This window comes from Thermogemmatispora carboxidivorans (assembly GCF_000702505.1).
Taxonomy (GTDB): Bacteria; Chloroflexota; Ktedonobacteria; order Ktedonobacterales; family Ktedonobacteraceae; genus Thermogemmatispora; species Thermogemmatispora carboxidivorans.
The window spans coordinates 1,209,286-1,266,956 of record NZ_JNIM01000001.1; the positions used below are offsets into that span (position 1 = coordinate 1,209,286).

General features: G+C 59.9%; 41 protein-coding genes, 1 other RNA gene and 2 CRISPR repeat arrays (2 of these 44 only partly in view). Of the genes, 17 read left to right on the top strand and 25 right to left on the bottom strand.

The window, feature by feature from the left end; all coding sequences use genetic code 11:
• The 6 genes from pqqE to N688_RS04850 form a co-directional block, all read right to left on the bottom strand.
• Nucleotides 1–908, bottom strand: partial view of a pyrroloquinoline quinone biosynthesis protein PqqE gene (pqqE, locus tag N688_RS04825; protein ID WP_081838525.1) — the 5' portion only. 331 nt of this gene lie to the left of the window's left edge; 908 of the gene's 1,239 nt are visible here — the first part of the coding sequence; its start codon is at nt 906–908; its stop codon lies off the left edge, out of view.
• A 108-nt stretch (nt 909–1,016) separates the two neighbouring features.
• Nucleotides 1,017–1,325, bottom strand: a complete 309-nt coding sequence (gene pqqD, locus N688_RS04830; RefSeq protein ID WP_081838526.1) for a pyrroloquinoline quinone biosynthesis peptide chaperone PqqD — start codon at nt 1,323–1,325, stop codon at nt 1,017–1,019.
• On the bottom strand, nt 1,322–2,098 hold the full coding sequence (gene pqqC / locus N688_RS04835; RefSeq protein ID WP_081838527.1) for a pyrroloquinoline-quinone synthase PqqC: 777 nt from the start codon (nt 2,096–2,098) through the stop codon (nt 1,322–1,324). Before pqqC ends, pqqD begins: the two co-directional genes overlap by 4 nt.
• A 95-nt stretch (nt 2,099–2,193) precedes the next feature.
• The gene (gene pqqB, locus N688_RS04840) at nt 2,194–3,120 is read right to left on the bottom strand and encodes a pyrroloquinoline quinone biosynthesis protein PqqB (RefSeq protein WP_081838528.1); all 927 of its coding nucleotides are present in this window, start codon (nt 3,118–3,120) and stop codon (nt 2,194–2,196) included.
• A 654-nt stretch (nt 3,121–3,774) separates the two neighbouring features.
• Nucleotides 3,775–5,778 carry an acetoacetate--CoA ligase gene (locus N688_RS04845; protein WP_052888222.1) on the bottom strand — a complete coding sequence of 668 codons (2,004 nt, stop codon included), beginning with the start codon at nt 5,776–5,778 and terminating at the stop codon, nt 3,775–3,777.
• 129 nt (nt 5,779–5,907) lie between these two features.
• Entirely contained in the window at nt 5,908–7,017 is a 1,110-nt protein-coding gene (locus N688_RS04850) for a toprim domain-containing protein (RefSeq protein WP_052888223.1), read from the bottom strand.
• A gap of 389 nt (nt 7,018–7,406) precedes the next feature.
• Between N688_RS04850 and N688_RS04855 the strand changes: the two genes are divergently transcribed.
• The 4 genes from N688_RS04855 (at nt 7,407) to N688_RS04870 (ending at nt 10,312) form a co-directional block, all read left to right on the top strand.
• A complete protein-coding gene (locus tag N688_RS04855; protein WP_156025297.1) occupies nt 7,407–7,889 on the top strand; it encodes a hypothetical protein in 483 nt (160 codons plus the stop codon).
• 209 nt (nt 7,890–8,098) lie between these two features.
• Nucleotides 8,099–9,007 carry a cysteine peptidase family C39 domain-containing protein gene (locus N688_RS04860; protein WP_052888225.1) on the top strand — a complete coding sequence of 303 codons (909 nt, stop codon included), beginning with the start codon at nt 8,099–8,101 and terminating at the stop codon, nt 9,005–9,007.
• A gap of 91 nt (nt 9,008–9,098) precedes the next feature.
• On the top strand, nt 9,099–9,542 hold the full coding sequence (locus N688_RS04865) for a cupin domain-containing protein (protein ID WP_052888226.1): 444 nt from the start codon (nt 9,099–9,101) through the stop codon (nt 9,540–9,542).
• Between the two features lie 521 nt (nt 9,543–10,063).
• The gene (locus N688_RS04870; RefSeq protein WP_052888227.1) at nt 10,064–10,312 is read left to right on the top strand and encodes a helix-turn-helix domain-containing protein; all 249 of its coding nucleotides are present in this window, start codon (nt 10,064–10,066) and stop codon (nt 10,310–10,312) included.
• 103 nt (nt 10,313–10,415) lie between these two features.
• Here the strand turns inward: N688_RS04870 and N688_RS04875 are convergent, their stop codons facing one another.
• A complete protein-coding gene (locus N688_RS04875) occupies nt 10,416–11,324 on the bottom strand; it encodes a Rieske (2Fe-2S) protein (RefSeq protein ID WP_052888228.1) in 909 nt (302 codons plus the stop codon).
• Between the two features lie 517 nt (nt 11,325–11,841).
• On the opposite strand from N688_RS04875, the gene N688_RS04880 reads away from it, so the two are divergent.
• The 7 genes from N688_RS04880 (at nt 11,842) to N688_RS04910 (ending at nt 20,087) form a co-directional block, all read left to right on the top strand.
• Nucleotides 11,842–12,516, top strand: coding sequence for a helix-turn-helix transcriptional regulator (locus N688_RS04880; protein WP_052888229.1), 675 nt, complete (start codon nt 11,842–11,844; stop codon nt 12,514–12,516).
• 175 nt (nt 12,517–12,691) lie between these two features.
• The gene (locus N688_RS04885; protein ID WP_052888230.1) at nt 12,692–13,897 is read left to right on the top strand and encodes an alpha-hydroxy-acid oxidizing protein; all 1,206 of its coding nucleotides are present in this window, start codon (nt 12,692–12,694) and stop codon (nt 13,895–13,897) included.
• Nucleotides 13,898–14,395: 498 nt separating this feature from the next.
• On the top strand, nt 14,396–14,866 hold the full coding sequence (locus N688_RS04890; protein ID WP_052888231.1) for a CBS domain-containing protein: 471 nt from the start codon (nt 14,396–14,398) through the stop codon (nt 14,864–14,866).
• Between the two features lie 163 nt (nt 14,867–15,029).
• Nucleotides 15,030–16,082, top strand: coding sequence for a pyruvate dehydrogenase (acetyl-transferring) E1 component subunit alpha (gene pdhA, locus N688_RS04895; protein ID WP_052888232.1), 1,053 nt, complete (start codon nt 15,030–15,032; stop codon nt 16,080–16,082).
• A gap of 2 nt (nt 16,083–16,084) precedes the next feature.
• Nucleotides 16,085–17,086: an alpha-ketoacid dehydrogenase subunit beta gene (locus N688_RS04900; protein WP_052888233.1), complete on the top strand. Its 1,002-nt coding sequence runs from the start codon at nt 16,085–16,087 to the stop codon at nt 17,084–17,086.
• Complete coding sequence (locus N688_RS04905) at nt 17,079–18,422, top strand: dihydrolipoamide acetyltransferase family protein (RefSeq protein ID WP_052888234.1); 1,344 nt, start codon at nt 17,079–17,081, stop codon at nt 18,420–18,422. Before N688_RS04900 ends, N688_RS04905 begins: the two co-directional genes overlap by 8 nt.
• 246 nt (nt 18,423–18,668) lie before the next feature.
• Complete coding sequence (locus N688_RS04910; protein ID WP_052888235.1) at nt 18,669–20,087, top strand: MFS transporter; 1,419 nt, start codon at nt 18,669–18,671, stop codon at nt 20,085–20,087.
• Nucleotides 20,088–21,389: 1,302 nt separating this feature from the next.
• Nucleotides 21,390–22,236: a CRISPR direct-repeat array (repeat unit 37 nt; unit sequence GTCAGAACCCCGCTTAAGCCCGTTGAGGGATTGAAAG).
• A 141-nt stretch (nt 22,237–22,377) separates the two neighbouring features.
• On the opposite strand, the gene cas2 is transcribed toward N688_RS04910, so the two are convergent.
• The 13 genes from cas2 to fxsT form a co-directional block, all read right to left on the bottom strand.
• Entirely contained in the window at nt 22,378–22,668 is a 291-nt protein-coding gene (cas2, locus tag N688_RS04920) for a CRISPR-associated endonuclease Cas2 (RefSeq protein ID WP_052888237.1), read from the bottom strand.
• A gap of 4 nt (nt 22,669–22,672) precedes the next feature.
• Complete coding sequence (gene cas1d, locus N688_RS04925) at nt 22,673–23,761, bottom strand: type I-D CRISPR-associated endonuclease Cas1d (protein ID WP_052888238.1); 1,089 nt, start codon at nt 23,759–23,761, stop codon at nt 22,673–22,675.
• Between the two features lie 57 nt (nt 23,762–23,818).
• Nucleotides 23,819–24,490, bottom strand: a complete 672-nt coding sequence (cas4, locus tag N688_RS04930; protein WP_202901838.1) for a CRISPR-associated protein Cas4 — start codon at nt 24,488–24,490, stop codon at nt 23,819–23,821.
• The gene (gene cas6 / locus N688_RS04935) at nt 24,459–25,490 is read right to left on the bottom strand and encodes a CRISPR-associated endoribonuclease Cas6 (protein WP_156025298.1); all 1,032 of its coding nucleotides are present in this window, start codon (nt 25,488–25,490) and stop codon (nt 24,459–24,461) included. The genes cas4 and cas6 overlap by 32 nt, the downstream gene beginning before the upstream one ends.
• A 133-nt stretch (nt 25,491–25,623) precedes the next feature.
• Complete coding sequence (gene cas3 / locus N688_RS04940; protein WP_052888240.1) at nt 25,624–28,287, bottom strand: type I-D CRISPR-associated helicase Cas3'; 2,664 nt, start codon at nt 28,285–28,287, stop codon at nt 25,624–25,626.
• A gap of 44 nt (nt 28,288–28,331) precedes the next feature.
• Nucleotides 28,332–29,069 carry a type I-D CRISPR-associated protein Cas5/Csc1 gene (gene cas5d, locus N688_RS04945; RefSeq protein WP_052888241.1) on the bottom strand — a complete coding sequence of 246 codons (738 nt, stop codon included), beginning with the start codon at nt 29,067–29,069 and terminating at the stop codon, nt 28,332–28,334.
• Between the two features lie 113 nt (nt 29,070–29,182).
• Nucleotides 29,183–30,196 carry a type I-D CRISPR-associated protein Cas7/Csc2 gene (gene cas7d, locus N688_RS04950; protein ID WP_052888242.1) on the bottom strand — a complete coding sequence of 338 codons (1,014 nt, stop codon included), beginning with the start codon at nt 30,194–30,196 and terminating at the stop codon, nt 29,183–29,185.
• A gap of 124 nt (nt 30,197–30,320) precedes the next feature.
• A complete protein-coding gene (locus N688_RS04955) occupies nt 30,321–30,833 on the bottom strand; it encodes a hypothetical protein (RefSeq protein ID WP_052888243.1) in 513 nt (170 codons plus the stop codon).
• A gap of 62 nt (nt 30,834–30,895) precedes the next feature.
• Complete coding sequence (cas10d, locus tag N688_RS04960) at nt 30,896–33,616, bottom strand: type I-D CRISPR-associated protein Cas10d/Csc3 (protein WP_052888244.1); 2,721 nt, start codon at nt 33,614–33,616, stop codon at nt 30,896–30,898.
• Nucleotides 33,617–34,052: 436 nt separating this feature from the next.
• Nucleotides 34,053–35,189, bottom strand: a complete 1,137-nt coding sequence (locus tag N688_RS04965) for a helix-turn-helix transcriptional regulator (protein WP_052888245.1) — start codon at nt 35,187–35,189, stop codon at nt 34,053–34,055.
• 308 nt (nt 35,190–35,497) lie between these two features.
• Nucleotides 35,498–36,049: direct repeats of the CRISPR family, unit length 37 nt; unit sequence GTCGGAAGGCAGCGGAAGCCCGATGTGGGATTGAAAC.
• Nucleotides 36,050–36,149: 100 nt separating this feature from the next.
• Nucleotides 36,150–36,517, bottom strand: a transfer-messenger RNA (tmRNA) gene (gene ssrA, locus N688_RS22215).
• 161 nt (nt 36,518–36,678) lie between these two features.
• Nucleotides 36,679–37,056 carry a thioesterase family protein gene (locus N688_RS04970; protein ID WP_052888246.1) on the bottom strand — a complete coding sequence of 126 codons (378 nt, stop codon included), beginning with the start codon at nt 37,054–37,056 and terminating at the stop codon, nt 36,679–36,681.
• A 138-nt stretch (nt 37,057–37,194) separates the two neighbouring features.
• Complete coding sequence (gene fxsT / locus N688_RS04975) at nt 37,195–40,140, bottom strand: FxSxx-COOH system tetratricopeptide repeat protein (protein ID WP_052888247.1); 2,946 nt, start codon at nt 40,138–40,140, stop codon at nt 37,195–37,197.
• 310 nt (nt 40,141–40,450) lie between these two features.
• Here fxsT and N688_RS04980 point away from each other — a divergent pair, with 310 nt between their 5' ends.
• The 6 genes from N688_RS04980 to N688_RS05005 all read left to right on the top strand — a co-directional run bounded on the left by N688_RS04980 (nt 40,451) and on the right by N688_RS05005 (nt 48,149).
• Nucleotides 40,451–41,218 (top strand): glycerophosphodiester phosphodiesterase, encoded by a 768-nt coding sequence (locus tag N688_RS04980; RefSeq protein WP_052888248.1) that lies wholly within the window; start codon nt 40,451–40,453, stop codon nt 41,216–41,218.
• A gap of 227 nt (nt 41,219–41,445) precedes the next feature.
• Entirely contained in the window at nt 41,446–42,483 is a 1,038-nt protein-coding gene (locus N688_RS04985; protein WP_202901839.1) for a glycosyltransferase family 2 protein, read from the top strand.
• Complete coding sequence (locus tag N688_RS04990) at nt 42,480–43,652, top strand: lysylphosphatidylglycerol synthase transmembrane domain-containing protein (protein WP_052888249.1); 1,173 nt, start codon at nt 42,480–42,482, stop codon at nt 43,650–43,652. The genes N688_RS04985 and N688_RS04990 overlap by 4 nt, the downstream gene beginning before the upstream one ends.
• Entirely contained in the window at nt 43,642–45,873 is a 2,232-nt protein-coding gene (locus tag N688_RS04995; RefSeq protein ID WP_052888250.1) for a DUF2079 domain-containing protein, read from the top strand. The genes N688_RS04990 and N688_RS04995 overlap by 11 nt, the downstream gene beginning before the upstream one ends.
• A 42-nt stretch (nt 45,874–45,915) precedes the next feature.
• Nucleotides 45,916–47,160 carry a hypothetical protein gene (locus tag N688_RS05000; RefSeq protein ID WP_052888251.1) on the top strand — a complete coding sequence of 415 codons (1,245 nt, stop codon included), beginning with the start codon at nt 45,916–45,918 and terminating at the stop codon, nt 47,158–47,160.
• 371 nt (nt 47,161–47,531) lie between these two features.
• Nucleotides 47,532–48,149 carry a DUF4388 domain-containing protein gene (locus N688_RS05005; RefSeq protein ID WP_052888252.1) on the top strand — a complete coding sequence of 206 codons (618 nt, stop codon included), beginning with the start codon at nt 47,532–47,534 and terminating at the stop codon, nt 48,147–48,149.
• An 86-nt stretch (nt 48,150–48,235) separates the two neighbouring features.
• On the opposite strand, the gene mfd is transcribed toward N688_RS05005, so the two are convergent.
• The 5 genes from mfd to gatA form a co-directional block, all read right to left on the bottom strand.
• The gene (gene mfd / locus N688_RS05010; protein WP_156025299.1) at nt 48,236–51,739 is read right to left on the bottom strand and encodes a transcription-repair coupling factor; all 3,504 of its coding nucleotides are present in this window, start codon (nt 51,737–51,739) and stop codon (nt 48,236–48,238) included.
• Between the two features lie 510 nt (nt 51,740–52,249).
• A complete protein-coding gene (pth, locus tag N688_RS22220) occupies nt 52,250–53,740 on the bottom strand; it encodes an aminoacyl-tRNA hydrolase (RefSeq protein WP_081838532.1) in 1,491 nt (496 codons plus the stop codon).
• Between the two features lie 66 nt (nt 53,741–53,806).
• A complete protein-coding gene (locus tag N688_RS05020) occupies nt 53,807–54,985 on the bottom strand; it encodes a metallophosphoesterase family protein (RefSeq protein ID WP_052888254.1) in 1,179 nt (392 codons plus the stop codon).
• A 203-nt stretch (nt 54,986–55,188) separates the two neighbouring features.
• The gene (locus tag N688_RS05025; RefSeq protein ID WP_052888255.1) at nt 55,189–56,226 is read right to left on the bottom strand and encodes a D-alanyl-D-alanine carboxypeptidase family protein; all 1,038 of its coding nucleotides are present in this window, start codon (nt 56,224–56,226) and stop codon (nt 55,189–55,191) included.
• A 130-nt stretch (nt 56,227–56,356) separates the two neighbouring features.
• Nucleotides 56,357–57,671: the 3' portion of an Asp-tRNA(Asn)/Glu-tRNA(Gln) amidotransferase subunit GatA gene (gatA, locus tag N688_RS05030; RefSeq protein WP_052888256.1), read on the bottom strand. It continues 149 nt past the right edge of the window; only the last 1,315 of its 1,464 coding nucleotides appear in the window; its start codon lies off the right edge, out of view — the gene reads right to left on this strand; its stop codon occupies nt 56,357–56,359.

Genomic DNA, 57,671 nt, shown 5'->3' on the forward strand with positions numbered 1-57,671 from the left:
TGGCGCACATTCTCAAAATGCAAGTTGGGGATGACACGAGCGGTCTGGCAGGGCAGGACCGCGCCGTCGGGGGTGACGGTCAGATAGCGGCGGCCCCAGCCATACAAGCAGGGTTTGGGACGTTCGGCGTAATAATCGGGCCAGACGTAGAGGACTTCCATGCGCCCGCGCAGGCGCTCCTGGGCCGCGCGGACGATCCTTTCGGCCTGCTGCACCTGAACCTTTGTGGGGAGCAGCGCGACTTTGTTGGCGAATGCCCAGCCCAGGTACTGTGTGCTGGCCAGCTCCAGGCGCTGGGCGCCCAATTGCTCAGCCAGGGCTATCATCGCCGGGAGGCGCTCAATGTTGCCGCGGTGGAGCACCATATTGATCGTCAGGGGCAGGCCAGAGGCGTTGACGAGACGAACGGCCTCTAGCTTGCGCTCGTGAGCGCCTGGGCAGCCGGCAATGCCATCGGCCAGAGCGGCTTCATCGGCCTGGATGCTGATCTGAATGCTATCAAGGCCAGCCTCCTGCAGTTCCTGGAGGCGACGCCGTGTCAGGCCGAGAGCGCTAGTGATCAGATTGGTGTAAAGGCCGACAGCGCGGGCGCTGGCCAACAGGACGGGCAGATCGCGCCGCAGCAGTGGCTCACCACCTGAAAAGAGCAGATGCAGGACCCCGAGGGCGGCGGCCTCACTGATGACTCGCTGCCACTCGGCTGTCGTCAGCTCCGGCTGGCGCTGGTCTGGGAGAAGCTGGGTTGGATTCGAACAGTAAGGACAGTGCAGCGGACAGCGATAGGTTAATTCCGCTAGCAGACCGAACGGGCGCAGCGTCTGGCCCGGGGTGGTCTGAGAGCCATCGCCTTCCAGCTGATGGGTCCTGGACGAGGAGGGAGACCTCGTCTGCTGCTCGTCAAGCCTCATAATGGTCGTCCTCTCTGTCTGGCTATCAAGCCTGTCTGATCTGATGACCTGGCCTGCCTTTGAGTGAGCCGGGAGTCAGGGCTAAGGAGAAAGCAAGCAGGCTCTGGTCTACTCTAGCCAGGCGATGAGATTCTGATCTCGCAGCGAACGGAGGTACTCGTAAACGTCGCGCTGCAGCTGCTCGGGACTGGCCTCGTAACGGCTTGCCAGCTCGCGAAGGATGTCGGCCAGCGTGTGCTCGCCGTTGCAGAGCTGCAAGATAGCTGCTGCGGTCTCATTGAGCATCATGACTCCCTCGGGATAGAGCAGTACGGGCTGCTGGCTAAGACGATCGATTTCCAGCCGTGCTCTGGGAAGCAGGCGTGGACGCAGCGTCGGCGAGAATGGAAGGAGGCTGCCTTCGCTGGACATGCTCATCGAGGACCTTCCTGCGGAGTGGAAGTAGTGGCGCTGGAGCTGGCCGCTGTCAGAGCCAGCTCGCCGGGCAGGGGGCCGTAGGCGAACTGTAGGGCATCAAGCATGCTCCAGAGGACGTCACATTTGAACGCAAGTGCCTGGATGGCACCCTCCTGCAGTTGGCGCGTTGTACAGTAGCGCACGGTCAACTCTAGTGCTTGAGCGGCGTCGCGTGGTGCCTGCTGCAGACGTGCCCGGAAGTAGGCCAGTCCTTCTGGGCGAATCCAGGTGTAATAGCGCTCAAAGGCTGTCAGACGCTCACTCATCAGGTCGGGGGAAAACAGCTCGGTCAGCGAGGAGGCCACAGCCAACGGCCACGGCTGCTGACGGGCGAAAGTCACATAGGCTTCGACGGCGAAGCGTACTGCAGGCAGCACCTGCCATCCACTCAGCACTTCCTCGCGAGAGAGGCCACTCGCTTCGGCCAGCTGGAGCCAGGCCGCGATGCCGCCCTCACCCTCGTGCTCACCATCGTGATCGCTGATGCGGTGGAGCCAGAGCCGGCGAACCTCTGGAAGAGGGCAATTGGCAATGATGGCGGCGTCTTTCATAGGGATGTGCTGTTGATAATAGAAGCGGTTCGCGATCCAGGCGCGGATCTGCTCGGGAGTAAGGGCGCCCTGGTTCATCGCCTGGTGAAAAGGGTGGAGGTGGTGGTAGCGAGTCATGCCAACGGCCTGCAGCTGGGCCACGAAGGTCTCGCGGTCCCAAGGCTCAAGATGCACTGTGCTCATAGTAGCTCCTCTCTTCGCTCTTGCTTACTTGCTTACTCAAACTACCCTGCGTCCTCTGGTTGGCTTCGGGCGAGGTGGAGGCGAGGGCGCGCGGGTCATAGCTGCAGCTCCAGCCCATCCCAGCCGATGATCAGCCCGGCAGCGCACACGGTGGCGTGCTGGGGCGAGTCCTCGACCAGGATCGGATTAGTATTATTAATATGGGTATAGATGCGATAGGGAATAGAAAGAGAGCTGAGCCAGGCCAGACTGCCCTGGGGTCCATCGATTGGGAGATGGCCCATGCTGCTCGCGGTGGCCTGGACGAGGCCCTGCTCCAGCAGCTCATCCTCGCTCCAGAAGGTTCCGTCAACGAGAATGGCATCGCAAGCCTGCAGGTAGAACTGCAGTTGCTCCTCTCTCCGGGCCAGCCCTGGCAGGAAGAGCAGACGTCCGCCAGTCTGTACATCCGTAAGATAGTAGCCAACACGGAAAGGGGAGGGGGTTACAGGCGCGCTGGCCTCTGCCAGGTAGCGCGGGGGCTTGCCGGTCAGCGGGATAGCCTGATAGAGCAAGCCGCTCGCCTGGCCCTCGGCAGTAGGCAATGGGGCCAGCTCTTCGGAAGGTGCACGCCACTTGGCGCTGCAGTAATGGGCGAGTAACTGTGGCAGGGCCAGCCCCTGGCGTAAGGCTTGCTGAACGCCCGTAGGCGCATAGATAGTCAGAGCCGAGCGTTCCCGAAGGAGGAGGAGGCCGAGGGTATGGTCGAGATCGGCGTCGGTCAGTAGAATGGCCTCAATAGGCGTGCCACGCCTGCAAGAGGCGGGGGGCCAGAGAGGCGGAAAACCTTCGAGCTGAGCGCGCAGATCAGGGGAAGCGTTGAGCAGAAACCAGCGCTCGCCATCGGCGCTCACTGCCACACAGGACTGAGTACGCGCCCTTGCTTTCAGCCGCCCCGCGCGTAGGCCCCGGCAGTTCGCACAATTGCAGTTCCACTGTGGGAAGCCGCCCCCTGCTGCTGTGCCAAGCAGACGCACCAACATAGTCTTGATTCCTGAAATGGTCTGTCTCTACCTGCCAGTCCAATCCTTGTCTTGCAGCCCAAGCCAACAAAGCCAAATCTGGCCAGGTGGTGAGCGGGGAGAAGACAGGACCTGCTCAGCCTCTGCCTCCTCCCTCTGTGGCTCACCCTCCCTCTATTAGCGCCCTCTGCCTGCTCTCTCCCTGCCTGGCAGACGATACTACTGTTCAGATGGAGCTTCAAGTAACAGGAGTACGCCTGCATAGGCAGTGCACTCAAGGCTCACAGCAATGACTTCAAAGGACGGCTTGACCCACCGGGGCTTCTCTTGCATGTTGCTCCTTTCCCTTTTCTGGCTGCACAGAGTTCCAGCGCAGTATGCTGCTCAAGCCTGCCTCTACGGAGGACTCCCTGGCTATGCTTATGCTCGCCTATAGCTTCCCCCGTTCCTGATCCCGTCTCTCCTCTCACCAGTCAGCTCGTCCACCAATCCAACGGTCTTGGGAACTGCTGACGAACTGGTTGACAACTCGCCAGCCAGTGCCTCGCTCTCTTCGGCCCTGCTTTGCTTGTGCGCTGGGCAAAGCTACACTTCCATTATAACCGACGCCAATAAATAATAGATGCATATCTATCTATATAGTAGGGTGAGGAGCGACAAGAGAGCAATCGGAGTCTAGGGCATGCTGCCCGAGCGAGCCTGGAGTTGACGGGCAAAGTCGACGAAGAACTGGATCGCCTGGGGATTGCTCATTGCGTCGGGGCTGGCTGCTTTCTCCAGGGGCAAACCCAGTAGCAATTTCTTGACCGGCACCTCCATTTTCTTCCCGCTCAGTGTGCGAGGTACCTCGGAAATGGCGATGATCTCATCGGGCACGTGATGGGGCGAGATCTCGCGGCGCAGGGCCTCCTTCAAGCGGCGCTGGAGCTCTTCATCGAGGCGAAGTCCCTCGCGCAGCACCACAAACAGAGGCAGATAATAGCCGCCGCCGGGGCGCTCTACTCCGACGATGAGGCTATCAAGCACCTCGGGAAAGCTCTCGACGACGCGATAAATCTCGCTGCTCCCCATGCGAATCCCCTGACGGTTGATCGTCGAGTCTGAGCGGCCATAGATGATGGCGCCCCCGCGTGGGGTGATCTTGATCCAGTCGCCGTGGCGCCAGACGCCCGGATACATTTCGAAGTAGCTTTCGCGGTAGCGACGATGATCGGGGTCGTTCCAGAAGAAGAGTGGCATTGAAGGCATAGGCGCTGTGACCACCAGTTCGCCGACCTCGTCGATCAAAGAACGCCCCTCTTCGTCGAAGGCCTCGACGCGGGCACCGAGTGCACGGCACTGGATTTCACCCGCGTACACGGGAAGCAAGACGCAGCCGCCGACGAAGGCCGAACAGACATCGGTGCCGCCGCTGACCGAAGCCAGCCAGAGATCGCGCTTGACGTGCTCGTAGATCCAGCGGAAGCCTTCCGGTGGCAGGGGTGAGCCAGTGGAACCAATGCAGCGGAGCTGGCTGAGATCGAACTCCTTTCCTGGCTCGACACCAGCCTTCATGCAGCTGGAAATGTACGCGGCGCTGGTCCCGAAAAGGTTCATGCCACTATCCTGAGCAAAGCGCCAGAGGGTATTCATGTCGGGATAGCCGGGGGCGCCATCGTAGAGTAAGATGGTGGCCCCAACCAGCAGGCCGCTCACCAGAAAATTCCACATCATCCAGCCCGTGGAAGTAAACCAGAAGAAGCGGTCGCCGGGTTTCAGATTGCTCTCCAGGGAGAGTACTTTGAGATGCTCCAGCAGGATGCCGCCCTGACCCTGCACGATGGCCTTGGGAAGCCCGGTGGTTCCCGAGGAGTAGAGCACCCAGAGCGGATGCTCAAAGGGAACCTGCTCGAAGGTGAGGGGGGCTGACTGAGCGAGCATGCTGCTCCAGGGAATGACCTGGCGGAGGCCAGCGCTGGCTTCCTCGGGGGAAGGATTCAGGTAGGGGATGATCACGGTATGCTCGAGTGTCGGCAAGGCTGCCTGAAGCTCGGCCAGTACTCCTCGCCGGTCGAAGGGACGCCCATTGTATTGGTAGCCATCAACGGCGAAGAGCACCCGCGGCTCAATCTGCTTGAAACGATCAACGACGCTGCTGGTGCCAAAGTCAGGCGAGCAACTGGACCAGATAGCGCCGAGGCTGGCGCAGGCGAGAAAGGCGATGACGGTCTCCGGGATATTGGGCAAATAGGCCACGACCCGATCTCCGCGCTTGATGCCGAGTTGTCGCAGGCCCTGGGCGACGGCTCCCACTGCCTGCTCCAGCTCTTTCCAAGAGAGCGTGCGCCACGGTTCGCGTTCGGAGCGGAAGATGATGGCCGGATGCTCAGCGCTGGCCTGGCGGAAGACATGCTGAGCGTAGTTCAGCTCGGCGCCTGGGAACCATCTGGCGCCAGGCATGCTGCGGCTGGCCAGCACCTGCGTATAGGGCTGGCTGGCCTGGATCTGAAAATAGTCCCAGAGCGAGGACCAGAAGCCTTCGAGGTCGGTGACCGACCACTCCCAGAGTTCGTGACGGCTGGTGAATTGCTTGCCGCGCTGCTCGGCAAGCCAGCGCAGATAGTGCGTGAGGTTGGCTTGCTCTTTCAGTTCCTCTGAAGGCTCCCACAGGGGCTGTTCGGCGTTGAACGAGGTACTCATCGACTCGTGCTCCTTTCAAACAGATGGGCTTTGGGGCCCTTGACCTTCGAGGCAGGGAGAGAGGTCGGCCCGCGCTGGTGGTTATTCTTGTGCTGCTGTAAGTAAGTCTATGCCGCCTGTAGAGACAAGTCAATAGAGACAGCGATAGCTATTCAGGAGCGGCTGCAGACCTGCGCGACCAGACAGTCGCCAGCGCTCATTCCAGTCCTTGCCTTGCCCATCCAGGGGTATGAGGCAGCGACTGACCGCCCGCCCTTGTCCGCGAAGCTGAGCGCTCAGACGAGCTGTGGCTTCGCGTCCCCCCTCATCACCGTCCAGGGCCAGCAGGACACGGCGGACATGAGCCGGGAGCCAGCTGAGAGGCAGCGCCGTTCCTGCCAGGGCCACAACTTCCTCCGCTCGCAGTCCAGCCGCCATCAAAGCTAAACGGTCAAAGGTTCCTTCGACCACGATGAGCTGAGGCGCAAGCTCCTTTCGGGGAAGACTGAAGCAGCCGGCAGGATTGGTCTTGATCCAGCGTTGCGGGCGACCGGGATACTCTAATAGCTGCTTGTGCTCGTTTTCATCCATGCCAGGCTGCCACCCTGCAAGTGTGCGCCCAATGTAGCCTTTTGTGCTTTCTGACTGGAGAGGGAAGATCAGTCGCTCGCTCCAGCGCTGGAGGAGGCGTCGCTGCCTGGCGCGCGGCAGACGGGCAATAATCGCCGGCGTCAGGAGACCAACGCCGCTGGCGAGAGCAGTCTCTAGAGGAATGGCCCGCTGGTAGAGGTAGGCCCGCCCCAGGCTGCTGGACTGCAAGGCCTCTTGCATGATCGGTTCCAGGGCTCGCAAGAGGCGCCTCTCTTCTTCTTGCCAGTGACGGAGAACGCTGCTGGCCCTGGACCGTGTCGCTGGCTGGCTTCGCCAGTGGGTGTAAGAAGGAGCTGTGGCCCAGCTCGCTGTTGGCTCCTCCGGATCAGCTGGCTGCTCCCGGCGCAGGCTGGAGTCGGTTCCCAGGAGATGATGAGCTGCACTCGGATTCCATTCCGCAATCAGAACTCTGGCCTGACAGGCAGCGTTGAAGCAATAGCCCCAGCCGCTGGCCGGGTCGATTGAGAGCGAACGCTGGTGATCGCTGCCGTGAATCGGACAGAAGGCACGCACCCGGCTGCCTGCCAGGCGCGGACGGGGCAGCTCACGCTCTGAAAGGATCTCGATCCGTTTGCCTCGGCGGGTGAAGATGGTAATCATATCTGCCATCCTCTGCTCTCTTTGGCGACTCTCCCCTCCTTCCATCCTCGCCAGGGCTACTCTCTTCCTATGGAAGATTATAGAATATTTGTTCTGATCTGTCGAAGTTCAGACGAATGAGGACCAGTGTCAGACAGGTCTTGCTTTGGTCTTCTTTGCTGACCTGAACTGTCGCGCAGGGAAAGGTACAAACAGGCGAATTCTTGGAGCTATGCAACCTGCCAGCGTTCTCTTCTTTAGGAGAAGGGCATGCTTCGTTTCCTTGACAGCGATAGCTATCTGTTATACTCTGTCTTTGAGAGAATGGCGCAATGAAGATCAGAAGCTGCAGGAAATGGGTGCACTTGCATATAAGTTCCGCCTTTCGTGCGCTTGTTGAGAGATAGAGAGGATCGACAATGTACCGACGAAACCATTTTGGGCGCCACCGGGGTTGGTTTTTCTGGTGGTTTATTCCCCTGTTTTTCCTGGGTCCAGCTCATTGGTGGTGGGGGTGGGGCAATGCGATGTTTGGCATTATGCTCAGCGTCTTCTTCATTGCCTTACTGGCCTGGGCCCTCTCGGCGCTCTTTGCAGAGCAGGGGCCGGGGGCGGGACGCAGCTGGCCGATGGGTGGTGGCATGTGGCAATGGCAGCAGCCGCCCCAGGCGCCACCAAGACCAATGGGGACCTACCAGAGCGCTGATCCAGGCGAACATACAGGGGTGCCTGAGCAGCGCTATCACCAGGGCTATCGGGCTCAGACGGGTCCACGTTCCGGGCAGGTTGCTGGGCCGCAGTCGCAGTCGCAGCAAGCTCAACCGGCAATGGGGCGCCCTCAGCCGCAGTACGAAGAGCCGCAGGTGGAGTATCCACGTGAAGAGCCGCCGCTGGTTCAGTAGCTCTCTTGACCTCTGGGCGGCCAGGCTTCTGGAGCAACGGCGGCGCCAGCCTGTCTGCCTGGTCAGGCTGCGGCCCTCGCCAATCTGTGCCACTATGCTCCATATGGTACCATTGTGGGATTGATTTGACGAAAGCCCTCAACTCCCGGGATACTTCTGGTAAATGATGTTGATGTGCTTATGGACATGAAGAACCGGGAGGTTGCTCTGTGGTCCCTGTTGTGCTGCTGGCTACCGTGGTGCTGCTGCTCGTGCTGGGATTGGGTTTTGTGCGTCGCGAAGGCTGGCTTCAGCGCTGGTTGCGGCGTGAGGGGCTAACCAGCGCGCTCCTCGTCTCCTCTGCTGGTGAGCAGGCGAGTCAGACCTCTCTCGCGGCTCGTTTGCTCCAGCGAACGGAAAGCGGCCAGGAAGAGAGGCCCTGGTTCGCTCTGGCGTTTCCTGCAAGCTGGTATCGGCGCTGGCGCGTCATCCTCTCGTTGGGGCTGCTGGTGATGGTGCTTCTGGCGCTCTCGGTGACCAGTGCTCTGGCCGATGGTGGCCAGCTGACGCTGAGTGCTGCGCTCACCTTTTTCCAGAACAGTCATAGTCAGACGCTTGATCTCCAGACTCTGCCTCATGGCTTCAATGCCTCGCGCAGCCTTGTGCGCATCTCCCAGCTAGATCCTGCTCAGTATGCTTCTCCCGAGGAATATAACACCTGGGCCTATTCCGCCTGTTCAGCGGCGGCCATGACGGAGGTCTTCAACGCCTATGGCCGGCACTATCGCATCAGCGATGTGCTGCACGTCGAGGCGGCTCTCGGACAAATCACGCCCGAGCTCGGTCTGGTGGCGCCGGAGGGCATTGCTATCACTGCGACTCACTTCGGCTTTCGCACCGAGTGGGGCGAGCACTGGTCTCTGGAGCAGCTACTGGCTGTGGCCAACAGTGGGTCCCCGGTGATCGTGAGCTTCCCGCCGGATCGCTATGCTGGCGGTCATTTACTCGTCGTGCTCGGTGGGGACGCCTCCTCCGTCTATCTGGCCGACTCCTCGGCCTGGAATCGCCGTGTTCTCAGTCGCGAGCAATTCCTTGCGTGGTGGGGGGGCTATGCGGCTGTGGTGACGCCTCTGCAATGAGCAAGGGAGGGAAGGCTCACCTTGACGCTGGAATTACCCTGGTGCTAGAATCGAGCGCCTTGCAATACGAGCAAGTCAAGGGGATCTCTCTATGGAAGAGCAAAAACAGGATCAAGGGGTACCGCAGCAACAGGTTCCCAGCCCGTTCAATGGTGTGCGTGTCATTAAGCCGCAGCAGTTCGATCCCAATACGGCGCAGACCCCAGGCATGAGACGCCTGGCAGCGGTCTCGCGTGAGCTGGCAGGGGCGCGTGGGCTATGGGCAGGTCTCACACTGGTCGGACCTCATGGAGCCAGTGGCAAGCATCATCATGGCGAACTGGAGACCATCATCTACGTTGTCTCAGGGCGGGCGCGCATTCGCTGGGGGGAGCATCTGGAATATGAGCAGGATGTCGAACCCGGCGACTTTATCTATGTCCCTCCTTTTGTCCCCCATCAGGAGATCAATCCTTCCGATGAGGAATCGTGCTGGGTCATTGTACGCAATGCTCAGGAGCCGGTGGTCGTCAACCTGGATGAGCCTGGCGGGTAAGGGCAGGCTCATCGCTGGAGGCAGGTCAAGGTTGGCAGACAGGCAGTGGTAGAGGCGCGTTCATCCCTTCCTTCTTCAACGGTCTCTCTGCTGCTGCTCATAGCAGCAGATCTTTCTACGTTTCCTTGCATTCGCTCAGCTCTCCGCCTCTCTCTTCTCCAGAAGCGGCTGTTCGCTGGCCGGGAAGATTCTCCGGCTTCCCCGTTGTTATTACCAGTGGATTGGATAATAGGTCGGAAATGTGCTATTATAAAATCGGAGAAGTGAAAAGTCTCAATTTCCCGGCCCAAAGTGGGGAAGCTGTTGAGGTTCTGTCTCTTCCTTTTCAGGCAAACTGAGCCGCTTCCCTGGCGGGACGGGCAGATCGGGAGTTCCAAATTCTCAGCGAAATTTCAGCTAATTCACAGTTCCTCTTAATAGAGGAGTGTTTTACTCATATTAGCTGGAAATGATAGAACGCTCCAGGCAAACTGCCTGGGACTGTAATCCAATCGAGTTCAGTAGAGAGGAGAGGGAAACCTATGGCTCGTCGGGAAAGTGCAGTTGTGGATCACGAGCGCGATTCTCGTGAAGAGCATACAACTGAGCTGCTCACTGTCAGCGAAGTAGCGAAGCGCCTCCGCGTTGATGACACGACGGTGCGCCGCTGGATCAAGACCGGTGCTCTGCAGGCCATTACCTTGCCGCATAAGGGCAAGCGCGAGGTCTATCGTGTCAAGAAGAATACGCTGGACGAGTTGCTCAATACGCCCGCGACTGCCGCGTCGTGAAGCGGGTTGTCTGAGCGGTGGCAGTTGGGCGATGAGCTGACTGTCAGGAAGAAGTGGGACCCGAGGGGATTTCCCTCGGGTCCTTTGCTGTCTTGTGGCTTGATCAGTGTCCATTGAGGCGGCGTAGCTCAACCTGGCCATTGCGAACGCGGACCGCATAGCGCGGAGCTGACACGGTGGCTGGGCCAGTCACTACTCGCCCATCGCGCAGGCAGAAGCGCGAGCCATGCCAGGGACATTCCACCACATCCCCTTCGAGCGTTCCCTCATCCAGTGGTCCCCCGGCATGGGAGCAGGTCGCTGAAATCGCATAGTACTGCTCACCGTGGCGGAGCAGCACCACAGGTACGCCAGCCACCGTCACGCGATAAAGGCGCCCCTCTTCCACGCTACTGGCTGGTAGGACTGGCTCGAAGTCTTCGCCTGCTGGCTCCCAGGCGGTGTGATTCACATTCGTACCTTTCACAAAGACCATATCTCCGCCCAGATAGCCAGCCACCAGAATAGCCGCGAAGCCCATGAAGCCGAGCACGGCAGCGACAATGCTTTCGTTCAAAGGAGAGAGCAGGCGCAGGATAAATGAGACCAGATAGAGGAGAAAGGCCGCCGTGTTGAGCAAGCCATGATAGAAGCCGACCGTTCGCTCAGCTCCATAGGTATCGCTCCAGTCGGCCAGGCCGGTAAAGAGCGCGCCCAGGGCAGCGAGCAGCCCGATAATAGTGCCAACCAGTGCCCCGCGCGCGGCCCAGCTGTTGCTAGCCGGCGCTATCAGCCAGATAATGTCGAGTATGGCGGTCAGAGTCCAGGCGCCGATGGGGATATCGGTGATGGCTGGATGCAGTGGGTGACCTCCAAAGGTGCCGCTGAGTAAGCTTTTCAGTAGCCGCGGTGGCTTCTGGGTGCCTCCGGTCAGCACTCGGGCCAGGGCCTGCAGACGATCGCCGAAGCGGTCGGCGAAGGATTGCCAAACGTTGGCCGTTGACGGAATCGGCGCATTCGTCGTGTCGCTCATAGTGCTCTCCTTCGTCTCTTCACATGGGCCGATAACCTGCCTGCGCTCCACCTCTCGCCAGACAAGCGGTCTTTCCTTCTCCCTTCTTCCCTTGTTCCTGCTGCGCCCTGTTTCGTCCACACGTGCTTCGTCTTCTGCGCACGGAAAGACAGGGGCAATGGCTGGCCAGAGCGCGCACAGTGGGCCTTAACCAGCTCAGCGCGGTGCGCGGCCCAAGCCTCGACTGGCTGGCGTTCCTTGCCATTGCCCTTCCATCTCTGGTGAGCCGCTCCTGCAGCGCAGGAAGCAGGCAGGTACCAGTAGCTAGCAGGCTGTTGGGCTTTGGAGCAAAAAGCCTGCCCGATCGTCCATGAGCACGTCGGGCAGCCTTCAGGACACTCTCCCTCCTTCTGATATACCATACTCGCTGGGGAAAGTCAAGAAAGTCAAGCAATTTATTGACATAAAGCAAGCCCTCTGCTAAACTGAAGCAAAGCAAGCGTTAGGTCTTCTCTCTCGATCAGGAAGTGCAACACCGATGACTGGAGATCAGGCGCATCGACGCTTTTTCAAGAGCACGCGCGGGCGTATTGTGGCTTTACTCTGTCGTCAGGGGGCTACCGTTGAGGAATTGGCCCAGGAGCTAGGGTTGACCGATAATGCGGTGCGTGCTCACCTGGCGGCCCTGGAGCGTGATGGCTTTGTTGTTCAACGAGGGCAGCGGCGTGGTGCTCAAGGAAAGCCTGCTTATCTGTATGAGCTGGCGCCAGCTGCTGATCGTCTCTTCCCGCGCGCCTACCTACCGGCCCTTGATGCGCTCCTTGAGCTACTGAGCGAGCAGCTTCCGGCTGCGGAGCTAGAGCGGCTGCTGCGCGCGCTCGGTCGACGCCTGGCGCAGCGCTGGCGAGCCGGGGGGCAAAGCGGGCCGACCGAGCCACTGAGTCGTGTGCGTTGGGCTGTAGAAGTGCTCAACGAGCTGGGGGCTTTGGCTGAGCTGGAGGAGCCGGGTGATCTCGCTGGTCACCCTGGCGGGCAGGCTCGTCTCCGCGCTGCTAGCTGTCCACTGGCTGCTCTCATTCCCTCTCATCCTCGTCTCTGTCAGCTAGTCGAGGCAATGATAGCTGAGTTGACAGCTCTGCCCGTGCGAGCCTGTTGCCGCTGCAGTGAGCGAGCGCAGTGCTGTTTTGAAATCGACCTCGCCGCTGTGCGCTAGGTCGTGTCCTGCTCCTGACTGTCTCAAGCTGCTGGTTAAGGCCAGGCCACGGGATGCCCTTTCAGTGCTCTCTTGTTCGTCATCTTTGCCGCTTTCAACAGCAGAGCCTGTCATGGTACAATGAAGAGGAAACGGCCTTGCAGCAATCCCCAGGGAAGGAAAGGACAGAGTCGCGATGTCAGAGACTCCCCACGAGGGCGGGCATGTCTCGCCGCCCTATGGCAGCGAACGCCAGTTTCAAATCTACATGGCGGGACTACAGGGACAGCTTCCGGCCTTACCTCTGGATGCGCAGGAGCTGGAACGGCGTGCCAAGGAGCGCCTGAGTCCCGAGGCGTATGACTATGTTGCTGGGGGAGCTGGCGCTGAAGATACGATGCGGGCTAACCTGGAGGCTTTTCAGCGCTGGTCGATCGTTCCCCGTATGCTGCGCAATGTGGCACAGCGTGATCTCAGCGTCGAGCTGCTGGGGCTGCGCCTGCCAGCGCCTGTGTTGCTCGCCCCGATCGGTGTGCAGTCGATCATCCACCCTGAAGCCGAGCTGGCAGTGGCGCGGGCTGCGGCTTCGTTGGGAGTTCCCTTTATCTTGAGTACGGTCTCCTCCTATACGCTGGAGGAGGTGGCTCAGGCAGCAGGAGATGGAGCGCGTTGGTTCCAGCTCTATTGGCCTGCCGATGCCGAGTTCTGTGCGAGTCTTGTTCAGCGGGCTGAGCGGGCCGGCTATGGCGCGATCGTGGTCACGCTCGATACACGTTTGATTGGTTGGCGTCCGCGTGATCTGCAGCGGGCCTATCTGCCGTTCCTGCAGGCACAAGGGTTAGCTAACTACTTGAGCGATCCTGTCTTCCGCCGAGATTTGCCCCAGCCTCCTGAAGAAAACCCCTTCCCCGCTATTCAAAAGTATGTCTCCAGCTTTGGTCATCTGACGCTCCAATGGGAAGACCTCGCTTTTCTGCGTCAACATACACGATTGCCTGTCATGCTCAAAGGGATTCTGCATCCTGATGATGCGCGCCGGGCAGTAGAGTGTGGAGTCGATGGCCTGATCGTCTCCAATCATGGGGGACGCCAGGTAGCGGGGGCCATTGCGGCGCTGGAGGCGTTGCCGGGGGTCGTGGAGGCTGTCGCTGGAGAGATTCCTGTGCTGTTCGATAGCGGTATTCGGCAGGGAGCCGATATTGTCAAGGCGCTAGCGCTGGGGGCGCGGGCTGTCTTATTGGGGCGCCCCTATATCTGGGGGCTGGCTCTAGGTGGAGAGGCTGGCGTGCGCGAGGTACTGCAGAACATGCTGGCTGATCTGGACCTCACCCTGGCCCTGAGTGGTTTCGTCTCCGTCAGCTCGCTAGATCGTTCAGCCCTCGCCAAAGCGGAAAGGGCGTGATAAGATAAAGAAGAACAGCGAGGAGCGCCGCCTCTATCTGTGGGCGAGGAAGGCAGCCGGATAGGCATCCCGCTGGTGGAACAGCTGGTCGTGGCAAGCGTGTCCTGCAGGAAGCCTGGTCTAGCGGCAGCGATAGAGCGATTGGATTAGTTCCCTCTTCCCCTCTCTGGCCACGAAAGGGGCAGTGTGTGCCAGAGAAGGGGGGATGAGTTGTTAGCTGGCTAACTGAGGCTTCTGGCGGACGAGCCAGCCTGGCGGGGCGGGGTGGCGCGCCCAATCAAGATCGCTGGGAGGTTGCCAGGAAAGTGGCTTGTCAGGGCGCTGGTCCTGCTTTTCGGCAGGGGGCGCCCGCTAACAAGCCCTAAGTAAGGAACGGAAGAGCGCTGAGCAGAAGGTTCAGAGAAGAAGTGCATCGCCTGCGAGAGGATGAGTTGTCCTGTCTGCTGGTGGGGAAGAGAGTACTCCTGCAGACTAGAAGCTCGGAGGAGATGACAGGCGATGAGAAAAGTCAAAGATGTGATGACCACATGGGTAGTCACGGTCCATGAGGATCAGACGCGACAGCAGGCTGCAGCTTTGATGGCGCGCCATCGAGTCAGTGGGTTGCCTGTGGTCAATGAAGAGGGGATGATCACGGGCCTTGTCACTGAGCACGATGTCTTGGCGCGTCAGGGCCGCTTTGTGCGAGAGATTATGACCCGTGGTCTGATCAGCGTCAGTGAGGAGACCGACCTGGAGGATGTGGCCCAGCTGCTCGTCAATCGGCGTATTCGACGCTTGCCGGTGCTTCGTGAGGGGCGGCTGGTGGGTATCGTGAGCCGCGCTGACCTGGTGAGGGAAGTGGCGACACGCTGGACCTGTCCCGTCTGTGGTGAGGTGGCGCCTGGCGAGGAACCGCCAGAGTGCTGTCCTCGCTGTGCAGCGCCGCAAATGGTGGCGCCAGCTGAGCCGGCTCCTCCTGGTTTCTAGTGGCCTGCTTGCCTGGTAGAAACGACGCCCAGGCTGGCAGGGCGGTGCTGGTTCTGCGCCCGCTCTTTCTTGTTCCGGCTCATGAGGACGACCGGATCAATAACGATCAAGCTCATCTTGTTGATGCAGTGTCGATTAGCCAGAAAGAAGAAGTAGTGTACCTATGGAGACCAGACAGCAACGGAAGGCAGCCGCGCAGGGGGCCGGACCGGCTGATTCCCGCCCCCCTGCTTCGCTGCTCAAAGGAACGGATCGCGAAACGCTGCTCAATTACTATTACCAGATGGTCCTTATTCGCTATTTTGAGGAGAAGGCCGGTGAGATGTACACTCGTGCGCGCATCGGCGGCTACTGTCACCTCAATCTTGGCGAAGAGGCCACTGTCGTCGGCTTCTGTGCCGGCCTGGAAGCCGACGATTACGTCTATACCAACTACCGTGAGCATGGCTATGCCATCTGTCGTGGCATCTCTCCTGCCGTTGTCATGGCCGAGCTGTTCGGCAAAAAGACCGGCTGCTCCAGTGGTCGTGGAGGGTCGATGCATCTCTTTGACCTGAAACGTCGCTTCATGGGGGGGTATGGCATTGTTGGTGGGCAGTTGCCGTTGGCGGTAGGGGCGGCCTTTGCCCTGGCCTATCGGGGGGCGCGTGAGATTGTGGCCTGCCAGATGGGCGATGGTACCACTAATGGAGGCCCTTTCCACGAGTCGCTCAACCTGGCCAAGCTCTATCGGCTGCCGGTGGTCTTCCTCGTTGTCAACAATCAGTATGGCATGGGCACGCGCGTCGACCAGGGCTCGGCGGTCCCCGATCTCTATCGCAAGGCCTGTGCCTATGACATGCGCAGTGAGCGCGTTGATGGGACCGATCTTCTGGCGGTTTTAGAGGCCGTACGCACGGCGGCTCGTATTGCGCGTGAGGAGCGTGAGCCAAGCCTGATCGAGGCGGTCAGCTATCGCTTCCGGGGCCACTCGGTGGTTGATCCTGATCGCTATCGCCCTGAAGACGAGGTACGGCGCTGGCGCGAGCGTGATCCCATCCTGCTCTACGCGACCCGGCTCAAGGAGGCGGGATTGATGGATGAGGCCACGCGCCAGGAGTTGGAGACGCGGGCTCAGCAGGAGGTCGAGGAGGCGGTGCGCTTTGCCGAGGAGAGCGAGTTGCCTTCGGTCGAGGAACTCTACGACTTTGTCTATGCCGGTGAGGGAGGGCGCTGAGTATGGCCGAGATGACCTATCGCCAGGCGCTGCATGATACGCTGCGCGAGGAGCTGCAGCGCGATGAGAATGTCTTTCTAATCGGCGAGGAGATTGGGCGCTTCGAAGGCTCCTATAAGATTACCGCCGGCCTCTTGCAGGAGTTTGGTCCAAAGCGTGTGGTTGATACGCCGATCTGTGAGAACGGTTTTGTGGGGCTGGCGATCGGGGCCGCTATGCTTGGATTGCGTCCCATTGTGGAAATCATGACGATCAATTTCATTGCGCTGGCGATGGATGAGATCGTCAACCATGCGGCCAAGATCTACTATATGTTCGGCGGTCAGTGCCCGGTTCCTCTGGTGATCCGTACTCCGGGTGGTGGTGGTCAGCAGCTCTCGGCGACCCATTCGCAGAACCTGGAGGTCTGGTTTGCTCATGTCCCTGGCCTCAAGGTGGTCGCGCCTGCCACGCCGGCGGATGCCCGGGGTCTGTTGCGGACCGCTGTGCGTGACGATAACCCGGTTCTCTTCCTGGAGAATCTGGCGCTCTACAATACACGTGGCGAGGTGCCTGAAGGGGATTACACGATTCCCATAGGAAAGGCTCAGGTCATGAAGGAGGGCCATGATCTGACCATCATCAGCTACTCGCGCATGGCGGTGGTGGCGCTCGATGTCGCTCGTCGGCTGGAGCAGGAGCGTCAGCTCAGCATTGAGGTGGTTGACGTACGCTCCTTGCGTCCGCTTGACCATGAGACCGTTGTCAATTCGGTCAAGAAGACCAACCGGGCTATCATCTTTGAGGAGGATTGGCGCTCTTATGGGGTTGGGGCCGAGCTGGCGGCCACTCTTCAGGAGGAAGCGTTTGATTATCTAGATGCGCCCATTCAGCGCGTTGCTGGTGCGGAGGTGCCGCTGCCTTATTCGAAGCCGCTAGAGCAGGCGGCTTTGCCAAGTGCGCGGCAGCTGGTGGAGGCGGTCGATCGCCTGGCCATTCGCAAGAGGAGGGTCGTCTATGCCTGAGGTGACTATGCCCCGGCTCAGCGATACGATGCAGGAGGGGACGATTGCTCGCTGGTTAAAGAAACCTGGCGATCGCGTTGAGCGGGGGGATGTGCTCGCTGAGATCGAGACCGATAAGGCGACGATGGAGCTGCAGGCCTATGAGAGCGGGGTCTTGGAAAAGATCCTGGTCCAGGAAGGGGAAAGTGCCCCGATCGGTCAGGTGATTGCCCTGATTGGGAGCGGGGCGGGTGTTGCTGACCAGGAGGAGGCGAGGGCTGTGCGCCCAGCTTCGCAAACGACGACTGCTTCCTCTGCGACTGGGGGCGGTGGCTCCGGCCTGGGGATGTCTCAGGAGGAGGCGCCGCGTCAGCGGGCTACGGCGCCGGTTGAGGTGCCACCGTCGACTGCGCCCGTTGGTCAAGAGAATGGTGATCGCGTGATCAAAGCCTCGCCCTTGGCGCGTCGCCTGGCTGAGGAGCACAATATTGACCTGCGTCAGATCCGCGGCTCTGGCCCTGGTGGGCGTATTGTGCGCGATGATATCGAGGCGTTCCTTGAAAGCCGTCGGACGGCAGCGGTGGCTGCTCCGGCGCAGGCCGAGGTTGGGGCCGCCCCAGCAGCTCCAGCTGCCGCGCCCGCTGCCGCAGCTGAGGTCGGTGCGGCTCCTGCTGAGGAGCTGGTGCCGCTCTCGCGTATGCAGGCGACTATCGCACGGCGTCTGACCGAGTCGAAGCAGACGATCCCGCATTTCTATGTCAGCACTGAGATCGATATGACCGCGGCCCTGGCGCTGCGCCGCCAGCTCAACGAGAGCGCTGGTGAAGGTGGCGTTAAAGTCTCGGTCAATGATCTGATTATTAAAGCCTGTGCTCTGGCTCTGGAGAAGTTCCCCGAGGTCAATAGCTCCTATCGCGATGGCCAGTTTGTGCGTCATCAGGCTATCAACATTGGCATCGCGGTGGATATCCCCAATGGCCTGGTCGTGCCGGTTATTCGGGATGCCAACCTCAAGGGGGTGCGCACCATTGCTCGTGAGGCGCGGGCTTTGATTGAGAAGGCGCATGCCGGCAAGCTGACCCCGACGGATCTGTCGGGCGGTACCTTCTCAATTTCCAATATGGGCATGCTTGATGTCAGCGAGTTCATCGCGGTGATCAATCCACCCGAGGCGGCTATTATGGCGGTGGCCTCCGTGCGGCGCACCTTTGTGCCTGTCGATGATCAGCCGGTGCTGCGCGATATGATGCATGTCACGGTCTCGGCAGATCATCGTATCCTCTATGGGGCGACGGTGGCGCGCTTCTTGCAGGAGGTCAAGCGTCTGCTCCAGAATCCCTTCAGCCTGCTCGGATGAGGCCGCGAGAAGCCTCAGCGATAAACGACATGGGTAGATGGCCCTTTCCTGGGCTCAGTGAGGAGGCTCTTCTGATATCGTCAGAAGAGCCTCCTTGTTTTGGCGACGGGAAGAGTACTGCAAAATTTTCTTCCATCAAGCTGCGTAATCTTTCCATTTCTGAGGCGCCTTTGCCCTATCATTGACAGGAAATGAGATCTAATATATAAAATATTTGTACTTAGGAAATCGAAAGAGGCATCTTTAATGGCAAATCTTTCTGAGCCTCCTCGGCGGTCTGCGGCGAAAGCTTCTCTCTTTGGTGGCTGGCTATGGCGAAGTGGTCAGTTTTCTCGGCAGCTGGCGCGGCGTTTCACCTTTGCGCGGGTCTTGGCCAGTCGTTCTTTTCGCTTGCTCTGGCTGGGCCAGACGATTTCGAACGTGGGCAACAATGTCTTCTCGCTGGCGCTGGCCTGGCAGGTCTTGCTGATGACGCACTCGGCCACGGCCATGGGTCTGATCCTGATGGCCAGGCTGGTTCCCAACCTCGCCTTTGTTCTGATCGGTGGCGTTGCTGCTGACCGGCTGCCGCGGCGCTCGATCGTGCTCTGGTCGGATGGCTTACGGGGTCTTGTCTTGCTCTCCGTTACGGTGCTCGGCGTTGCCGGTCTCCTTCAGCTCTGGCTGCTTGTAGTAGAGAGCCTGATCTTTGGGATCGTTGAAGGCTTTTTCAATCCTGCGCTGATGTCTCTCCCGCCCGAGCTTGTGGCGAAGGAGGAGCTGCCATCTGCCAATGCTTTGACCGCGCTGAGCCTCAATCTGGCGGGACTGGTGGGGCCGGTGCTCGGGGCTTTACTCATTGCCCTGGCAGGACCGTTTTCGGCCTTTGCTCTGGATGCTGTGAGCTTTTTGATCTCGATGCTTCTGTTGTTCCCTGTTCCTATTGTTGAGCGCCGCCGGCGCTCGATGCAGGAGCAAGGCGGATCGTCAGCTCTGGCGCTGCGTGAGGAGGCTGAAGGCGAGGAGGAGGATCTCGTGAGAGGGCGGCTGTGGGGGCTGAGGTCTGGTCTGCAGAAGGTGCTGCAGGACCTGGGGGAGGGTCTCGTCTATGTGCGCCACTCGCGCTGGATCTGGGTGACCTTGCTCAGTGCGACTGTTGGGAATGTCTGCTTTATAGCCACTTTGGCGGTTTCTCTGCCAAAGCTGGTGCAGGTTGTCTATGGGCAAGGGGCTGGATTCCTTGGTCTTCTTGAAACAGCTGAGGCTATTGGCTCGCTGCTGAGCATCTTGCTTTTGGGGGTGGTCTTGCGTCTGGGACGGCGCGGGTTGCTGGCCTATCTCTTTCTGATGCTGAGCGCGGCTGGTGTGCTTGCTTTTGGCTTGATTCCGGCGGCGTTGGCCTTCTGGCTAGCTCCGCTAGCGTCGATCCTGGTCGGCTTTGGACTGACCTTTTTTAACACGGTCTATTTCACTATTTTGCAGGAGCAGGTACCTGGGGACAAGCTGGGGCGTGTCATCAGTCTGGATACCATCGGCTCCTTGGGTTTAGCGCCGCTGGGTCAAGTGCTGGGTGGGATTTTGACCGATCGGGTCGGAGCTGCGCCTGTCTTTCTGCTCTTCGGGACCCTCGCGCTGGGCAATTGTGTGTATCCGCTGCTTGTGAGAGAGGTACGGGAGACGCTCTAGACGGAGATGGGTGTCTGAGGGCCAGAGTTAGAGCCATTGATCGCTTGCTGTAGAGAGGAAGCGCTGCTCATGGTAGGGGGCATTCGCCTGGCGCGTCAGATGGGCCTCTGTGAATCAATGGGCCATTCTACAATTGAAACAAGGAGCCAGCGGGGATCTGTCATCAGAGAGCGCTACTCTATCGATGGCAGTGCACTTGGCGCATCGGAGGCAGGAGCCCTGGCACGAGAGGCCGGCCAGATATCCTGCCTCTCTCAGCCGTTTTCTTGGGGGGGTAGTGGATGTCTATGGCCCCAATGGGTACGACCGGAGTTGGACATTTGGCGGGGGCATCTTCTCAACTGCCTGGCTCTCTGGCACTATGTGCACTCAGAAAGGCAGGGGACTTGTGCTTGCCTCTCAAGACCGACAGAGACTTATCGCGGTGCTAGAGGCTTTGGCCCTTCTGCGAAGAATGGGGACAGCTGCTTTCTGCGAAACAGGGGGAATACTGTGAACGAGGAACTACGCAGAATCGTTGAGCCAGTCGAGCAGTTGGACTCGATTGCACAGAAGGCTATTGTCGAGGAGTTCCGGCGAGTCGTCACAGTCGTGGCCAGGATGGCGCCGGGGGACCTGATGCCCTGGGATGAGGAGTTTGAGCGATTTACCCTGCGGGAGCGTACTGTGCTGCAGCTAGCGAAGGGGGCGTCTGGACGGGGCGCGCGAGACAGTCGAGGCGATCACTGGGCTTGGCGACCATGCGATCGCATATCCTTGCTTGTTCGATCCTCTCGATGGCGACAGCCGCGAGCTGCGTTGCTCCTGCCTTGCTGTCTTCTTTATCCTCCTTTCAGTCTCCTTAAGCAGATCGGGGCGGAGGCTCTCGACCTCTCTTAGGGCTGCTGCTGAGTTGACACGAGGCTGCCAGGCGCTTGCGCAGTCCTGGGCGTGGGAGATTGCCTGGAGACCACAGGGGCCGTGATTGTGGGTCGGGCCAAGGGCGGGCGTGTCTCCGGATCGGCGAGGCGCTGCCCCATCGAGCTGCTCCATCTGGGTGCACTGCTCTCTACTTTAGTGCCATTTTTTTTACTACTGTCAGTAGAAGTCAATATTGCTGCTTCTACGACTGCTGCCGTTCGCTTCGAGCATCTCGGCACCCGGCCTTCCACGCAGCGATGCTCGAAGGGCTTTCCAGGCCGCTGGAAGGCTATAGTGGCTGGCATCATAGCCGCACAAAAGCGGTCACTACTGACCGCTTTTTTGGGATGCTCGAAACCGCTTGACGGACGCCGCTCCAGATGCTACTCTAGAGAGGGGGCGGTCAGAACCCCGCTTAAGCCCGTTGAGGGATTGAAAGAAGCAGCGTGTCGCAGCGCTACCACAGGCGCGGCGCTAGTCAGAACCCCGCTTAAGCCCGTTGAGGGATTGAAAGCTTCTACCGTAATAATCTGTCCACGCGCATGGCGGTGTCAGAACCCCGCTTAAGCCCGTTGAGGGATTGAAAGCCCGGGCAAGCCCTGCGTCATCGGCCACGCCCAGCGCAGTCAGAACCCCGCTTAAGCCCGTTGAGGGATTGAAAGCAAACACATCCTGAGCCATGTAGGCGAGCTGCTCGTGTCAGAACCCCGCTTAAGCCCGTTGAGGGATTGAAAGAGCTATGATTATACCGTGACGGTGGAGCCATGATGGTCAGAACCCCGCTTAAGCCCGTTGAGGGATTGAAAGGCTGGGGATACGCCAATTCTGGTAGATAGTACTGGGGTCAGAACCCCGCTTAAGCCCGTTGAGGGATTGAAAGAAGCAATCGACGCAATCTGCAATCATTGCGACATGGTCAGAACCCCGCTTAAGCCCGTTGAGGGATTGAAAGTTACCCCCCTCTAGACCCGAGCCAAAAACCGGTTTTGGTCAGAACCCCGCTTAAGCCCGTTGAGGGATTGAAAGTTACCCCCCTCTAGACCCGAGCCAAAAACCGGTTTTGGTCAGAACCCCGCTTAAGCCCGTTGAGGGATTGAAAGCATCAGAATGATGGACCTCCCTTCTCTTTCTCTGGTGTCAGAACCCCGCTTAAGCCCGTTGAGGGATTGAAAGTTGCGTAGTTTAAGATTGGTGCGACTCAGAGCAGCATTTGTCAGAACCCCGCTTAAGCCCGTTGAGGGATTGAAAGGAGGGATTGAAAGAGGAATTGGAACCACTTGGGGATGGCAAGAGTGAATCAGCCCTTTCCCCATAGGGCAGTGAGTGGAGAAAGGGCTGGTGTTTTCCTGGTTGGAAGAGGGTGCAGAGCAGCAGCCTGACCGGTCGCCCCCTAGGAGAAGTAGAGGCGTTCTTCACGTGGTGGCTCGCCCCCCACGGTGAGAACGCGCTTCACACAGGCCTGGCAGAGAGGATAGATGCGGACACTATCCTCTCGCGCATTCAAGTGAACTGCCAGACGCGCACGGAGCAGCACAAGCTCTTTCCTGGTCAGGAAGCACTCGAATACCGAATACTGGGTCCATTTGCCAAAGCCACAGAGGAGCTTGTGTACACGGGCGCGGCGCCGATCATCAGCGATATCGTAGGCAATGACATAGCAGCAGGTATCGTGGAGTCCCATACGGTTACCTCACCAGGAATGGCTGATAGCGCGCGATCTCCCCAGTCAGGTACTTGGCCAGCAGACGCGCCTGCAGCTCAAGGCAGCGCATGTAACTCACGCGATAGCCGAACACGGGATGCGTGATTTCCTCCTGAAAGCGCTCTTCGAGGGCGGCCAAAAAGCGCTTTTTTGGCTCTTTCTTGAGGCGATACGTGCCAAACAGCTCCTCGAAATCGTCTCGTCTCACCATGTGCTTGTTCAGCAATTTCACCACAACGGAGTCGACGATGAGCGGACGAAACTCCTCCATAAGATCGAGAGCCAACGCCGGACGACCATAGCCACTACTGTGGAGATAGCCGATATAGGGATCAAAGCCAACCAGCTGGACCGCCCCCGTGACGCGGTTCGCCAGGATGGTATAACCATAACTCAGCAGAGCATTGACTGGATCGGTCGGGGGACGCCTGGTGCGGCCCGGAAAGCACCAGATGTCAGGCTCCACCAGCATCTGCGGAAAAGCGGCATAGTAGAGGGCGCTGCCTTGTCCTTCGAGACCTAACACCGTTTCCAAAGGGGTGCCACTGATCCCATGATCGCCTGTGCTGAGACGGGGCAATGAAGAAGCGGAGACCGCTGCAGGCAGCTTGTGGAGCGACTCAATGATTGCCGCGAGATCCTTCAGGACCGCAGGTGACTGATTGGGAAAGCGCCGCTGGAGCAATCGCCGCTGATTCGACAGTTTCCCTCTGACAAAGCAGGAAGCCAGCAAGAGCCGCCGCTGCAGATCGTGATGGGCCTGATGCTGAGCGATCCGCAAGAGCGCATTTTTCGAAGCCTCTGGGATCAGCGATCCCTGGAAACTCCCATGCTCGCGCACAAAGTGCACGGGGATCTTGCGCTCTAGCAAGAGGTCTAGCGCAGCTGCCGTTAACGTGACATCTCCCAGCACCACGACCTCATCCACCTTGATAAGAGGTATACGTTTTTTGATCAGGGCCGTTTTCTGTTCTCCATCGACCAGACGTTGCTCAGGAATATGGATCAACAAGCAATCTTCCGTGTCTCGTTTTACCAGACTATGGACCTCCATCAGATAGAGTGTAGACACCTTCTGCTCCTTTCCTTTATATTCACTCGATTACCATTAATGATCAGTAGTGGCTTTTCAGAAGATTTCAAGCAGAGATTTCGTTGCGTCTCCCCGCTCTTGTTGTTCCTGGAGAGCGCGGACCTCCTCAGGTAAGCAGAGCGGTAACAGGCTGCAGTCGCGGCAACGCCTTGTAGTTTTCCCCTGAAGCGGAGCCGGAGGGCGCGGCTCTCTGGCCAGCGCCAGAGCAAGCTGAATACTTTCCAGGGTTTTCTGACGGAGCTCGGGAAGAAACAGAACCTGCTCACGCCGTCGTGAACCAAAGTAAAAAAGGTAGCCGTGCGAGAGCGGTGCCAGGTGCGGGAGATATTCCTCTAGACAGAGGGCCTGAGCGCAGAGCTGGATATGATCGTTGAGCCAGCGTCCCTCTCGCCCACGCTTGTATTCGACAGGCACCAGCGTGCCCGCCTCCTCTTCAAGCGCGTCAAGGTAGCCAGCTATGTGCAGGCGCTCGCTAGCGAGGTAGAGGCGATGGATGCGCTCCACACCTTTCTCAGCAAATGCTGCAGGCTGATCTACCCGTTGGTGCAGGAGTTGACCCTCTAGCACCGAAGCATTCACCAGCATTTCTGCCTGAACATACTCGTAGTAGAAGCGTCTTGGACAATACTCCAAGGCATTCAGCGCAGAAAAGGGAATGAGCATCTGCTCTAGCGGCTCAGGGGAGGTCGGGATGGTAGGCGACTGCATCTTTCTCCTCCGCTTGTTCATGGGCGACCAGCGTCGCACTGGCCGCGCTATCGCTAGCTGGCGGTAGCTCTGCCGACGAAAAACCGTTCAGACAGCGGGCCTGCCCCATACCCATTGCCGTTTTGTAGCCCACTCCACTGAAGAGGGCCAGACGAGCCAGAGAAGTCAGCCAGCGCGCTTGTGCTGCGCCCCTCGGCCCTTTCACTTCATATGTGATGCGTCCCAAAAAGCCGGTCTGTCCAAAGCGACTGGAAGGCAAGTACTGGGTGCGAAGCTCGTACTGAGACACAATCAGGTGGTCTGCGCACCAGTCAGCGATCTCTTGAGGAGTCAGACCAGCAGCAACCAGACGCAGGCGCGCTGGAGTGAAGAGATCCCAGGAGCGTGCCAGACTTTCGAAGACAGCAGCCGGCTCAGGAAAGAGCGTCAGCAGCTTCCCCCAGGAGCGCTGTCCTCTGCTGAAGGCGGTAGGACTGGCGAATTCAAAAGCATAGTGCTCCTGAGCCTCCTGCTCGCGGGCCAGCTCCTCGAAGGAAGTGACGGCTACCCATGATGGCCCCTCATGTGTCGGATCAGGGGCAGCCAGCATACGTGTCACGAGCAGAGGTGTCTGCTCAACGGTCAGAGAGAGCTGCCGGGCCTGTTGAAGACAGGCCCGGAGAATAGCCTGGACCAGCCGCTCATCTAAGAGGGTCAGACGCAGCCAGTAGCGTTCCCCTGGTCGCACAGGCACTGGTTGCAGGTGACTGGTGGCAATCTGTAGCTCCTTCACACTGAGCTGGCGGAAACCCCAGAGCAGACTAAGGGTATAGGGGCGACGCTGGTTAGGCTGGTGCAGCCAGGCCGACAGTTCAGGGTCAACCTGGCGTACCAACTGCAAAAAAGCCGCCTGGAGCTGCGGGCCACAACTGGGTGTCAGCCAGCCTGGCTCTGCTGGCTCTAGCCGCAGCAACATCGAAACCAATGGGCCATGTTCATCGCCGATAGATGCTGAAGACACAGTTCTCCTCCTCTCTCTTGCTCATTGCTCAGCACGCTGCTCCCTGCTTTTCTCGCTGACGACGGCTGGCGGCGCGAGGCCGTGCCGCTCTGTCTCTGTACTCTGCTTCCTTGAGCTGCCTCGCGCTTGCCCCTTAGAAGAAGAGCGGATCGCTCTCGCCCTGCTGTCCTCGCCGTTGATCACGCTCCAGAACCCTGCGAGGGATCTCCGCCGCAAGCTGCAAGGCGAGTGGACCCAGCACAGCCTGGTAACGCGCCGTCCGATCAGCGAAGGAGATTTCTAGTACCACAGGGAAGAAGCGCGCTTTCTGGCGCAGCGATATGAGCCAGGCGACAGTACTGCTCTTCTCTGCGGCCACGAAGGCAGGAATGAAGCGCTCCTGGAAACAGCTACGCACGCAGGCAGGGAGACCGGTATCATCATTGATGAACTGCGGTCGCAGGCCCCAGAGGGCAGCAGGCCGGTAGGCCCACGCTGCTTCCCACTCTGCTTGTGAGTGCTCCGGTACCTCCAGACGCAACCCCACCTGTCGCGGTTTCTCGCGTAAGGTCTGCAGGCGGCAGAAAAGGACCACCTCCTCTGGGATGCTGACCTGCCGCTGCTGCTCCTTGGGGAAGCAGGCCCGCTGCCAGTCCTGCGCCGTGGGATAGAAGATCGCATCATAGGAGCGCAGAATGTGGAAGAGATCATAGGAGGTCACGTCCTCGTCTGACAGCCAGTGCTGGGGATCGAAGACCAGCACCTGGGGCGTCTCGAAGCCCTCGCGAAAGGTCCAGCGAGCGTGCTCGGTATAGTACTGGCTCAGGTCTTGCTGGAGCCAAAGAATCGCCTCCTGACTGCTCCGAGGCCGCTCTTGACGCTTCTGGAGTATAGCCGGGAGGCGATTGTCGAAGGCCCTCAGATAGGGGATCAGTGGATCATCCTGTTTCGGTTCCTGTCCATCGAGTAGAACGGCGAACCGCTCAAAGGCTGCAGTGGGAATATGGCTGAAACCTCCATAGACCTTGGCCCGTTCTTCATACTCCCCCAGCTGGGCACGCAACTGACCATAGGTCAGCGGGCGCTGGCGCTGTCCATCTTTTCCAGCAAACAACTGCTGCAGGTCCTTCAAAAAGCTGTCGAGCAGGGGCAAATCCTCATCTGCCGTCCCCTGGCCAAGCAGCCCGAGTGTGCGGAAGAATTCCGCGATCACGCCGCTGCGCACATAGGCTATCAGATCCTGTCGCGCCGGCATCTGAGCTGCCAGCTTCGCCAGCGTTGCCCGGTCGATTGTCTTCCCATCTCTGGGCGGGTCAGCGCGGCTTTCTGACGCAGCATTCCCTCCTCCCAGGTGGCTCTCGAAGAGCCGATAGGTCTCCTGGTCCACAACAACCCAGGCACGGCAGGGGCCACAGTGCTCTCCTGCAGGCAAGGCCAGGACCCTTCCAACGCGACCCAGGCGCTGGAGCAGTTCATCGCCTGACCAGGCGTCGAACAGCAGGAAGTCGAGCGAAGGCCGTGGCTTGCGGGTAGCAGTGGGAGCGATGCCCTGCCCTGCTCGCGTGCGCTCAAAGTTGTAGCCAATATCTACCGTGGGCGTGGCCAGAATCAATTGGCGCTCGCGGGCCTCCTCACGTGCCTGAGTACCCTGGGGACCAGTAATGCGGCCAATACGCTCGCCGGCGGCTGGCCAGCGCGCACGTAGCTCGCGATAGATCAGATTGATGGTGCGCAGCGAGTTCGAGAGAATGGCCCCTTCGATGGGGAAGCCATCGGCAGGCTGGGCCTCCAGGAGCGGGCGCAACCTCGGCCACAGTTGCTGAACCAGACTCAGCAGGGCATCCCTGGTCTGACGCTGGCTGCCCTGGCCTCCGCCCAGCTCGTCAGCACTGTAGATCTCCAGCTCAACGGCAGTCAATGCTCGCACCGGTCGCACTTTGTCCGCCCACGCCTCGGGGACGGGGTCCTGTGGCTCAATCCACTCGGTCTTGATCTCGAGCTGCTCCAGAAAGCGGCGCATCGCTGGCGAGGGGGTGGCCGTCAACAGGCAGATCTGGCGAGGGCTGTCGAGGGCATCGGAGTTGCTGAAGTAGCCGCAGAAGGCAGACAGCTTCAAAAAGAAGAGGAAGGCGGCGAACTGCCGGGGACTGTAGTAGTGGACCTCGTCGATGATCACCAGACCAAAGTTCCGCAGCAGGTCGGTCAGCAGCTCCCCGCGGTCAAAGCGATTGTAGGAGGCGGTCAGGATGTAGTAGAAAATGTCGGGGTTGGTCACAAAGATGGTGGCCTGCGTCGTCGAGACATCTTCCTGCTGGGCCGTGACCGGATCGCTGAGCAGCTGACGCAGGTGCCAGCCACGCCGAGACCGCTCTTCGGCAGGCAGCTTCTGCCAGCTCTTCTGCAGATGGTCGCGCGTCACGGGGATCACCTGGTAGGGCAGTCCATAACGCCGACAGAACTCGCTGGCGCTGCGCACGTGTTGGTCGATCAGTTCGTTGGTGGGGGCAATGAATAAGGTGTCCCCCAGGCGCGGCGTCAGCTGATCCAGGCCGATCTGGCGCACACGCCCCAGTAAGCGCAGCAAAGCCCCCAGGGTTTTGCCTGTGCCAGTGGCATGGGTATTGATCACCAGCGGCGCGCTAGCCTGGTACATGCGCCACTGATGGTAGAGGAGCCGACTCTCCTCCTCTGGTGGGGAGTCACCGGTCTGGCCCGCTTCCTGTTCTGGCCTGGAGGGGGGGACGGAGCCGGTGAGGGCGAGCGGGTGCTCGCCCAACCAGAGACGCTCTTCGTACGGCTGCACGGTGACAGTCAGCATGGGGTCTGGCCTCCTTCTTATTTGCTTGGTTGCTTCGCCCGTATTCAGGGCAGGGTTTCGACGCCGTAGCGCATCCCGGCGGGCAAGTGGACCACTGCACCGCCAGGCAACCGCCCAGTCCAGAAGAGTCCCCGCAGGCGGGCCTGACGCACCAGGGGCGCCGGCGGAATATTGTAGAGGGTGAAGCTGCGGAGCGTAGAGAGCATGACGTCCGGCAAATCGGCGGCGTTCAAAAAGAAGTCGACGACCTGCTCTTGCTCCTGCGGCTCCGATGTGAGCAGGTGCAGTGGCTGCCAGTCAAGGCGGGCCTTGCTGTTAAACTTGCCCAGGCGGATATAGCGTGGCAGAGCGGGTGCGGCCTCCCCGGGCAGGAGCACGTAGAAGCGTGCCCGGCTCTCGGCGGCCAGCAGACGGATCTTGCCGGCCTGGGGAAAGTTCATGGCCCGCGCTTTGCGGGATCGCTCCAGGGCAATGGCATTCTGATCAAAACGGAAGTAGTAGCTATCCGACTGGGCGTTGAACTGACTAAAGGCGAAGCGCAGACGACCGGGCAGAAAGGTCGCCGGCGTCACATAGCGGCCCTGACGATTCAGCGGCAGCAGATCCTGCTTATAGCGTGGTGGGCCGTCCCAGTTGTAGGGAGACACACACCAGCCCAGGGCATAGGTCAGGGCATAGTTGCCGATCACCGGTTCGGTCTCGTAGAGCAGGCCCACCTCGCGGCTGGCAAAAAAGGTATGCTCCAGCAGAGTCAGGTCAACCTGATAGATAGCAAGCGTCATAGCAATCCTCCTGGCAGGAAGAGGGAGCAGCGATATGACCACCCTGATCCACGGCCTGCGCCTCTCTGGCTGGACCGCTGGCAGCCCCCTCTGCCCCTCTTCGCCCACGCACTTTACGGGAGATCCTTGTAGCTCGCCGTGACCTCCTCGAGCAGGGCCTTCAAGCGCTCCGGCTCGCGATAGAGCATCAGGGTCTCTTCCAGCAGGCGGCCCAGGGCTTCACCGCGCACGACCAACGGTGGGCGCCCAACCAGGTCGCGCAAGAGCGTATCGGTCGCCTGCTGGACGCAGCGTTCAACCAGGGCATCGTTGAGAGGGACATCCAATTCATTCCTCCCCTGCTCCTCCAACAGCAGATCATAGACCTCCTGGGTCAGTTCGAGATTGGAAAAGATCTCAGTATCGCTGAATATCACTGCCGTAATCATATTGCGTACACGTCCCTGACGGCTGCTGATGGCGCCGTAGCGCGTGCTGCGCAGGATATTGCCTAGCACATATTGGAACTCCCCCGGCGTGACATCCTTGAGCGTCTCGATATCGAGAAAATGGACCTCGGGCAAGACATACTCGTCTTCGTTGATAGAGGTTGAAGGCTTGCCGTCGAAAGGATTGCGCATCGTCCCGTTATCGAAGGTGGCGTTGAAGGTCCGTGTGCCGGTCACCAGGCTGGCTGGAGCCAGCGAGTAGGCATCATCGGTCATGACGCGGCTCTTCTGCGCGCCACCGCCTCCGGCGGCGTAGCCATAGACCATACAGTCAATGCACTTGCCACAGGGGGCATTGGTGTTGAGCGCGCAGGGGCGCTGCTCGCGACCAACCGTCACCGTTCCTAGCAGACCATGCTCGCGCAGCAGCTCGCGCCCGACGCGGCGCTCGACAGCGCTCTGTTTCCGCTTGCTGATGACCACGCGCTGGATCGGTTCGCGCGTGGTCTCCCGGCGACCGGCGGTCACCAGCTCTTTGACGAGGCCCTCGCCACTGCCTTCCGTACGGAAGATTGTCTCTGACTCGGTTTTGCGGATCAGGATGACGCTGACGTAGCGGCCATGCGGAAAGTTATCATAGCGCTCCAGCAGATACTCGCGATAGTGATTGAGCACGGTGAATGTTGAGGTGACGCTCATGGACTAATACCATCCTTTCTTCGGTGGTGGATAATCTGGGCATTTTGCTTCTCTTGCACTTTCTTCTTCTGAGCAAGGTGCGACCTCGATGCGGGGTGGTCTTGCTCACGCAGTGCAACCTGGGCTAATCCAAGGCTGGACCGGCCTCCGCTGGCTCCTCTGTCTCCGCTGCTTCCTCTGTCTCAAGCTGCTGAAGTGCCTCCTCCGGTGATGCAGCCTGCTTTTTCTCCAGCAAGACGCGGGCCAGCTCCTGGCGCACATAGACCAGGTAGGCGCTGCGCAGCGAGCGCTCACGCTGGAGCAGTTTCCCTACATGGTCGTCAAGGGCCTGCTTGAGCACTTTCTCAAAAAACAGGTCGACGTACTCATAAATCGCAGCCTCTTGGACCCGGCTGCGAATGCGCTGGAGGTGGTCGAAGATCAGGCCCTTGCTGCTATCTCGGGCAAACTCCAGCTCCTTCGGATAGCGTCCCAGCTCGGCCAGAATGATGTCTAGGGGCTTCAGTAGGGAATTGCGCTTAAATGAGCGGCCACGAATGGCCTTCCTGGCCGCGTAGACGGCCACTTCTTTCAGCGCCTGGGCCAGCAGATCCCCTCTGGCCTGGTGAGGGCTTGCCTGGGAAGGTGTGGATGTCACAATGAACCTCCTCTTCTAATCTGAGCTGCGGCGAACAGGTGACGGACAGACAGGCGGGGGCGCTAGCCGAGCGCCTCCGCTGCCCCGAGCAGCTGCTCCAGCAGCGGGGCGACCTGGTAACTGAGCGTTAAAGGATTCTGCTGCTGCTTGCCGGCTTTCTCCTCGATCAGGCGATCCACCTCATGGTAAAGCGCCAGTGGGTCCTGGGCTGCTGCGGTGACCAGGTCGTAGAGGACTTTCACGGTCGACAGGGCGTCCGGTTGCAGCTTATGGGCCAGCTGATGCAGGAGAGCCAGGCGCCGGCAGAGGGCCCGCACCTGGGAACGGGTCAGTACCTGCTCTGGCAATAACCAGGCAAGCGCCTGGGGTATCCCTTCCGCCATGAAGGCCACCGGCTCGGACCCGATCATTTCCTGCTCCAAATTGAGCAGTGGCGTTGGCAGGCGCGAGAGCAGGACGCGGCAGTCAAACCAGGCCGCCAGCACGAGGGCTTTCTCCAGCGCGACCAGGTATTGGCGACCGTAGCCCTGCTGGTTGATGGTCAACGGCAGGACAGGCGTAGGGCCGAGCGCCTCCGCATAGCGCGGAAGGATCAGTCCCTGGTGCAGCTCTTTCCGACAGCGCAACTTTTGGAGGACCTGGCCAGCAGCCAGCCGTTGCCACTGCTCCTCGTCGCGCGTCTCCGGGTCGATCGCTACCGTGTCCTCCCCGATGAGGCTCTCGACTGTCTGCCACCAGGCGCGCAGCAGCGGCTCGGGAAAGAAGCTGTATGGGAACAGGTGGAGATAGAAGGTTTGCAGCTCGCTGCCCTGCTTGTCACGATGTGAGGGCCAGGCCAGCTTTTCTAGCAGGAACTGCGCGCGGCAGATGGGACAGATGTTGCGCTTCGGCTCTCGTGGACTGCCGCCCTCCAGCCGGTTCGAGAATTGCTGCACACCAATGCTCGGCGGCACCTGCAGCGCCATCCACTCCTCGGCAGGCAAGGGGCTGCTACAGTAGCTGCACTGCCGATCTGTATAGCGCGGATCTGCATAGTGACGCAGGTTGGCCCGAAAGTCGACCGGCTGCTGCAGCTCTCCGCTGCTCAGATCCCAGAAGCTGAGATGGCGATCCAGATAGTCAAGGATTGCCTCCTCTTGGGGGCTACTCGCTGAGAGCGCCGGCGTGTCGTCTCCTGCAGCTGTCAGCGGTGACAGGCTAGTAGCTGCAGCCGAAGCTGCGCTGTGGCCCGCTGCTGAACCCTGCGGGTTGTCGCTGTTGGCGGACTGGAGTGAGGTAGGAGCTCTGTTCCCCCGTTTGCCGCCACGGCCAGCGCGTTGGGGAGCGGCTCGCTGTGCCTGCTCTTCCAGGCGGGCAAGATCGGCCAGGGCGGCGGCTTCCATCTCGAGAAGCGGGGTCGCGGGCAGGTCACGGGCCATAGCGTAGCCACGCCGATAGGAGTTGATCAGGGCGTAAAGCGGCTGTCGCTCCTCGGGCACCCCAAAGAGACGCGCCACTCGCTGCCAGGCGTCCTCGTGCAGGCGTTTCAGTTCCTCACCCCGGTGGGCGTCGAGGAAGTTCCGGTAGGCCATGAGAAACTCGCCCCGCTTAAGTGCCTCGGGATCAGTGGGCAGCAGCTGCTGCTCCGCCAGCAGCGCCTGACACTGGGCCCGCAGGGCTGGATCAGCCGCCGCTTGCGGCGAGTTGAGGAAGGTCTCCAGGTCCTGGCGCGCCGCTGCCTCTCGCTCCTGGCGCCACTCATCGCGGTACTGCTTGCGCCTGACCACGTTGGTGATGCTGCCAAAGATCTGCTCGATGGGGGCGCCGCTCTGGAGGGCCGCCTCGTCGACGCTGATCCCGGAGGGCCGTGCCTTGATGAACTCCGTCAGCCCTTGCTGCTGCATCTCTGCCAGCTTGCGGACCACCCGCCGGGCCAGCTCGCGCTGCCGCTCGCGTGTCCATTCAAAAGGAATGGCCCGGTCGAGCAGATAGTCGATGCCTTCGGCATGGAAGAGCAAGGGAATGCAGTGTTGTTCCCCGTAGTGTTCCTTCAGCAACTCGGCGACCTGATTATGGATCGTGTTCGAGAACAGGCCGCGCAGTTCGGCCAGGCGGTGGCCGATGAAACGGTACCGCTGCCGAGCCCCGCTGAGATGGAGTCCCTCATTCAGGCGCTCAAGCGCCTTCTGGTGAATATGGCGTTCATGACGGCTGGCCTGGTCCGAGCTGCGAGACAGGTCCAACACGTCCGCGGTGCGCAGCAGCGCTCTGAGCGGCCCTTCGAGGCGCGTTCGAGGAAGACGGCACTGCTGCAAAAAAGAGAGGGAAAACTGAGAGATCTGGATTGCTTGATCCTGCTGGCTATCGACCAGAAATTTGATGTCGCGCAGGTACTCCCGCCACTCGGGAAAGAAGTGGTCTGCCTGGAGGGCTTCTAGCTCGCTGGCCAGATGCTCCAGAGTGGCCGCGTTGGCATAGCGGACAGGCTTGCCGCTGCTATCCTGACCATAGGCAGGTAGCTTGTTAATGTCATGGACGGTGATGGCCAGGAGCAGACAGCGCAGCTCGGTGGCCTTCAGTTGAAGGACGGGCCGAAGCCGCTCGATGATCGCCGCGCCATTGAGCATGTGCTGCCAGAGGCTTTCCCCTTGCTTGCTACCTGTCTGAATGATCTCCTGGTAGCGCCGCAGCCCTTCGTCGACAATGCGTTGCAGATACTGCTGAAAGACCTGCTCTGGGTCATCGCTCCGGTAGGTCAGCCCCAGGGCAAACCAGCGCGAGGATTCCTCAGAGGCCGGAGCCATGCAAAATCATCTCCTTTCGTTCTTCCAATCCCTGAGCGGGCTTCTGCTGGCTTCTGGCCGGGCCGCCGTGCAGAGAGATCCCTATCAAGGAGGTGCGCCTTCGCTCGCCAGGATGGCGACCGCTCCCCTTCTCTCTCAGAGAAGAGCGTGACAGGTGATATTATGGCTGATTGATACGACAAATTTTGTCGTATCAATCAGCCGGCCCGAGGAAAAGTAAGTACTAGGGCCATAGATGTTGCTGGAGCCATGCTTGCAGCGAGCGGCCCAGGAAGGGCAAGAACCGCCATCATCGCGCAGAAGAGTGGGGGAGAGGAGCTTCATTCTCATGCCCCAACGGGCTTGGTCATGGCAAGACAAGGATACCCTCCTCATCACCCCGTGCCGACAGCAAAGCTTGGTTCCGCAGAAGGCTTCTCCTAGCAGCCACGGCAGGTCACTGCTCCTCCTCCGGCGCCTGCCAGGGAAGGCCATAGAGTCGTCCCATCTTGCCGACGACCCTGCGCATCTCCTCTCGCAACGAGGCTGGCTCAACCAGCTCGGCCCTCTCCCCGTAGCGTAGCAGCTGCTGAATCACCCGCCACCCGTTGTACGCAGTGGCCCGGATCAGTATCCAGCGTTCCTCTTGCCCTCGCTCGTTCATGCGCACCTCCTCTCGCTCAACCACTTGTGACAACCAGCGCTGACTGAGGCCAGGCTCAGCGATCCTCGCGTCTAGCCAGAAGCGAAAGGTCAGCACCTGGCGGCGCCGTGTCCCCCCAGTGAGCTGCGGCTCAATCTGCAGCGACTCTTCCTGAATGCGGTCGATGCGGAACTCCAGAAATTGCCCGCGCTCGGAATGATAGGCCACCAGGTAAAAATGGCCCTCCATCTGGATCACATGGGCGGGATCGAGATGCTGATGGGTGACCTCTTTCCCCGAAAGAGGCCGATAGCGAAAGCGGATGTGCTGGCGCTGCTGTATCGCTCGCGCAATCTTCCTGATCAGCTCTCGGTAGGGCAGATAGTCCATCACAGGTGCCAGATTAAAGTAGACGTAGGGAGTGTGGGCCCACCGTTCAAAGCGCTGCTGCTGCGGCGGTGGCAGTTGCCGGGCCAGCCGCTCGATGAGTGCCTGCACCTCATCTGCAAACGGATGGCGCGGCTGTGGCTGTGGCAGCGCTTGCGTCGGGTCGGGAGGGGCCAGCCGATAGGGGGCCGTGAACATCGAGGCCAGAAAGGCCAGACATTCTACCTCTCTATCCGACAGAGACCAGAAGGGAGCCAGGCCCTGATCATCCTCGAGGACATAGCGCGCCGGGTGCCTTCCCCGTCGCTCCCGAACCAGCACCACGCCAATTGCTTCCAGGATCGCCAGATCTCGCTCGAGCGCGCGATGCGCCTTGCGGAGTCGCGCATCATCGGTGGCCTCCTCCCGATCGATGCCGTAGTGCAGCCCCAGGCTGGCAAAAATCTGCGCGCGTGTGCAAGGTCCTTGTCGCAGCAGTGCCAGCAAGCGCAGAAGTCGCTCGATCCGGAGGGCGGCAAGCCTTTCCTCTGAGGAAAAAGGTTCAGCGCGTTGGAAACCAGCCATGCACTGCTTTCCCTCCACCAATGCAAGAGAGATGCCTTTTACCATAGAGTCTTGGGCGCCCGCTGTCAAGGTCAGGCCTCCTCTGCTGTTGGGGAAAATATGCCGCTGTTGTTGCTCATGCCGTTCGCTTCGAGCATCTCGGCACCCGGCCTTCCACGTAGCGATGCTCGAAGGGCTTTCCAGGCCGCTGGAAGGCTATAGTGGCTGGCATCATAGCCGCAAAAAAGCGGTCACTACTGACCGCTTTTTTGGGATGCTCGAAACCGCTTGACGGAGGCCGCTCCAGATGCTAGCCTAGAGAGGGGGCTGTCGGAAGGCAGCGGAAGCCCGATGTGGGATTGAAACCTTGACCACCTGGGAATTGTCCCGATGTCGCCAGGGGAGTCGGAAGGCAGCGGAAGCCCGATGTGGGATTGAAACGCAGATCGACAGAGGCATCTCAATGGCCCCTGTCGCCGTCGGAAGGCAGCGGAAGCCCGATGTGGGATTGAAACTCCAGAGACACATAGCGTGAGATATCCTGACCTGCGTCGGAAGGCAGCGGAAGCCCGATGTGGGATTGAAACTATGTTTTCAAACGGTGCTATGAGCACTGATTTTGTCGGAAGGCAGCGGAAGCCCGATGTGGGATTGAAACCTTTGAGACTCTTGACAACCTCCCTCAGCCCCCACTCAGTCGGAAGGCAGCGGAAGCCCGATGTGGGATTGAAACCATATAGGTATGGGCCTCACAGAGGGCATAAGCACAGAGTCGGAAGGCAGCGGAAGCCCGATGTGGGATTGAAACGAGAAGACATGGAGTTTGCCGTCCCCATCATGATTGGTCGGAAGGCAGCGGAAGCCCGATGTGGGTTGGAAACCCTGAGAGAGGCGATGAGACGGTGGAGCGTGCTAGAAGAGGAGAGAACTGTCGACTAGGGGAGGAGAAAGAATGAGGCCGCTCAAGAAGCGGCCTCGAAGTGGTGGAGATGGGGGAGAGTTGAACTCCCCGTCCAGGCAACCCTGTTAAAGGATATCCTACAGGCTTAGTCGGTGTATTGCTATGCGCGGAGGACTCCCACCGACAGGATTCCTCAGCGCTGGCCCTCTGGTCTTAGATGCCGATTAGAGGGCGATCACCGGCACCGCAGCCCGTGTCGTCGGCGCCCACATCTGACCCCACAGGCCAAAGTCAGAGGGACGACGCTCGCCTAATTAAGCGGCGAGAGCGTAGGAGTAATTTGCCTTGTTGGCAGTTATTTTTTTCGCCGGTTGTTTAACGAGAGAGCACACCGGCACCTCGACCTGCAATCCTTTCAACAGCTTGTCTGTCGAAACCCGTCATCCCCATAATACGATCGATCGGGCAGGATAGGATCAACTAACCCCGATCGCCATCACCAGACAGGTCCAGCCAGTCCAAGGCAATCAAAGGCAGGATCAGATAAACTGCCCCGCTCTTGTGGCCTTCTTATCTTACCACACCATATAACGTCCGGCAAGGGGAGAATTATTTCAGGCGCTCCAAAAAACGTTGGAGATGGACAATGAAACGCTCGTGGATGCCTTCCCCGATTTTCTTCTCCTCATCATAAGCCTCGACCCTAAACACCAGACGCCGACCATCCACCTCGACCAGCTCGGCAGTAGCACGCACCCGCTGGCCGATCGGCGTCGCCGCCAAATGCCGCACATCGACGCGCGTCCCCACCGAAACATACCCCTCCTCGAGAAAATCAGCTACCGCCCGCCAGGCTGCATTCTCCATCAAGGCGATCATCATTGGAGTCCCAAAGACCTCAACACCTCCTGCCCCAACAGCGGCAGCCGTGTTCTCATGAACAACCGTCGTGCTCGCCTCACCTTTCAGCCCTGGTTGCAAGCTCATAACGCTCCCATCCCTTTCTTGTAGTCTTTGTGGGCAGCAGCACAGGTCTCCCATGCTACCCCATCTCGCATCTCCCATTCCTTACTACCCGTCTGCTGCCCTCACACATGTCAGACCGTCCACGGTCCTTCTCTCACCCTAGTTGGAAACGATCGCGCCCTCCGAACCTGCTCCCGCCCTGACCTGCCCCATAGAAAGGCCCTGGACCTGCCGCGCCTGAATCTCCCGAGCGCGGGCACGCAACTCAAGCGCTCGACTGACCTGACGTGTCTGCTGCAGTAACAGCGCATAGTTCTCCAGAAAGCGCGCGTACGTCGGATGGTTCTTACCGAAAGCCCGCTCACCAACCTCTAATGCCCGCTTGAAGAGCGCCCGCGCCGGACCATGCTTGTGCAAAGCGGTATACAGGGTTGCCAGATTATTAAGATTGATGGCTAGCGCCGGGTGGTCAGCTCCTAACATCCTCTCACGGATCTCAAGGGCGCTCTGATAAAGCGACTCCGCCCGCTCATACTCACCGCGATCATGATAGAGCATCGCCAGATTTTCCAGGCAGCTTGCTGTATAGGGATGCTCATCCCCAACCAACTGCCGATAGATCACCAACGCTCGTTGATAGAGCAGCTCGGCCTGCCCATAACGCCCAGTCTCACGATAGAGCAAAGCCAGATTGTTCAAGGTCGTCGCCAGATCCAACTGCTCAGCGAGAGGCAGGCTCTCATGAATCGCCAGGGCCTGCAGATAGCACTGTTCAGCCTGCTCATGGCACCGCTGCGCATGATAGAGACTGCCCAGCGCGCTCAGCGTCTGCGCCACGGCTGGATGTTCGCCCCCCAGCAGATGCTCGTGCATCAGCAACGCTCGTCGATAGAGTAGCTCAGCCTGCTCATAGCGTCCCTGGACCCGGTAAAGCGTTGCCAACTCGTGATACAGCGTAGCGAGCAATGGATGCTCAGACGCCAGCTCTTGCTGCCAACCCCCCAGCACTTGCAGAAAGAGCGACTCGGCCCGCTCGAAATCACGTCGGTCACGATAGAGCAGAGCCAGCCGATACAAGGCCCGCATCAATCCCTGGCGATCGCTCCCCACCTGCCGCTCTTCAATAGCGACCACTCTCTGATAGAGCACCTCGGCCTCGTGCAATCGCCCTTGTTCCTCATAGAACAGCCCAAAGTTGTAGAGACTGGCACTCAACTCAGGGTGTTCTGGCCCAAGCTGCTGCTCACGTATGGCCAGCGCGTGACGTAAGAGCGGCTCAGCCTCGCGGTAAGCCACGCAACGCTGCAGGTAATAGCCAGTCTGCTCTAAGAGACGCGCAGCGTCAGGACTGACCAGCTGCCACTCTTCGACCCAACGAGCACAGGTAAGCAAGTGCGGCAGATAGCTCCGACAAAGAACCGTAGGAGCAGCAGCCTCACTCAAACAGGCGCTCTCTACCAGACGGATAGTCTGCTCCGCCCACAACAGACGCGATTCTCGGCTCAGGCGCTGACGGACAAAGGCACCCACCAGCCGATGGAGGACCAGCGACCCTTGACTGTAGTCGGCCAGCGCAAAGCGGCGTAGCTCGTGGATCAGCCTGAGCAGGTCAAACTGCTCCAGCAAGCACTGACCCAGGCTCTCCCCTAATTCGCCACCACCACTCACCAGCATCTCAAGGGGAATACGATCAGGCTGCAAAAATGAGCAGAGACGTAGGAGCTCGGTGGCAATTGGACTACTGCGCTCGATCCGGGAGAGGCTGATATGCAGAACGGTGGCCAACGGTTCAGAGAAACTGCTGATCAACTGGCTGACCGGCCAGGTGCTCCGCTGAAGCTCAACATTAGCCTGCTTATAGAGGTTCAGATAACTGCTGAGGCTACATTGCTCTGTCTCGATATAGGAGCCAGCCAGAGCGAGCGCCAGAGGAGAAGCCCGAAGCAAAGCAACCACCTCGCCGATCCGGCTGGCCTCAGAGGGAGGAGCCTGCTCCAGCATCGCCTCCATCGGCAGCAAGCCTGCGGCACGCAGCAAGAGAAGCGCGGCCTCCTCAGCCTCAAGTGCAGGAAGCTTCACCTGCATTGCCTTGGGCAAGGCTAATGGCTGACGAGCCAGCAGAATCAAATGACCGCGGGCCCCCATAGGCAGCAGATCACGAACCACCTCGCTATCCGCTACATTATCCAGGATCAGCAACCAGCCCGGCCTCTTTTCGAGCCAACGGCGCACCGCCAGAGCGACCAGATACTGATGAGGAAGCGCATGCTCCGGCAACTCCAACGTCTCAGCGATGCGTGCCAACTCATGAATAAGCAGCTGGCGACTGGCAGCATTCACCCAGAGCACAGCCTCATACTCATGACCATAGCGATAAGCATATTCAAGCGCCAGCTGTGTTTTTCCGCTGCCAGCTGGTCCGCTCACCACTTGCGGCGGAGTGACCGCGCTGGCCTTGTTGCTAATAGGCATGTCGTGCAGATAGGCCAACAGTGAGGCGCGACCCGTGAAGAGCGGATTCCGACGATACGGTACCAACCAGAGTGAGGGCAAAGGCGAGGAGGAGACCGCCGTCACGCTCTCAGCTGGCGAGGCCGGTGGCGGAGGAAGTGGAGGTAGCTGGATGGCCGCCGAGGGAACGCTCGCCTTGGTGGCAGCAGCGGTAGCGGAAAGCCAGGTCGCCAGCTCCGCAGCCACCGCCTGCCAGGCCGCTTCACGATCCTCCCAGGCGCTAATCGCCACACCGTTGGTCGGCAGAACCGCCAAATCGGCCAGCGGTGTATCATCGCGCTCCGTCGGACGCACGAGCACGGGAATCACGCGCGCCAGACCAGCCTGGTGACGCTGGAGGGCTACTTTCAGCTCCGCGCTGTAGCAGTAAGCAGAGTGCACAAAATCCGGGCTGACCAACAAGAGAATAAGCTGCGCTCGTTCCAGGACAGGGCTGATCTCACCGCTTCCTTGCCAGGAAAGACCCTGGCCCGTAGCACGCTCCTCCCAATCAGCAATGAGACCTTGCCAGCGGAGTTGATAAAGGTGATTAATAAGTTCGTTACGCGCGGCTTCGTCTTTGAAGGTGTAGGCCAGGAAGACCTTCACTGCCATGTTCTGGCTCCTTGCGTATGAATGAGACAAGGGCAGCTCCTTGCCCTACCGCCGGGAAGCACAAGGTTCTTCGCTGTCTGGCGAACGGCTAAAAAGGATGAACGCCCTTCGAACAAAACACGAAGGTAACGTGCATCTTGTACAGTGGCTACACATCTAGTATACACTCAGTGAGAGCGAGGTCGCAATAAATGAGGTGAGGAATCCGACACGGCCCTTGCTCGCTATCGGCTTCAGAGCTGATACGGCCCATCTGCTTCTCTAGAGAAAGTTATTTAGACAAAATGTAACACTTTATATGGAGTGCTGTATGGTAAGTGCAGTTCAACGTGTTGCTCACCGTGGGGGAGCGCAGCTAGCTCCCGAGAATACCCTGGCGGCCTTTCGTCAGGCCCTAGCCTTGCCGGTAGATGCCATTGAGTTAGACGTGCAGATGAGTCGTGATGGCCGTCTTATCGTCTTCCACGACGCCACTGTCGAGCGGCTTACCGATGGTCGGGGCAACATTCTTGATCTAGACTTTGCCTATCTGCGCAGCCTCAACGCCGCCGCTCATTTTCCCGGTGGCTGGCCGGAGCCGCAACGTATTCCCACCCTACGAGAGGTTCTTGACCTGGTCAGAGGGCAACGGCGCGTCTGGATTGAGATCAAACCGAGTCGACGCGGAAGCGTCTACGGGCGCTACCCGGGCATTGCCGAAGCGGTGGTCGACGAGCTGCAGCGCGCAGACATGCTTGACCAGGCCGTCGTCATCTCCTTTGACTGGTATCTTTTGCCCGAAGTGAAGCGACGGGACCCGAGACTGGAGACGGGGGCGATCCTCTCTGAGGACATCTGGGACCCCCAGGCCGGGCAAGCCCTGGATACCCTGGTCGAGCAAGTGCGTGAACTGGGCTGCAGCTGGCTGGATGTAGAGGAGGCTCTTTTCCTGCCCCACCTGCCGGCCCTCGTCCATAGTTACGGGCTCAAGCTTGGCATCTGGACCGTGAACACTGCCGAACGCCTGCGAGAGTTAGCGGCGAGTGGTGTTGATGCGTTGACCAGCGATCAGCCCACCCTCTTCACCGCTTTATCGTAGGCCCAGGCCACGGGTCGTCGAACAGGGCGCGCTGTGCTGCTCTCAAGCCCTCCCTGGGGGAGGCGTGTCCTTTCTTCACAGCCATTCGTTCTAGATCCAAAGAGATGGTCCTCACACACGTAAAGGTACCATCAGCTACTGTCAAGGAAGGGCAGTATGCTATAATAGGCCGGCGCACGGAGAGCAGGCATCAGCCTAAACTCAGGGTTTTGTGGAGTCCCAAGAGTATGCAGCAGATGGAAATGTCATCGCTAGCTATTTCCCAGCGAGCGGACACCGCCGTCACTGCCGTTGCTGACAAGGAAGAGAGGCAGGGCGTGGGGATCTCGGTCGTGATCCCGGTCATGAACGAGCAGGAGAATATTCGACCTCTCTTTGAGCGACTGGTCGCCCAGCTAGAGCAGCTCGGTCAGTCCTATGAGGTGATCTTTGTCGATGATGGCAGCACAGATAATACTTTTGCTGAAGTGAAGGCCCTGCACGATGAGCATCCCGGTATCGTGCGTGTCATTCGCTTCCGCAAGAATTTCGGCAAAACGCCGGCGTTGGTGGCGGGCTTTAGCCGCTGTCGGGGGAAGATTGTCTTTACGATGGATGGCGATCTCCAGGATGACCCCGCCGAGATCCCGCGCTTCCTGGAGAAACTTGAGGAGGGTTATGATCTGGTCTCCGGCTGGAAGTATCCGCGTCTCGACCCTATTACCAAAACCTTCCCCTCGCGCGTCTTCAATGCTCTGGTCAGGACGCTGACCGGTGTCCCACTGCACGATATCAATAATGGCTTTAAGGCTTATCGGCGCGAGGTTATCGATGACGCCCATCTCAAGCTCTATGGCGAGTTCCATCGCTTTGTCCCGGTTATGGCCCAGTGGCGGGGTTACCGAGTGACCGAGATCAAGGTTCGCCATCACCCTCGTCGCTTCGGGGTTTCGAAATTTGGGGCCCGGCGCTTTGCTCGCGGATTAATCGATCTGCTCAATGTGCTCTTCCTGACAACCTTTCTGCGTACGCCTTTGCGCCTCTTTGGCCCCTTCGGCTTCTGGACGTTCCTGCTCGGGTTGCTGATCGATGCCTGGGTGGTGATTCGCAGCCGCCTGATCGACAACCAGCCTATTCATACGCAGCCAATGCTCTTCGTTGGCATTCTGCTCATGATCTTTGGAGTTCAATTCGTCCTGGTGGGCCTGCAAAGCGAGATGATCCGCCATTATGCCTTCCAGCCAGGGGAGGAGTATAGTATCAAGCAGGAAATCGATGTCCAATGAGCAGAGCGGTCCTTATACGCTGGGTCAAGGTTCTGGCGCGCTTCGGTCTGCCAGTGGTGGTGCTGGTCTTCTTCGCTCTCCAGGTGAAGAATAACTGGAGCGCTCTGGCCTCCCATCGCTTCGAGTGGAATCCGGTCCTGCTGGCTCTGGCTTTCCTGGGCTTTGCGCTGCAGGAGCTATCTTTCGGGCTAATCTGGAAAAATGTTCTGGCCCGCCTCGGCTACCACTTACCATTGGGTGCCAGCCTGCGCATCTACCTGGCTTCGGAGTTTGTGCGCTATATCCCCGGAAACGTCTGGCATGTGCTGACGCGCATTCTCTGGGTCGGTAAATATGGTGTGCCTCGTTCGCTGGCCTTCACCAGCATGGTGGTCGAGCTGGTGACGAAGCTGGCAACTGCTGCCTTCGTCTTCGCGCTCAGCCTGCTTTTCTGGCACGACGTTCATGCGCTCGGCTCGACCCAGGGTATCTTCTTTCTGACCTTCAGCGCTGTCGCTGTGCTGGCAGTGCTGATTGGGCTACATCCCCGCATCCTGGAGAGCCTGCTCAATCTGGCTCTGCGCCTTCTCCGTCGGGAGCCGGTAAGGCTGGCTCTGCGCTACCGCGATATTTTGCTGGTCTCCTTCTTCTGGTGCCTGAGCTGGTTGATCGCCGGTCTGGCTTTCTACGTGATGGTGTTGGCTTTGTGGCCAGAGACCCCGCTGCTAGCCCTACCGATCTGTATCGGTATTTATGCACTCGGTTGGGATATCGGCTTTGTCTCGTTTATCACGCCGAGTGGTTTGGGTTTTCGGGAGGGGGCCATCGCTCTGCTCTTTGCCTTCTCGCTGCCCGCTTTGCCTACGGCCCTCGGCTACGTCATGGCCTTGCTCTCGCGCCTGATCTCGACGCTAGCCGAATTGCTCTGCGTCAGCGCGGCCTATCTCGGTGGCCTGCGTCAGGTACGCCAGATTCGTGCTGAGCAGACGGCAGAGCAGGGAGCGCGGCAGAGAGCTGGAGCGTCGTCGGACGCGCACTTGACTGCCCCAACAGGTGAGGAGGCGTCCCTGCCAGTAGCAAGCCTGATCGCTCAAGAGGTACAAGCAGAGCAAGCAAACCAGATCCCAGAGACTCCGGTCTCAGAGGGGACGGTTGCTTCCCACGAGGGAGGGAGGGGATATGAAAACTAGCTCTGCTCTGCGTAAGTGGCTGGCTGTCTGCTGGAACCGCCTCTACCTCTATCCACCGCCTGAGCCACTGCCTCGCCGACGCTCCTTCTGGGCGGCGATGGCGGTGGTGGCCGGGGCGACTCTTCTCTTTTCGGCGTTCTTTATCTGGTATTTAACGACCCGCCAGGATGCTTTCCAGACCAACGCCGAGGACCTAGGGATTATGGATCAGGCGGTCTGGTCAATTGTGCATAGCGCGGTCCCCCATCAGACGATTTGCAATATTGTTGGTGATACCAATTGCTATAGCAGCAACGGGATTAGCCGCTTCGCGATCCACTTTGAGCCAATCCTCTTCCCTGTAGCCTTGCTCTATGTGCTTTGGGCGACGCCAAAGACACTGCTCGTGCTGCAGACACTGGTGGTGGCTACCGGCGCCTTTCCCGCTTTCTGGCTGGCTCGCCTGCGCTTACGCAACGAGTGGATCGCTGTAGGTTTTGCCTTGCTCTATCTGTTGCATCCTCTTCAGAACCTGGCCTTGCTCAACGACTTCCATGCCGTCACCTTTACCTCTGCTCTCTTGCTGTTTGTACTCTATTTTATGTATACGCGACAGACGGCGTGGACCTTCGTCTTCGCAGTTCTGGCAATGGCCTGTAAGGAAGAGATTCCTGTCCTGGTGGCCCTCTTCGGCCTGTGGTCGCTCCTCTTCCAGCGCTGCTGGCGCTCCGGCCTCGGTCTCGTGCTGCTGGCCCTCGCCTGGGTCGGCCTGGAGTTGGTAATTACGCGCCTCTCCGGCGGGCCACTGTTAGCCTCGCGCTATGCTCATCTTGGCAACGGGCCGCTCGATATTGCCAGGAATATCTTGCTCCATCCGCTCGCGATTCTGAAACAATATGTCTTTGAGCGGCAGCATTTCTTCTATTTGCGTCAGGTGCTCAGTCCCACAGGCTATTTGCCGCTGCTGGCTCCCTGGGTGCTGGTGCTGGCGGTGCCGACCCTGGCTCTCAATTTGCTCAGCTCGAAGCCCGATATGTACAGTGGCCTTTACCACTACAATGCCGAGATCGTGCCTGTGCTGATCTTCGCAAGCATTGAGGCAGTAGTGGTTATTGGCTGGGCTGCACAGTGGCTGCTGCGCTGGGGGCGGGCCCTCTGGCAGAGAGCAACGGCAGTCTGGGAGCGCTGGCGCTTGCATCTAGCCACTCGTGGCGCTCCGGGAGGCCTGTTGCGCTCGTCAGGTTCTCTGAGCTGGGGGCAGCTCGTCTTGCTGACACTGCTCATGTGCTACTTGCTCGTCTCGGTGGGGCGGGCCGCTGAAGCTCATGGCACCATGCCTTTTTCGCCAGGTTTCAAATGGCCGGTGGTCAATGCCCATACCCGGCTCGCAGAGCACTTTATCCAGATGATCCCGCCCACGGCCTCTGTTTCAGCCCAGTCGGCTCTGGTCCCCCATATCAGTCATCGAGAGCGCATTTATCTCTTCCCTTATCAGGATCAAGAGGCCGATTATATCTTTCTTGATGTGACGAGCGATATGTATCCGCTCTTCCTGGGCAGCTATACTGCTGAAGTCAAGAAGATTCTCTTCAGTGGGCAATATGGTATCGTGGCCGCTCAGGATGGCTATCTCCTGCTGAAACGCGGCCTCCCGGCCCCGGGCCTCTCGCCCCTCTCGCCAGCGCAGAACGGGCCAGAGGCTTTACCTGCTCTGCCCCCCGCTTTCTGCTCCTTCCTGTGGGTTCCGCCCCAACAGGTTGAGCATCCGATCACGGCAACCTTTCGGAAAAGTGACAGCGCTCAACCGTTAGTCGATGTGGTAGGCTACAGTACGCCGACACCAGCGACGGTCGATAACGGAACCTATCTGCAGTTTACGTTCTATCTGCGAGCCAGAAGCGCCTCGCTACCAGCGCTCAATCTCCTGGTCTTGCTCAGGGATAGCGCCGGTCAGGAGCATCTGTTAACGCAGGATTTCCCAGGCTTCGCTTTTTGCCCAACAACGACCTGGCAGCCTGGCCAGATCTACATGTTGAGGACCCTGGCTTTCGGCCTGGGTTCTGTCCACCTTGCTCCCGGGCTAGCCCATATTTCTATGGCGCTTGTACCTGCGAGCCCTTCGGGCAGTACAATGATGGATGTGCAGGCCAGACAGCCTGTGCAGCTGCAGGGTGCATCTGGGGCAGTGAGGGCGCTACCGGATGCACGGGAGCTGCAGTTGACGAGCGTGATTGTTCGCTAACTACAGAGGCGCCGCTGAGTGCGCGTAGAAAGGGTTTGTGGCATGGGAGTTTTGCTTGGTCAACTCCCGCTAGCAGAGCTGGGACGCTTGAAGGCCGAGCTGGCGGAGACCTTGATCGCTAACTTCTGCTACCCGCGATTTTACGATTATCGAACCGAGTCTTTGCGCATGCGCCCGGTCGATAGCGCGAAGCGTAAGGAGGTCTGGCTCTATTTGAGCGCGGTCGATTTCACTGCCTGGAACCGCGTGGACGTGATGTCGCCCGAGCTGCAGACCTATATTGAGCGCCTCTTTATCCATTTCGTCCAGCGCAATCGGGCGTTTTTTGGTAATCAGGGGCGCAAGCGCATGGCCGATGTGCGCATGCTGATCACGACCTCTGCTCAGGCAGTGGCCGAAGGACTCCGCACCCACCTGGCCAGTCCTCAGAAGAAACGGTCAACCTTTGGCAGCCCGCGGTCAGTCCCTTCTTGGGCCACAACCCGCGCTACTCCTCTTCCTGAATTGAGTTGGGAGCAGATTAGTCAATCGACCCTCTTGTTGCAGCAGCAGCTGCAGGAGCTGCGCGGTGAGGCAGGCAGCTATGAGAGCCGCCAGATAGGCACCAGCTTGCCCTCGACGCCCGGCCCGGCAAGACCTGCCATGTCTCTGCCGACAGCTTCGGCTGCCGCGGGAGCTGTCGCTCCTGGCCGCACGCCGGCGTCTGCGGAGGAACGCCCATCCGCCGCGGCCTCCGCCGCGCCTGTCTCCGCACCACCGACGCGGCGTGTCCCTCCTATTCCCACGCGCGCGCTGCCCGGCTCTCCGCCCGCTCCTGCGGGAACTGGCCCCCAGGCGGCGCCCGTGCGTCGCCCTTCCGGAAAACTCTCTCAGCCCGCGTCGACTCCTCAGCCGGCAGAGGCTTCATCAACCGCTCCGGTACCGGTCCAACCTCGCTCACCCGTAGGCTCCCAGACAGGCGGACGCGCTCCCACTCCCTCGCCGGCAGAGGGAACGCCCCTGCCAGCCAATGAGGATGTGACCATCTTTGAGGAGATGCGTCAGCAACTGGTGCTCTGGTTACGCCTGGAGGCGGTGCGTTTGGGCCTGGATATTTCTGGACAAAGTCCTTCTCAGTTGATCGAACTGCTGCGGCGCCAGGATGGCTTTGAGCAGACGCGCCTGCAGGTTATTTCTAGTTTACTGAATTTGATCGCTCAGGTCCTCAAAAATGGCAAGGCCAGCCCGATGGATTATAAGCAGGGATTGATGTTCTTTCTCATGCATACTCGCCAACTGCGCCCTTAATACCTCTGCATTGCCTCTGGAGGCCTTTCCCCTCTCCAGAGGCAATACTTCCTTCTGCTTGAGACTCGATTGCTGCTAGAGTATTATCTTTTTCCTTGTTTTGGGGAAAAGTGCGCCTCCTTCTGAAAACAGGGCCTCCATAAAAATTTCGTTAAAAATCTTCCCTACAGGAATATTTATGTTTTTTACACCTTCCCGCTCCCGTGAGGCTATGGTATAACACGTATAGTAATACGGGGATTTTTATGACCTGGAGATACATCTTTTTGAGAGCTTACGCTCTCTGATCACTGGCAAGAGGGACGAACGCTTCCTGAAATGGAGGCGGGTGGCTCTTGTTAGGAGGGACCCTGGAGGGAGTGTTATGCCTCATGGCTAAAGGTCGTGACAAGACTGCTGATAGTCTTTTACCTGTGCTAGAATTCTTCCGGGCGAGGCAGCAGACGGGGCTGCTCAGTGTGGAGCGCCTGCGCAATGGGCAGCTTGAGGAAGGGGAGATCTATTTGCGCGCCGGTCGTCCCGTCTATGCCGCCGCCGGTCAACTCGCTGGTCAGGATGCGCTCAATCTGCTCTTGACCTGGAGCCCTATTCGCTTCGCCTTTTTTGCGGATGCTCCTTATCCTATGCGCTCCGATAGCTCCTCTCTGCCAGCAGCTCGCCTGACGCCTTTACTGCCCGGGGTGGTGCGCGGCGAGAGTGATCCGCAGCTCCCTCTGGCGCCAGAGAAGGTCAACGACGATGCCGCTGGCTATATTGGTATATCTACATATGGGAGCAGCTATAAGCCTGGTCTTGAATGGCTGGTGCCGCGGCGTCTGAGCAATGATCTGAGTGTCTTGTCGTTGCTCAGTCGGCGGCAGCGCTCGGTGTATCTGCTTGTCGATGGGAGGCGCACAGTGGCTGATCTTGCCCGTTGCACCAAGAAGAGTGTGCAGGAAATTGAGCGCATCCTGATCGAGCTTCAAGAGCAAGGGCTGGTCGCCATCTGAGTGAGCGCAGAGCGAGCAAGCCAACTCGCCTGAGACGGAGCCGCCTGCCCCGCCAGTTCCCTGCCTGGCGAGGCGGTCAGATCCGTTCAGGCTGCTGTAGTTATCATTGGCAGCAGCTCGCTCAGCTGCTGCAGCCAATTGGTCCCCAGCAAGCGGCGTGGAATGCGGATCACACCCTGCTGGACGCGGGCCTCGTTACGGAAGCGATGGTAGAGGGCCACGCGGTTTGGAATCACCGAACGTCTGACGGTAACCACCAGCTCATTATTTTTGAGCGAGATGGCCTCAATGCCCTGATGGGCTGCCTCGATCTTGAGTCGGATGAGCGTGAGCAAATTCTGCACTGGGGGCGGTGGCGCTCCGAAGCGGTCGGTCAGCTCAGCGGCGATGGTCTCCACCTGCTCGTGGGTGGTGAGATTGGCCAGGCGCTGGTAGAAGTTGACCTTCAGGGTGCGATCCCCGATATACTCATCCGGCAAATAGGCGTCCAATGGCAGGTCAATGGTGACCCCGGGCATACCTGTCTCTTCTTTCTTGCCCTGCAGCTCCTGCACTGCCTCGGCCAGCAGCTTGCAATAGAGATCGAAGCCCACCGAGTTCATGAAGCCCGACTGTTCCGCCCCGAGCAGATTGCCTGCGCCGCGCAGCTCCAGGTCTTTCATGGCGATGCGGAAGCCGGCGCCCAGTTCTGTGGCCTCGAAGATGGCGCGTAGCCGCTTCTCCTGCAGCGGGGTCAGGCGGGCCTCCTTATTGTAGAGGAAGTAGGCATAGGCCTGCTGAGCAGAGCGACCTACGCGACCCCGCAGCTGGTAGAGCTGTGCCAGCCCGAAGTGGGCGGCGTTGTTGACAATGATGGTGTTGGCATTGGGAATATCCAGCCCATTTTCGATGATGGTGGTAGAGACCAGCACGTCGTACTCGCCGTTGGCGAAGCCCAGCATGATCCGCTCCAGCTGCTCCTCGTTCATCTGTCCGTGAGCCACAGCAATCCGTGCTTCTGGTACCAGCTGTTGTAGCTTCTGGGCCAGCATCTGGATGCCCGCGACGCGGTTATGGACGAAGAAAACCTGTCCTCCGCGGTCAAGTTCGCGCAAGATGACCTCACGGATCAGTCCTTCGTCATATTCGCGGATGGTCGTTCGGATCGGCAGGCGCTCCTGGGGCGGCGTCTCGATGACGCTCATGTCGCGCAGGTTGACCAGGGCCATATGCAGCGTGCGGGGGATCGGCGTGGCTGTCATTGTCAACACGTCAACCTCGGCGCGCAGCTGTTTGAGTCGCTCCTTGTGCATGACCCCGAAGCGCTGCTCCTCGTCGATGATGAGCAGTCCGAGCTGGAAGAAGACGACATCCTTCTGCAGCAAGCGATGAGTGCCGATGATGATGTCGACCTTCCCCAGGGCGAGGTCTTCCAGAATCTGCTTCTGCTCCTTCTCGGAGCGGAAGCGACTGAGCAACTCAACCCGGACGGGATAGGGTTTGAGGCGCTCCTTGAAGGTGTTGTAGTGCTGGAGAGCCAGGACCGTGGTGGGCACAAGGACCGCCACCTGGCGCTGATCCAGCACGGCCTTGAAGGCGGCGCGTAGAGCAACCTCGGTCTTGCCGTAGCCCACATCACCGCATACCAGGCGATCCATCGGCCTGGGGCGCTCCATATCGGCCTTCACCTCTTCAATGGCCCGCGCCTGGTCAGGGGTCTCCTCGTAGGGGAAGGCGTCCTCCAGCTCTTTCAGCCACGGCTGCTCGGAGTCGGGCGGATAGGCATGGCCCTCGCTCGTCTCGCGCAAGCTATAGAGCCGCAGCAGCTCGCGCGCGACGTCCTGGACGCTCTCTTTGACCCGCGCTTTGGCCCGCGTCCATTCGGTGCTGCCCAGCTTGCTGAGGGCCGGCACGGCCTCCCCCATGCCGATGTAGCGTGTCACGCGATCAAGCTGGTCCGTTGGGATGTAGAGCTTGTCGTTGCCGGCGTAGCGGATGAGCAGATACTCGCGCTCGACGCCAGTCAGGTTCATTCTGACCAGACCCTCGAAACGCCCAATGCCGTGCTCCTGGTGGACGACGTAGTCGCCGGGATTGAGCTCGCTCAGGAAAGAGGCCGGCGTGACTGGCCGGCGCCGCTGGACTGGGCGGTGCTTGGACCAGCCAAAGACCTCCGCGTCAGAGTAGATGCTGAAGCCCAGGATACGCGATTGCCAACCCTCTGCCAGGTGCCCCTGGATGAGGGTGAGACTGCCCTCAATGGGCAGTTCTTTGATGCTGCTGCCGGGACTGACGTGAAGCGGTACCTCTTCTTCTGTGCTGGACTCGTCAGCGAAGACCTCGGCAAGGCGGCGCGCCTGGGCTGTCACAATGACGACTCGTTCGCGCCTGGCCAGCGCTTTGCGGCAGTCATGGACGAAGGCCCGGATGCGTCCACCGTAGGAGTTTGCACTGCTGCAGGGTGGTAGCAGCGGCTCTTGAGTGGGAGCAGAGGCGCCATCGGGATCGTGCTCTCCAGTGGAGGCCAGGATGCCGGCGAAATGCAGCTGTCGCCGCTGCTGCAGGCGTGGACTGAGCTCCTCCCAGGAGAAGTGCGCCGGTCGCAGGTGGGCCGGGTTCTCGCGCTCCGCTTCCAGACGAGCCTTGATCTCCTGTGCCTGGGCATCCAGGTCGCGAATGCGGTTCTGGATATGCTCAGGCTCGTTCAGGATCACAAGGGCATCCTTGGGAAGGTAATCGAGCAGCGTCACCGGCTCGTGTAAGTAGGGCAGATAGAGAGCGATGTCCTCGAAAGAACGGCCCTGGCGCAGCAGTTCGAGATCGCGACTCCAGCGCTCCTCGGCATCGCGGTGGAGGATGCGCAGGTCGAGTTTCTCTAGCTCACGCGCTGCCTGGACCCCTCGGGTTGGTAGAGCCTCGCGTGCTGGCCCAATCAAACAGCTCGTGAGAGGATTAAGCGAGCGCTGGGTCTCCGGGTCGAATGTTCGCAGCGACTCAACTTGATCGCCAAAGAACTCCACACGCACCGGGCGGCTCAGCGTGGGGGGAAAAAGGTCGACGATCCCCCCGCGATGGCTGAATTGACCTGGCTCCTCAACCTCGGCTACTGGCTCGTAGCCTAGATTGTAGAGGTGCTCCAGCAGCAGCGAGAGGTCCAGCTCCTCCCCCTGTTGCAGCTCATAGAGCGTGCGACTTAGCTCGTGAGACGGCATCAGTGGCTGCGTCAAGGCCCTCGCCGCGCAGACAAGTAGCAGCTGTGGCTCCCGCCGCGCCAGGCGGATGAGGGCTTGCATGCGCTTCTGAATGGTCTCGGCGTCACTCAGTAGCCGCTCATATGGCAGAGCGGTGCGCCCTGGAAAGTAGAGGACCTGCTTACCCTCCGGAGCAAACGCGGCCAGGCTCTCTGCCATCTGCCGCGCCCCTTCTTCTTCGTCAGTGACGATAAGTAGCGGCTGCTCGTATGCTGCCGCCAGGGCTGCGATAATGAAAGGACGAGCCGGCTCTGTGATGGCGTCAAGAACCGGCAGCCCTTCGGCAGCACGCAGCCGTCTGAGTAGTCGTTTGAAGTCGCTTCTCTGGGTCAGTAGTGATAATAAGCCTTGGAGTGTCAATCTCGCCTCACTACACCGGATAAGGTTTTCTTGGTGTGACTGGTTTTCTGCTGCTATGCTGTTAATGCTATGGTTGTGCTCTGTCAGGTGTATTCGCTTGTTTGCTTGATTGATTGCTGTGTACCTGGCTCAGCAGGTGCGGCTTACAGAGGTGGCCCGCTCCCCCGGCGCTGGCTGGTGAGACAGGGGGAACAGGCCCGTGTGGCGATCCTCAGTCTAGCACAGCGCTCTCGTTCTGTCGAGAGTGCCGGGTCTTCCCGCCAGGGGCGGCTGATCTGGCAGAGAAAGATGGTGACTCCACTGATCCCCTGGCCCCGGCCTGACCACTGCCAGCCAGGCCGGGCCTCTTCTCCCACAACCACTGTGAACCCAGCTCTGGCTCTGCCATGAGGACTGATCTCAGGCATGCCTTTCTTATAGTTTATCACAAGCGGCCCGGACTTGCCAGAGAAGGGAGTGCGTATCCGGCTGGCTCTCGTTCGGCTGATTAAGAAGGAGCAGAAGCGCTGCTCACTGGGTCCGGGGCGCCTCTGCTTGGCGGCTGCGTACGCGAGCATAGGCCCGCCCGACAGCGGAGCGCAGCCGCTGGGCCGAAGTTTGCAGCGCCTCATCGCTATCGCGGCCAAAGCCCCCGGAGCGAGGAGTCCCTCCGATTTCCAGGATAGCAGGGCCCGCAAAGCCACGTACGAGCAGCTCTTCGCAGTAGCCCTCAAGATCCAGAGTTCCCAGCCCCAGAGGCAGGTGATAATTCAATTGTGGCAGTGGCGTATCTGAAACGTGGATCAAGATCATCCGTGGAGTCAGTGCCAGGTAGGCGGGCAAGGCTTCAGGAAGGGTATGATTGACGTCCCAGACAAAGCCCAGCTCGGGTACTTGTTCCAGCAACCAGGCGCAACGGTCAGGTTGAGCAAAGAGGCCAGCCCCAGGCTCGTTCTGCTCGATCCCCAGCAAGAAAGCTGGAGCCTGGGAGGTAGCAAGGGACTGAGCCTCCCGCAGGGCGGGGACAAGACGCTCTTCCAGAGTCCGCAGGGCCTCCGGGCTGCGGAGGGAGGTCGTGAGATGGAAATGCACACGGCTACACGGTAAACGCCGGATCGCTGTCAGGTTGGCGTCTAGCGCTGTGGCCAGGGTTGCCCCGCTTGCCGTGGTTCCCGCTGCAGTCAGAGGAAGAGCGATCTCCAAAGTGCAAGACAGGCCAGCCTCCTGCAGGGCCGCGGCGACAGCCTCAAAGGAATCTCCCAGCGTCTGCTCATTGAGTCCTGTCTCTGAGCCACGGAGCTGCAGCCACTGGAAGCCACAGGTGCGAGCAAAGGCGATCTCCTCGCGTAGTGGACGCCAGTGGGAGCGAAAAAGGCGGGCTACCATGCCGATCTGGATTGGGGGGCGGCGGGCTTGTTGGCGCTGGCGTTGTGCTTCGGCGCGGTGCCGAGCCTCTGGATCGCTGTTCACCACGCTCATGGCAGCCTCCAGGCCGCGTGTGAGCACCAGCTCGATGGCTGCCACCGCCTCGTCTTCGGCCCGCTCAAGCTGGCTGCGCTCAGCAGCGGGAGGGACCCCCAGCACATAATCGATCACGCTCATGCGTGAGTTGCTCGGGCGTCCAACGCCAACGCGCAGGCGCGGGAACTGGTCGCTGTGCAGATGATGAACGATGCTCACCAGGCCGTTGTGGCCGCCGGTGCTCCCGCGGGCACGCAGGCGCAAGCGTCCGACGGGAAGATCGAGATCATCGCAGACAACCAGGATATCCTGGGGAGTAAGCCGGTACCAGCGAGCGAGAGCGCCCACGGCCTCGCCGCTGAGATTCATATAGGTCAGGGGCTTCACCAGGACGATCTTTTCACCCCCGAGCATACCACTGGCCAATAAAGCCCGGCTGCGCTCTTCGCCCCAGCGCCAGCCCAGCTTCTGAGCCAGTTTCTCAACGACGCGGAAGCCGACATTGTGGCGCGTCGGAGCATAGTGAGGGCCAGGGTTGCCCAATCCTACAATCAACTTCATTTATCGCTAGTCAGACACCTGTCATCTATTTTGGGAGGAGAAGGCGAAAAGAGAGCTATGGCCAAGCTAGCGACCGTAGGCCAGACGCACGGCCAGGTACTGGGGCAAGCCGGCCTTAATGATTTTCTCCTGCGTCTTCTTAATATCGTAGGGCACGCGGTAGAACTCGAAGCCAGCTTCTGTATCGTAGATCATAAAGGCGGCACGTGGATCACCATCGCGTGGCTGACCCACTCCGCCGGGATTGATGATCGCCCGATAGCCCGCGGGCGGGTCCCAATGCCCTTCTGGTGGGGTCAGCATCTCATTAGTGACCTTGATCATGCTCTGACTGAGGCCGAGCAAGGCCAGCAACTCCTCAATCTCGCTATTGAGGCGGTCCTCAGCGCTCACAATCTCCTCCTCGGAAGTTCGCGACTCGATTGCCTCAAGCGCCGCCACAATATCGGCATACTCGCCCTCCTGCGCGTCGGACTCGGTACTGGGCGTCTCTTCGTCTGTGGGAGCACAATCCGAGTCAGTTGCCTCGGTGGTTGTCGCTGGGGCCGCTGTCTTTGTGGCCGCTCCCTGGGCTTCCTCGGCAGTCCCTTCCTCTGTCAGCGCTCGCCTCTCGTCTTCGCCCGGGCCGCTGGAAGGGGACGACTCTGAGCCTGAATGACAGGCACTGCTCTCATCAGCCTCGGCGGCGGTCGCAGCAGAAGCCGTTTCCTGCCTGCGCTCCTCGGAAGCCTCGGCATTGCCGGTCTGGTTAGCAGTCAGCGGCTGCTGGAAGATCACTGGAATATGCGTATGGCCCACAAAGCAGAAGCGGCTGCTAAAATGCTCGAAGCTACGCTCAGCAAGCACCTCGGAGGTCAGGTACTCCCAGAGAGGGCCGTAAGGGCTCCCATGCACGAGCGTCACATCGCCGATATCGAGGCGCTCCGGCAGGTTCGCCAAAAACTCGCGGTGCTCTTCCGTCAACTGCTGAGCGGTCCACTCGGCGGAGATGCGCGCGGCGGCGCTAAAGTCGTCAAGATCGATCTTGTTCACCGCCGCCCAGTCGTGGTTGCCCGCGATGATCACATCAGTACGCTCGCGCAGCAAAGAGATACAGGCGTTGGGGTCGGGGCCATAGCCAACCAGATCCCCCAAGAACCAGATCTGATCGATGGGTTTCTCTTTAGAGATTTCATCGATCTTGGCCAGCACTGCTTCCAGTGCTTCCAGGTTCGCGTGTATATCGCTGAAAACGGCGTAACGCATTGCTGTCCTTTGTGCCAAAGGTTAGTGCGAGCATGGTCAGGTCGTAAAGCTTATTCTATCATGTTTGCGTCCACCTGACCAGTACGTCCTGCCAGCAAGATGAGCCAGAATCTCGCCGCGCACAGCGGATCTGGCAAAGCGGCAAGGCGGGAGCATGATCTGCCTGCCCCGAGCGACTCCGCCTCGTCTCCTGGGTTCTGGCGCTAGATTGAGGGCGGAGACGAAGGACCCGGAGGCGCGACGGGCAGCGAGAAACCCCAGTCAAGCAGGCGGCGTGCATCCTGGAAGCGGGCTTGGGGGTTGGGAGTGTCCAGCACAACGCCGATCAGGTGGTGGCCGTTGCGGGTCGCCGAAAAGACCAGGCAGTAGCCGGCCTCACCGGTAAAGCCCGTCTTGATGCCTGTTGCTCCTGGGTAGGTACTTAGCAGCTCGTTCGTTGAGGTCCAGACGTGGGCCTGATGCGTCGCGGTCGCCGGCACTGAATAGACGCGAGTGCTCACAATCTGGGCGAAGAGTGGAATGCTCATCGCATAGCGAGCCAGGCGCACCAGATCGAAAGCCGTAGTGTAGTGGTTTGGCGCTGGCAGACCATCCGGGTTGGCATAATGCGTCTGGAACAGGTGCAGCCGCAAGGCGAAAAGGTTCATGAGGGTCACAAACTTCGCCGTCGAGCCGGACAGTCCATCAGCAATCACGATAGCGGCGTCATCGCCCGAGGGCAGCAGCAGAGCATAGAGCAGATCGCGCAGCTTAAACTGTTCTCCAACCTGTAAGCCCGCGTTGCTTCCGTCATTATCGCGTACCTCATTGACTGCGTCGGCGCCGACGGTAATCTCCTGATCGAGGTTGCCGATTTGCAAAGCGATGACCGCTGTCATAATCTTGGTCGTACTGGCCATCGGGCGAGGTGCCTCGCCATTGATATCGGCCAGAATGCGATTGCTATCGGCGTCGAGCAGGATCGCCTCAGCGGCGGTCAGCGAGGGAGGCGAGCCATGAGGAGTCAGCACGGGGGCCAGCGTTGGCCGTGGGGTTGGCGAAAGCGAAGAGGACCCCACCGTGGGGGTCACCGTTGTACCAGGACCGCCCGCCAGCCCGGTCCCCCAGGGAGTAAACACGAGCAAGGAAGCCCCGATAGCGATACAGGCGGCCAGGGCCAGGAGCAATGCCGCCAGCATGCGACTGACCAGTGGTGGCAGGCTTGGGAAAGCAGAACGGGGACGATGCTGCTGTTGTGGCAAGGCCAGGCTCTCCTTCTTCCTCTGATCCGTCCACGGTGGATAGAGGGCAGCCAGATAGGAGGCAGACGGTCAGCCACCTTGCTTGCGTGGGTGAGGCGGGCTGTCTGCCTGGCTGCTCTCTCCTTCTCTCCTACAGGGACGGGCGCCGGGTATGGTAGTCCGTCACACGCTGGAAAGCATCGGCCACGCGCAGAATCGTCGCCTCAGCAAAGGCATTGCCAAGAATCTGCAGACCCACAGGCAGGCCCTCGCTAAAGCCGCTGGGGATCGAGATGCCGCAGATCCCGGCGAGATTAGCCGGGATCGTGAAGACGTCATTCAGATACATCTGATAAGGATCTGACAACTTCTCTCCCAGCTTAAAAGCCACCGTTGGCGAGGCGGGACTGACCAGCACATCGCACTGTTCGAAAGCATGCTCGAAGTCTTGGGCGATGAGCGCCCGCACTTTCTGGGCCTGTTTGTAGTAGGCGTCGTAGTAGCCGGCGGAGAGCACGTACGTTCCCAGCATGATGCGGCGCTTGACCTCTGGCCCAAAGCCATATTGGCGTGTCTTATCAAGGGCCTCCCACATATCGCTGGTGTCGCGATAGGAATAGCCGTACTTCACGCCATCGTAGCGGGCCAAATTGGCGCTCGCCTCGGCGGGGGCGATGATGTAGTAAGCGGCGACCCCATAGCGAGTATGAGGCAGCGAGACCTCGCGGATCTCTGCTCCCAGCTCGCGCAAGCGCTGGATTGCCTCCTGACCAACGCGCGCTACGCTGGGTTCTATGCCAGGAGCTTCCCAGTACTCGACGGGCACGCCGATGCGCAGGCCGCGGATCTCGCCCGTTAGCTCTGCCGTGTAGTCCGGGACAGGGGTGGGGGAGCAGGTCGAGTCACGCGGATCGGGGCCGGCGATTGCCTGCAGGAGCAGAGCGGCATCGCGGGCTGTACGCGCGAAGGGGCCGATCTGATCCAATGAGGAAGCAAAAGCTACCAGGCCGAAACGCGAGACGCGCCCATAGGTTGGCTTGAGTCCGACCACGTTGCAGAGCGCAGCCGGCTGGCGAATCGAGCCACCGGTGTCGCTGCCCAGCGCTCCCGGGGCCATACCTGCGGCCACCGCTGCCGCCGAGCCGCCGCTGCTGCCGCCAGGCGTGCGGTCCAGGTCCCAGGGGTTATGCGTAGGGAAGAAGGCCGAGTGCTCGGTCGAAGATCCCATCGCGAACTCGTCCATATTGGTTTTCCCGAGCATCACCGCCCCGGAGGCCTGGAGGCGCTCCATGACCGTGGCGTTGAAAGGAGGGCGGAAATGCTCCAGCATGCGCGAGCTACAGGTGGTAGGGATATCTTTGGTACAAATCACATCCTTAATGGCCAGCGGGATACCGGTGAGAGGGGTCACCTGCTCGCCGCGCTGCAGGCGCTGGTCGGCCTCCTGGGCTTGTTGGAGAGCCAGG

Excerpts from the sequence above, each read along its gene's own strand:
- pdhA (WP_052888232.1), top strand. The coding sequence starts at position 15,030 with ATGGAGACCAGACAGCAACGGAAGGCAGCCGCGCAGGGGGCCGGACCG.
- cas7d (WP_052888242.1), bottom strand. The coding sequence starts at position 30,196 with ATGAGCGTCACCTCAACATTCACCGTGCTCAATCACTATCGCGAGTAT.
- N688_RS05020 (WP_052888254.1), bottom strand. The coding sequence starts at position 54,985 with ATGCGTTACGCCGTTTTCAGCGATATACACGCGAACCTGGAAGCACTG.
- pqqD (WP_081838526.1), bottom strand. The coding sequence starts at position 1,325 with ATGAGCATGTCCAGCGAAGGCAGCCTCCTTCCATTCTCGCCGACGCTG.
- cas10d (WP_052888244.1), bottom strand. The coding sequence starts at position 33,616 with ATGGCTCCGGCCTCTGAGGAATCCTCGCGCTGGTTTGCCCTGGGGCTG.
- N688_RS04970 (WP_052888246.1), bottom strand. The coding sequence starts at position 37,056 with ATGAGCTTGCAACCAGGGCTGAAAGGTGAGGCGAGCACGACGGTTGTT.
- N688_RS04850 (WP_052888223.1), bottom strand. The coding sequence starts at position 7,017 with ATGGCAGATATGATTACCATCTTCACCCGCCGAGGCAAACGGATCGAG.
- N688_RS05005 (WP_052888252.1), top strand. The coding sequence starts at position 47,532 with ATGGCTAAAGGTCGTGACAAGACTGCTGATAGTCTTTTACCTGTGCTA.
- N688_RS04965 (WP_052888245.1), bottom strand. The coding sequence starts at position 35,189 with ATGGCTGGTTTCCAACGCGCTGAACCTTTTTCCTCAGAGGAAAGGCTT.
- N688_RS05000 (WP_052888251.1), top strand. The coding sequence starts at position 45,916 with ATGGGAGTTTTGCTTGGTCAACTCCCGCTAGCAGAGCTGGGACGCTTG.
- N688_RS04885 (WP_052888230.1), top strand. The coding sequence starts at position 12,692 with ATGTCAGAGACTCCCCACGAGGGCGGGCATGTCTCGCCGCCCTATGGC.
- pqqC (WP_081838527.1), bottom strand. The coding sequence starts at position 2,098 with ATGAGCACAGTGCATCTTGAGCCTTGGGACCGCGAGACCTTCGTGGCC.
- pqqB (WP_081838528.1), bottom strand. The coding sequence starts at position 3,120 with ATGTTGGTGCGTCTGCTTGGCACAGCAGCAGGGGGCGGCTTCCCACAG.
- N688_RS04880 (WP_052888229.1), top strand. The coding sequence starts at position 11,842 with ATGACTGGAGATCAGGCGCATCGACGCTTTTTCAAGAGCACGCGCGGG.
- N688_RS04865 (WP_052888226.1), top strand. The coding sequence starts at position 9,099 with ATGGAAGAGCAAAAACAGGATCAAGGGGTACCGCAGCAACAGGTTCCC.
- N688_RS04905 (WP_052888234.1), top strand. The coding sequence starts at position 17,079 with ATGCCTGAGGTGACTATGCCCCGGCTCAGCGATACGATGCAGGAGGGG.
- N688_RS04995 (WP_052888250.1), top strand. The coding sequence starts at position 43,642 with ATGAAAACTAGCTCTGCTCTGCGTAAGTGGCTGGCTGTCTGCTGGAAC.
- cas5d (WP_052888241.1), bottom strand. The coding sequence starts at position 29,069 with ATGACGCTTGCTATCTATCAGGTTGACCTGACTCTGCTGGAGCATACC.
- N688_RS04900 (WP_052888233.1), top strand. The coding sequence starts at position 16,085 with ATGGCCGAGATGACCTATCGCCAGGCGCTGCATGATACGCTGCGCGAG.
- cas3 (WP_052888240.1), bottom strand. The coding sequence starts at position 28,287 with ATGCTGACTGTCACCGTGCAGCCGTACGAAGAGCGTCTCTGGTTGGGC.
- N688_RS04990 (WP_052888249.1), top strand. The coding sequence starts at position 42,480 with ATGAGCAGAGCGGTCCTTATACGCTGGGTCAAGGTTCTGGCGCGCTTC.
- N688_RS04980 (WP_052888248.1), top strand. The coding sequence starts at position 40,451 with ATGGTAAGTGCAGTTCAACGTGTTGCTCACCGTGGGGGAGCGCAGCTA.
- N688_RS04845 (WP_052888222.1), bottom strand. The coding sequence starts at position 5,778 with ATGAGTACCTCGTTCAACGCCGAACAGCCCCTGTGGGAGCCTTCAGAG.
- N688_RS04890 (WP_052888231.1), top strand. The coding sequence starts at position 14,396 with ATGAGAAAAGTCAAAGATGTGATGACCACATGGGTAGTCACGGTCCAT.
- N688_RS04910 (WP_052888235.1), top strand. The coding sequence starts at position 18,669 with ATGGCAAATCTTTCTGAGCCTCCTCGGCGGTCTGCGGCGAAAGCTTCT.
- N688_RS04875 (WP_052888228.1), bottom strand. The coding sequence starts at position 11,324 with ATGAGCGACACGACGAATGCGCCGATTCCGTCAACGGCCAACGTTTGG.
- cas4 (WP_202901838.1), bottom strand. The coding sequence starts at position 24,490 with ATGCAGTCGCCTACCATCCCGACCTCCCCTGAGCCGCTAGAGCAGATG.
- N688_RS04985 (WP_202901839.1), top strand. The coding sequence starts at position 41,446 with ATGCAGCAGATGGAAATGTCATCGCTAGCTATTTCCCAGCGAGCGGAC.
- cas2 (WP_052888237.1), bottom strand. The coding sequence starts at position 22,668 with ATGGGACTCCACGATACCTGCTGCTATGTCATTGCCTACGATATCGCT.
- pth (WP_081838532.1), bottom strand. The coding sequence starts at position 53,740 with ATGAAGTTGATTGTAGGATTGGGCAACCCTGGCCCTCACTATGCTCCG.
- N688_RS04870 (WP_052888227.1), top strand. The coding sequence starts at position 10,064 with ATGGCTCGTCGGGAAAGTGCAGTTGTGGATCACGAGCGCGATTCTCGT.
- fxsT (WP_052888247.1), bottom strand. The coding sequence starts at position 40,140 with ATGGCAGTGAAGGTCTTCCTGGCCTACACCTTCAAAGACGAAGCCGCG.
- N688_RS04855 (WP_156025297.1), top strand. The coding sequence starts at position 7,407 with ATGTACCGACGAAACCATTTTGGGCGCCACCGGGGTTGGTTTTTCTGG.